The sequence below is a fragment of the Achromobacter arsenitoxydans SY8 genome (assembly GCF_000236785.1).
GTDB lineage: Bacteria > Pseudomonadota > Gammaproteobacteria > Burkholderiales > Burkholderiaceae_B > Achromobacter > Achromobacter arsenitoxydans.
Map to the genome: position 1 here is coordinate 1 of NZ_AGUF01000001.1, position 57,671 is coordinate 57,671.

Annotated in this window: 48 protein-coding genes, 3 tRNA genes and 1 pseudogene (1 of these 52 running past the window's edge); 20 read left to right on the forward strand and 32 right to left on the reverse strand. The window is 63.4% G+C overall.

The window, feature by feature from the left end:
* Nucleotides 1–54: 54 nt before the first annotated feature.
* The 7 genes from KYC_RS00005 to hisN form a co-directional block, all read right to left on the reverse strand.
* Nucleotides 55–129, reverse strand: a tRNA-Thr gene (locus tag KYC_RS00005).
* A 21-nt stretch (nt 130–150) separates the two neighbouring features.
* A tRNA-Gly gene (locus KYC_RS00010) sits at nt 151–224 on the reverse strand.
* 146 nt (nt 225–370) lie between these two features.
* Nucleotides 371–457, reverse strand: a tRNA-Tyr gene (locus KYC_RS00015).
* Between the two features lie 113 nt (nt 458–570).
* Nucleotides 571–1,734: an iron-containing alcohol dehydrogenase gene (locus tag KYC_RS00020; protein ID WP_008157444.1), complete on the reverse strand. Its 1,164-nt coding sequence runs from the start codon at nt 1,732–1,734 to the stop codon at nt 571–573.
* A gap of 24 nt (nt 1,735–1,758) precedes the next feature.
* Nucleotides 1,759–3,147: an aldehyde dehydrogenase family protein gene (locus KYC_RS00025; RefSeq protein WP_008157446.1), complete on the reverse strand. Its 1,389-nt coding sequence runs from the start codon at nt 3,145–3,147 to the stop codon at nt 1,759–1,761.
* A 32-nt stretch (nt 3,148–3,179) separates the two neighbouring features.
* Nucleotides 3,180–4,565, reverse strand: coding sequence for a glutamine synthetase family protein (locus KYC_RS00030; RefSeq protein WP_043517119.1), 1,386 nt, complete (start codon nt 4,563–4,565; stop codon nt 3,180–3,182).
* Between the two features lie 57 nt (nt 4,566–4,622).
* Nucleotides 4,623–5,429, reverse strand: a complete 807-nt coding sequence (hisN, locus tag KYC_RS00035) for a histidinol-phosphatase (protein WP_008157450.1) — start codon at nt 5,427–5,429, stop codon at nt 4,623–4,625.
* 197 nt (nt 5,430–5,626) lie between these two features.
* Between hisN and KYC_RS00040 the strand changes: the two genes are divergently transcribed.
* From KYC_RS00040 to KYC_RS00055, 4 genes are read left to right on the forward strand one after another with little or no spacing between them, the layout of a single operon-like run.
* Nucleotides 5,627–6,634, forward strand: a complete 1,008-nt coding sequence (locus tag KYC_RS00040; RefSeq protein WP_085945394.1) for an ABC transporter substrate-binding protein — start codon at nt 5,627–5,629, stop codon at nt 6,632–6,634.
* 38 nt (nt 6,635–6,672) lie between these two features.
* Nucleotides 6,673–7,680, forward strand: a complete 1,008-nt coding sequence (locus KYC_RS00045; protein WP_008157453.1) for an ABC transporter ATP-binding protein — start codon at nt 6,673–6,675, stop codon at nt 7,678–7,680.
* A gap of 22 nt (nt 7,681–7,702) precedes the next feature.
* The gene (locus KYC_RS00050) at nt 7,703–9,394 is read left to right on the forward strand and encodes an ABC transporter permease subunit (RefSeq protein WP_008157455.1); all 1,692 of its coding nucleotides are present in this window, start codon (nt 7,703–7,705) and stop codon (nt 9,392–9,394) included.
* 12 nt (nt 9,395–9,406) lie between these two features.
* On the forward strand, nt 9,407–10,168 hold the full coding sequence (locus tag KYC_RS00055) for a DeoR/GlpR family DNA-binding transcription regulator (protein WP_008157457.1): 762 nt from the start codon (nt 9,407–9,409) through the stop codon (nt 10,166–10,168).
* Between the two features lie 23 nt (nt 10,169–10,191).
* Here KYC_RS00055 and KYC_RS00060 read toward each other — a convergent pair whose 3' ends face one another.
* From KYC_RS00060 to KYC_RS00075, 4 genes are all read right to left on the reverse strand, one after another.
* A complete protein-coding gene (locus KYC_RS00060) occupies nt 10,192–11,148 on the reverse strand; it encodes a Bug family tripartite tricarboxylate transporter substrate binding protein (protein WP_008157458.1) in 957 nt (318 codons plus the stop codon).
* A 194-nt stretch (nt 11,149–11,342) separates the two neighbouring features.
* On the reverse strand, nt 11,343–12,938 hold the full coding sequence (locus KYC_RS00065) for a rhodanese-like domain-containing protein (protein ID WP_008157460.1): 1,596 nt from the start codon (nt 12,936–12,938) through the stop codon (nt 11,343–11,345).
* Nucleotides 12,938–14,131, reverse strand: a complete 1,194-nt coding sequence (gene metC / locus KYC_RS00070; RefSeq protein WP_008157462.1) for a cystathionine beta-lyase — start codon at nt 14,129–14,131, stop codon at nt 12,938–12,940. Before metC ends, KYC_RS00065 begins: the two co-directional genes overlap by 1 nt.
* A 2-nt stretch (nt 14,132–14,133) precedes the next feature.
* Complete coding sequence (locus tag KYC_RS00075) at nt 14,134–14,721, reverse strand: cysteine dioxygenase family protein (RefSeq protein ID WP_008157464.1); 588 nt, start codon at nt 14,719–14,721, stop codon at nt 14,134–14,136.
* Nucleotides 14,722–14,871: 150 nt separating this feature from the next.
* On the opposite strand from KYC_RS00075, the gene KYC_RS00080 reads away from it, so the two are divergent.
* Nucleotides 14,872–15,771, forward strand: a complete 900-nt coding sequence (locus KYC_RS00080; protein ID WP_008157465.1) for a LysR substrate-binding domain-containing protein — start codon at nt 14,872–14,874, stop codon at nt 15,769–15,771.
* Here KYC_RS00080 and KYC_RS00085 read toward each other — a convergent pair.
* The 8 genes from KYC_RS00085 to KYC_RS00120 form a co-directional block, all read right to left on the reverse strand.
* Complete coding sequence (locus KYC_RS00085; protein ID WP_008157467.1) at nt 15,765–16,769, reverse strand: asparaginase; 1,005 nt, start codon at nt 16,767–16,769, stop codon at nt 15,765–15,767. The two genes, KYC_RS00080 and KYC_RS00085, sit on opposite strands and share 7 nt — an antisense overlap.
* Entirely contained in the window at nt 16,762–17,682 is a 921-nt protein-coding gene (locus tag KYC_RS00090) for a ParB/RepB/Spo0J family partition protein (protein ID WP_008157469.1), read from the reverse strand. The genes KYC_RS00085 and KYC_RS00090 overlap by 8 nt, the downstream gene beginning before the upstream one ends.
* Before the next feature lie 44 nt (nt 17,683–17,726).
* The gene (locus tag KYC_RS00095; protein WP_008157471.1) at nt 17,727–18,548 is read right to left on the reverse strand and encodes a GNAT family N-acetyltransferase; all 822 of its coding nucleotides are present in this window, start codon (nt 18,546–18,548) and stop codon (nt 17,727–17,729) included.
* Nucleotides 18,549–18,557: 9 nt separating this feature from the next.
* Nucleotides 18,558–19,358 (reverse strand): ParA family protein, encoded by an 801-nt coding sequence (locus KYC_RS00100; RefSeq protein ID WP_008157473.1) that lies wholly within the window; start codon nt 19,356–19,358, stop codon nt 18,558–18,560.
* Nucleotides 19,355–20,044 (reverse strand): 16S rRNA (guanine(527)-N(7))-methyltransferase RsmG, encoded by a 690-nt coding sequence (gene rsmG, locus KYC_RS00105; RefSeq protein ID WP_008157475.1) that lies wholly within the window; start codon nt 20,042–20,044, stop codon nt 19,355–19,357. The genes KYC_RS00100 and rsmG overlap by 4 nt, the downstream gene beginning before the upstream one ends.
* Nucleotides 20,041–21,960 carry a tRNA uridine-5-carboxymethylaminomethyl(34) synthesis enzyme MnmG gene (gene mnmG / locus KYC_RS00110; protein WP_008157477.1) on the reverse strand — a complete coding sequence of 640 codons (1,920 nt, stop codon included), beginning with the start codon at nt 21,958–21,960 and terminating at the stop codon, nt 20,041–20,043. Before mnmG ends, rsmG begins: the two co-directional genes overlap by 4 nt.
* Before the next feature lie 2,580 nt (nt 21,961–24,540).
* Nucleotides 24,541–24,747 (reverse strand): cold-shock protein, encoded by a 207-nt coding sequence (locus KYC_RS00115; RefSeq protein WP_008157480.1) that lies wholly within the window; start codon nt 24,745–24,747, stop codon nt 24,541–24,543.
* Between the two features lie 224 nt (nt 24,748–24,971).
* Nucleotides 24,972–26,006, reverse strand: a complete 1,035-nt coding sequence (locus KYC_RS00120; RefSeq protein WP_043517124.1) for an AbrB family transcriptional regulator — start codon at nt 26,004–26,006, stop codon at nt 24,972–24,974.
* Between the two features lie 112 nt (nt 26,007–26,118).
* Between KYC_RS00120 and KYC_RS00125 the strand changes: the two genes are divergently transcribed.
* Nucleotides 26,119–27,285, forward strand: coding sequence for a pyridoxal phosphate-dependent aminotransferase (locus KYC_RS00125; RefSeq protein WP_008157485.1), 1,167 nt, complete (start codon nt 26,119–26,121; stop codon nt 27,283–27,285).
* Between the two features lie 135 nt (nt 27,286–27,420).
* On the opposite strand, the gene KYC_RS00130 is transcribed toward KYC_RS00125, so the two are convergent.
* From KYC_RS00130 to KYC_RS00150, 5 genes are all read right to left on the reverse strand, one after another.
* Nucleotides 27,421–28,947: a tripartite tricarboxylate transporter permease gene (locus KYC_RS00130; protein WP_008157487.1), complete on the reverse strand. Its 1,527-nt coding sequence runs from the start codon at nt 28,945–28,947 to the stop codon at nt 27,421–27,423.
* The gene (locus KYC_RS00135; RefSeq protein ID WP_008157488.1) at nt 28,944–29,381 is read right to left on the reverse strand and encodes a tripartite tricarboxylate transporter TctB family protein; all 438 of its coding nucleotides are present in this window, start codon (nt 29,379–29,381) and stop codon (nt 28,944–28,946) included. The genes KYC_RS00130 and KYC_RS00135 overlap by 4 nt, the downstream gene beginning before the upstream one ends.
* A 119-nt stretch (nt 29,382–29,500) precedes the next feature.
* Nucleotides 29,501–30,499 carry a Bug family tripartite tricarboxylate transporter substrate binding protein gene (locus tag KYC_RS00140; RefSeq protein WP_008157491.1) on the reverse strand — a complete coding sequence of 333 codons (999 nt, stop codon included), beginning with the start codon at nt 30,497–30,499 and terminating at the stop codon, nt 29,501–29,503.
* Nucleotides 30,500–30,618: 119 nt separating this feature from the next.
* Entirely contained in the window at nt 30,619–32,103 is a 1,485-nt protein-coding gene (locus tag KYC_RS00145) for a sensor histidine kinase (protein WP_420796099.1), read from the reverse strand.
* Entirely contained in the window at nt 32,093–32,770 is a 678-nt protein-coding gene (locus tag KYC_RS00150; protein ID WP_008157494.1) for a response regulator, read from the reverse strand. Before KYC_RS00150 ends, KYC_RS00145 begins: the two co-directional genes overlap by 11 nt.
* A gap of 489 nt (nt 32,771–33,259) precedes the next feature.
* Here KYC_RS00150 and KYC_RS00155 point away from each other — a divergent pair, with 489 nt between their 5' ends.
* Nucleotides 33,260–34,624: a ClcB-like voltage-gated chloride channel protein gene (locus KYC_RS00155; protein WP_043517125.1), complete on the forward strand. Its 1,365-nt coding sequence runs from the start codon at nt 33,260–33,262 to the stop codon at nt 34,622–34,624.
* 95 nt (nt 34,625–34,719) lie between these two features.
* Here KYC_RS00155 and KYC_RS00160 read toward each other — a convergent pair whose 3' ends face one another.
* Together KYC_RS00160 and mnmE are read right to left on the reverse strand one after the other, a co-directional pair.
* Nucleotides 34,720–35,142 (reverse strand): GNAT family N-acetyltransferase, encoded by a 423-nt coding sequence (locus KYC_RS00160; RefSeq protein ID WP_008157501.1) that lies wholly within the window; start codon nt 35,140–35,142, stop codon nt 34,720–34,722.
* A 66-nt stretch (nt 35,143–35,208) separates the two neighbouring features.
* Nucleotides 35,209–36,561 carry a tRNA uridine-5-carboxymethylaminomethyl(34) synthesis GTPase MnmE gene (mnmE, locus tag KYC_RS00165; protein WP_008157502.1) on the reverse strand — a complete coding sequence of 451 codons (1,353 nt, stop codon included), beginning with the start codon at nt 36,559–36,561 and terminating at the stop codon, nt 35,209–35,211.
* Between the two features lie 116 nt (nt 36,562–36,677).
* Between mnmE and KYC_RS00170 the strand changes: the two genes are divergently transcribed.
* The 10 genes and pseudogenes from KYC_RS00170 (at nt 36,678) to KYC_RS00215 (ending at nt 47,418) form a co-directional block, all read left to right on the forward strand.
* Nucleotides 36,678–38,264, forward strand: coding sequence for an ABC transporter substrate-binding protein (locus KYC_RS00170; protein WP_043517129.1), 1,587 nt, complete (start codon nt 36,678–36,680; stop codon nt 38,262–38,264).
* Between the two features lie 21 nt (nt 38,265–38,285).
* Nucleotides 38,286–39,260: an ABC transporter permease gene (locus KYC_RS00175; RefSeq protein WP_008157506.1), complete on the forward strand. Its 975-nt coding sequence runs from the start codon at nt 38,286–38,288 to the stop codon at nt 39,258–39,260.
* Nucleotides 39,257–40,174 carry an ABC transporter permease gene (locus KYC_RS00180; protein WP_008157510.1) on the forward strand — a complete coding sequence of 306 codons (918 nt, stop codon included), beginning with the start codon at nt 39,257–39,259 and terminating at the stop codon, nt 40,172–40,174. The genes KYC_RS00175 and KYC_RS00180 overlap by 4 nt, the downstream gene beginning before the upstream one ends.
* Nucleotides 40,175–40,185: 11 nt before the next feature.
* The gene (locus KYC_RS00185; protein ID WP_043517131.1) at nt 40,186–41,196 is read left to right on the forward strand and encodes an ABC transporter ATP-binding protein; all 1,011 of its coding nucleotides are present in this window, start codon (nt 40,186–40,188) and stop codon (nt 41,194–41,196) included.
* Complete coding sequence (locus KYC_RS00190; protein ID WP_043517134.1) at nt 41,193–42,209, forward strand: ABC transporter ATP-binding protein; 1,017 nt, start codon at nt 41,193–41,195, stop codon at nt 42,207–42,209. Before KYC_RS00185 ends, KYC_RS00190 begins: the two co-directional genes overlap by 4 nt.
* Nucleotides 42,210–42,321: 112 nt before the next feature.
* On the forward strand, nt 42,322–43,521 hold the full coding sequence (locus tag KYC_RS00195; RefSeq protein WP_008157516.1) for a M20 aminoacylase family protein: 1,200 nt from the start codon (nt 42,322–42,324) through the stop codon (nt 43,519–43,521).
* A 178-nt stretch (nt 43,522–43,699) separates the two neighbouring features.
* Nucleotides 43,700–44,607 (forward strand): annotated as a pseudogene (locus KYC_RS00200) (TauD/TfdA dioxygenase family protein).
* A gap of 45 nt (nt 44,608–44,652) precedes the next feature.
* A complete protein-coding gene (locus KYC_RS00205; protein ID WP_008157520.1) occupies nt 44,653–45,696 on the forward strand; it encodes an ABC transporter substrate-binding protein in 1,044 nt (347 codons plus the stop codon).
* A gap of 2 nt (nt 45,697–45,698) precedes the next feature.
* The gene (locus tag KYC_RS00210; RefSeq protein ID WP_008157521.1) at nt 45,699–46,529 is read left to right on the forward strand and encodes an ABC transporter ATP-binding protein; all 831 of its coding nucleotides are present in this window, start codon (nt 45,699–45,701) and stop codon (nt 46,527–46,529) included.
* A gap of 10 nt (nt 46,530–46,539) precedes the next feature.
* Entirely contained in the window at nt 46,540–47,418 is an 879-nt protein-coding gene (locus KYC_RS00215) for an ABC transporter permease (protein WP_008157523.1), read from the forward strand.
* Between the two features lie 69 nt (nt 47,419–47,487).
* Here the strand turns inward: KYC_RS00215 and KYC_RS00220 are convergent, their stop codons facing one another.
* The 5 genes from KYC_RS00220 to rpmH all read right to left on the reverse strand — a co-directional run bounded on the left by KYC_RS00220 (nt 47,488) and on the right by rpmH (nt 51,832).
* Nucleotides 47,488–48,933 (reverse strand): catalase, encoded by a 1,446-nt coding sequence (locus KYC_RS00220; protein ID WP_008157526.1) that lies wholly within the window; start codon nt 48,931–48,933, stop codon nt 47,488–47,490.
* Nucleotides 48,934–49,217: 284 nt separating this feature from the next.
* Nucleotides 49,218–50,897 (reverse strand): membrane protein insertase YidC, encoded by a 1,680-nt coding sequence (gene yidC, locus KYC_RS00225; RefSeq protein ID WP_008157528.1) that lies wholly within the window; start codon nt 50,895–50,897, stop codon nt 49,218–49,220.
* Nucleotides 50,898–50,945: 48 nt separating this feature from the next.
* On the reverse strand, nt 50,946–51,218 hold the full coding sequence (gene yidD / locus KYC_RS00230) for a membrane protein insertion efficiency factor YidD (RefSeq protein WP_008157530.1): 273 nt from the start codon (nt 51,216–51,218) through the stop codon (nt 50,946–50,948).
* Nucleotides 51,215–51,586 (reverse strand): ribonuclease P protein component, encoded by a 372-nt coding sequence (locus KYC_RS00235; RefSeq protein ID WP_043517137.1) that lies wholly within the window; start codon nt 51,584–51,586, stop codon nt 51,215–51,217. Before KYC_RS00235 ends, yidD begins: the two co-directional genes overlap by 4 nt.
* Nucleotides 51,587–51,697: 111 nt before the next feature.
* A complete protein-coding gene (gene rpmH / locus KYC_RS00240; RefSeq protein ID WP_006228069.1) occupies nt 51,698–51,832 on the reverse strand; it encodes a 50S ribosomal protein L34 in 135 nt (44 codons plus the stop codon).
* A 384-nt stretch (nt 51,833–52,216) separates the two neighbouring features.
* Between rpmH and dnaA the strand changes: the two genes are divergently transcribed.
* The 3 genes from dnaA (at nt 52,217) to gyrB (ending at nt 57,331) form a co-directional block, all read left to right on the forward strand.
* Nucleotides 52,217–53,674 (forward strand): chromosomal replication initiator protein DnaA, encoded by a 1,458-nt coding sequence (gene dnaA, locus KYC_RS00245; protein WP_008157537.1) that lies wholly within the window; start codon nt 52,217–52,219, stop codon nt 53,672–53,674.
* Nucleotides 53,675–53,676: 2 nt separating this feature from the next.
* Nucleotides 53,677–54,786, forward strand: coding sequence for a DNA polymerase III subunit beta (gene dnaN, locus KYC_RS00250; RefSeq protein ID WP_008157540.1), 1,110 nt, complete (start codon nt 53,677–53,679; stop codon nt 54,784–54,786).
* A 97-nt stretch (nt 54,787–54,883) separates the two neighbouring features.
* Nucleotides 54,884–57,331: a DNA topoisomerase (ATP-hydrolyzing) subunit B gene (gyrB, locus tag KYC_RS00255; protein ID WP_008157542.1), complete on the forward strand. Its 2,448-nt coding sequence runs from the start codon at nt 54,884–54,886 to the stop codon at nt 57,329–57,331.
* Between the two features lie 99 nt (nt 57,332–57,430).
* Here the strand turns inward: gyrB and KYC_RS00260 are convergent, their stop codons facing one another.
* Nucleotides 57,431–57,671, reverse strand: the 3' portion of a protein-coding gene (locus KYC_RS00260) for a LysR substrate-binding domain-containing protein (RefSeq protein WP_081477962.1). 692 nt of this gene lie beyond the right edge of the window; only the last 241 of its 933 coding nucleotides appear in the window; its start codon lies beyond the right edge, outside the window — the gene reads right to left on this strand; its stop codon occupies nt 57,431–57,433.

Sequence of the window (57,671 nt, forward strand, 5' to 3'; positions counted from 1 at the left end):
CTGACTCCTGACCTGGATTGCGCTTCTGACTGAAGAAAAGAACTTGGAAATTTGTGGTGCCCATGGCGCGGATCGAACGCGCGACCTCTCCCTTACCAAGGGAGTGCTCTACCACTGAGCCACATGGGCAACTTGTACAGATATCAATCTTGGAGCGGGTGAAGGGAATCGAACCCTCGTCGTAAGCTTGGAAGGCTTCTGCTCTACCATTGAGCTACACCCGCGGCAAACCCTTTCACCTTCTCTTTCCCAAACCCTTCAAATCTAAGGCCGAGGAAACCTTACAGCCTTCTTTGCGAAGGCCGCCCAGTTCCCTAGGCCTTACATTGCAAATCCAGGCAAACCGCGCCTGGATTTAGGTATGGGTCTCTGGTGGAGGAGGTTGGATTCGAACCAACGTAGGCGCAAGGCCAACAGATTTACAGTCTGCCCCCTTTAACCACTCGGGCACCCCTCCAGCGGAGAACTTGAGATTATGAACACTTTCAAATCCGCTGTCAAACCATTCGGACGAAAAATTCAAAATTTCTGTTCTGCCACCGCCGCGTTTCCGCGCAGAGGGGGCGAAGCTTACAGGTTTCCGCGAATTGCTGCACGGAAAAGCTGAGAATATTTTTCTGCGGAGAAATTTACGGGGTTGGTGCCGGCCGAGGGATCCTCGCTGGCCATGCGCCCTACCCGGTCCGCTTCGGCCTCGTCCAGGCCGATATCCGCGAGGGTGTGCGGGATGCCTACGGCTTCGCGCAGACCCAGCACCCAATCGAGAACGGCGCCCGGCCCTGCTTGCGGCAGCCCCAGGTAGCGCGCCAGCGATTCAAGGCGCGGCGCTACCGCCTGCTGGTTGGCCTTCAGCACATAGGGCATCAGGATGGCGTTGAGCAGGCCGTGATGTGCGTCGTACAGCGCGCCTAGCGGGTGCGCCAGCGCATGCATGGCGCCCAGGCCGCGCTGGAACGCAGTGGCGCCCATGCTGGAAGCCACCAGCATCTGCTGGCGCGCCTGCAGGTCGGCGCCGTCCGCCACCGCCTGCGGCAGATATTCCTTGACCATGCGCATACCTTCGAGAGCGATACCGGCCGCCATGGGATGGAAGAACGGCGAGCAGTAGGCCTCCAGGTTGTGCGACAGCGCATCCATGCCGGTAGCCGCCGTAATCCTGGGCGGCAAGCCAACAGTGAGTTCGGCGTCCAGGATCACGATGGAGGGCAGCATGCGCGCATGGAAGATGATGCGCTTGACCTGCGCGGCCTCGTCGGTGATGACGGATGCGCGGCCCACTTCGGATCCTGTGCCCGCTGTCGTCGGCACAGCCACAACGGGCGCCATGCCGGCCACGTTTACGCGCAGATAGTTGTCGCCGATGTCTTCGAAGTCCCACAGGGGACGACTCTGGCCCGCCATCAGGGCAATGGCCTTCGCGGCATCCAGCGCAGAACCGCCGCCGAACGCGATCACGCCGTCGTGATTGCCTAGCTTGAACGCCGCGACGCCGTCGTCGACATTGCGTCCCGTCGGATTGCCCTTGATTTCGTGGAACACGGCGCACTCAAGGCCAGCTTCGCGGCAGGCGACCACCGCGTTGGCGATCATTGGCAGCGCGGCCAGTCCGGGATCCGTGACCAGCAAGGGGCGCGCCATGCCCAGTTCGAGGCACCACTGCGCCAGCTCGCGCACGCGGCCGGGGCCGGTCTTGACGGCGGTCGGGTAATTCCAGTTTACGGAGGGCACAGTCATGGTTCGATTCCCCGGGGCGTCGTGTCAGACGCTGCGCAGATGGAAGGATTTGGCCTGCGTGAGCGGCTCGAAGCCGACGGCCGATAGCGATACGCCCCGGCCCGAATTCTTGACGCCCGTCCAGGCGAGCGCCGGATCCAGGTAGTCGCAGCGGTTCATGAAGAATGTTCCAGTCCGGACCTGCCGGCCGATATGCAGCGCGGCGTCCTCATCTTGCGTAAACACGGCGGCGGTCAGGCCGTAGGGGCTGTCATTCATCAACGCGACGGCTTGTTCGTCGGTCTCCACCGGCATGATGCCGACAACAGGCCCAAAGCATTCGTCGTTCATGATGCGCATGCGGTGGTCAACTTGGGTCAGCAACGCCGGCGCGACGTAAGGCGAGTCTTCACTCGCATTTTTAAAATGTGATGAATCAATCATATTTCTGGCGCCGGCGGCGATCGCCTCTTGTATGACATCGCGGATTTCGGCGGCCGCGCGGGTCCGCACGACCGGACCGAGGGTCGTCTCGGCGTCCAGCGGGTTTCCCAGCACGTACTGATTGGTGAGCGCCACGGCGCGTTCGATGAACTCGTCGTAGCGTGCGCGGGCAACGTAGATCCGCTGTATGCCGCAGCAGGACTGGCCTGAGTTGAAGAAGGCGCCGTCAACGAGGGTTTCGACCGCATGGTCCAGCCTGGCGTCGGCCCGCACGTAGGCTGGGTCGTTCCCGCCAAGTTCCAGGCCCACGCCGATGAAACGTCCGGCCGCGCCTTCCTCAACGGACCGGCCGCCCCGCACCGATCCGGTGAAGGATACGTAGCCGATCTCTGGCGCGCGGACCAGCCGCTGCGCGATGTCGTGGCTGGCGTGCAGGAACTGGAATACGCCCGCCGGCGCACCGGCGTCGCGAAAGGCGCGGCCGATGAGTTCCGCGCACAAGGGCGTCTGGTCCGAATGCTTGAGGATGACCGAGTTGCCGGCCATCAACGCCGGCACGATGCTGTTCACGGCAGTCAGCAAGGGGTAATTCCACGGCGCAATGGTCAGCGCGACGCCGATGGGCTCGCGGCTGATGAAGCGCGTGTACCCCGGCTGCGCGGGCGCGGGGATGGGGGCCAGGGCCTCTGGCGCTATCGCGATCATGTGGCGGGCGCGGGCCTCGAAGCCCGCCACCTCGGATGGCGTGTATCGCAGGGGCCGTCCCATCTGGATCGTGATCGCGCGCGCGATTTCGTCCTTGGCCGCGACGAAGCGGTCGACGGCATCGGACACGACGCGCCCGCGGGCCTCTATGCCCATGGCGTGCCAGGCCCCTTGCGCGGCCTGCGCGCTGGCCAGCGCATGGGCAACCTGCGCTTCGCTGGCATAGGCGCGGCGCGCGACTTCACGTCCGTCGATGGGGCTGATGGTGATGAGTTCATCGGTCATGGCGGGACCCGGACAAGCGGATTGGAGGGAGGTCAGATGATTTCAAAGTAGCGCGCCAATTCCCAGTCGGTCACGTGACGCCGGAACTGCCGCTCTTCCCATTCGCGTGTCGCGGCGTAGTGCTCGACGAACGCGTCGCCGAACAAGAGGCGCGCGGCCTCGGATCCGCGCAGGCGCTGCGCCGCTTCCCACAGGGTGGCGGGCAGGCGCAGGTGCGCGGGGAACTGTTGGGTGTAGGCGTTTCCCTGCACCATCGGTTCCGGCGCCAAGCCCTGCTCGATGCCGTACAACCCGGAAGCCAGCGCCGCGGACAGCGCAAGATAGGGATTGGCGTCGGCCGACCCGATGCGTACTTCGACGCGCTGGGATTTGTCGCTGCCCGGAATGAGCCGCAGCGCCGTCGTGCGGTTTTCCATGCCCCACGTGGCGTCCAGCGGCGCCCAGTAACCGGGCACCAGACGCGAATAACTGTTGATGGTCTGCGCGTACAGCGCCATGAATTCGGGCAGGTAGCGCTGCACGCCAGCCATGAAGGACGCCTGCGTGCCGCTGATCCCGTGCGGCTGCGATTCGTCGTAAAAGGCCGAGCGGCCCGTCTTGCGGTCGCGTAGCGACAAATGGATGTGGCCGCTTTGTCCAGGATGGTCGTGCGACCACTTCGCCATGAACGTCGCCATCAGGCCGTTCTGCTGCGCTAGCGCCTTGGTGAAAGTCTTGAACAGGAATGCCTTGTCGCCTGCCGCGGCCGCCGCGTCCACGGCAATCGCCGCTTCAAGCACGCCAGGCCCCGTCTCGGTGTGCAGGCCCTCGATAGGCATGTCCATGCGTTCGCACATTTCCAGGAGCTTGCGGTAGAAGTCGCCCTCCACCGTGCTTCGCAGCATGGAATAGCCGAAATTGCCGGGCGTCCAGTTCTCCATGTTGCGGTAGTTCTTGGCGCGCACGGAATGCGGCGTCTCGCGAAACATGAAGAACTCGTATTCCAGCGCGGCGTAGGCGTCGTAACCCATGCCTGCCGCGCGGTCGATTACGCGGTGCAACAGCCGGCGCGGACAGATCGCCCCGGCGTCGCCTTCGAACTCCGCCAGGAACAGCAGCATGTCTTCGCCCCCCGGGCCCTGCTCCAGGGGGAGCCGGCGCGCACTCTGCGGCACGATCCTGAGCTTGGCGTCGGGGTAGGCGGTGTGCCACCCGGTGTACTTGGTGTTGTCGTAGAGCTGGTCGTCGATGTCCCACCCGAACACCACATCGCAAAACGCCAGCCCCGAACGCAGTGCGCCCAGGAATTTGTCGCGCCGCAGATACTTGCCCAGCATCAGCCCGTCCACGTCGGACAGGCCCACCTTGATGTGCGAGAGCGGACTGGACTGCACCAGGCGCTCTGCGTCTTCCACCGTTGCTACCCCTAGTGCATGCATGCTTGTTCACCTTGTGGCTGAAGCGTTGCGTGAAACTGCGGGCGGGCGGCGCGCAAATCAGGTCATGGCCGCCCCCAGCACCCGCATCGCCTGGCGATGCAGCTGCGGCGTGGCGGCCGCGACCACGCGGCCCTGGGATTCGAGACTGAGCGGCTGCCCCGACCAATCGGTTATGACGCCGCCAGCGCCCTCGATCACGGGCTGCAGGGCCAGATAGTCGTACGGTTGAAGGCCGGCCTCGACGACGAGATCGACGTGGCCGCTGGCCAGCAGTCCGTAGCTATAGCAGTCGCCGCCGAAGCGGCGCATGCGCGCCGCCCCCGTCAACGCGTCGAACGCGGCCAGTTCCGCGCCTTCGAAGATGTCCGGCGAGGTGGCATAGAGGATAGCGTTGCGCAATTCGGAACAGGTGCTGACGCGGCATTCCTGGCCGTTGAGCCGCGCGGGAGAACCCGCCGCGCCGATCCAGCGTTCATCCAGCATGGGGATGTCGATGACGCCCAGCACGGGCTTGCCCCGGTGCAGCAGCGCAAGCAGCGTGCCCCACAGCGGATTGCCGGAGATGAACGCACGCGTGCCGTCGATGGGATCGAGCGACCATACGAATTCGGCGCCCGAATGGGAAGCGCCGAACTCTTCGCCGAAGATCCCGTGTTGCGGATGATGCCGGGCAATGGCGTCGCGCAAGGCCGATTCAACCTGCCTGTCCGCTTGGGTGACCGGGCTTTCGTCCGCCTTGGTGTCCACGTCTAGCGGATGCCGAAACCACTTGCGGGACAAGGGGCGGACGCTGTCCGCCAAGGTTTGGGCGAAGGCGGCAAAGGCAGCCAGCTGCTGCACGGACAAGGCGGATGAAGATGGCATTGGTGCGCTTCCAGAGTGGCGAAGGGGGGTGCGACTACGCCAGTCAAACTCCTGCGTGCAGGTTTTCCCAGTCTAGACACGTTGCCACAAATTTGCAAATATGCTCAAAACTGCAACCACGTCCCGAGTTCTGGCTGGTCGCCGTCCGCATACGCAGCTTGCCACCGTTGCCGTGTATTCCCCACCGGAGTCCCATCATGCAATGTATGAAGAAGCTCAGTTTTGTGGTTGCAGTAATTTCCCTAGGTTGCGCGCAGGCCCACGCCGGCGCGATCACCGTCTACACCGCGCTGGAGGAAGACGAGATCGCCGCGTACCTGAAGGCCGCCAACGCAGCCATGCCCGACCTCAAGGTCAACGTGCTGCGGCTGTCGACGGGCGATCTCGGCGCGCGCCTCATCGCCGAAGCCGGCAATCCACAGCAGGACCTCATCTGGGGCTTCGCGGTCAGCAACATGCTGGACCCGCGCCTGCAGAACCTGCTTGCCCCATACAAGGCCAAGGGCATGGACACCCTGCCCTCGCAGTATCGGGGCGCCGACGACAAATGGTTTGCGGCCACCGGCTACGTAGCGGCGTTCTGTGTGAATACCGACAGGCTCAAGTCCAAGAACCTGCCGATGCCCACCTCCTGGGAAGACCTGACCAAGCCCGAATACAAAGGCGAGATCGTCATCCCGAGCCCCGCCGCTTCCGGCACCGGCTATCTGCAGATCGTCGCGCTGCTGCAGGGCATGGGCCAGGAGAAGGGCTGGGCCTTGCTGAAGGACCTGGACAAGAACGTGGCGCAGTACACGCCATCGGGTTCGCGCCCCTGCAAGATGGCGCGGGCCGGCGAATACGCCATCGGCGTGTCCTTCGCCTTTCCAGCGATGCAGTCCATCGAGGAAGGCTACCCCGTCAAGATGGTCATCCCAACCAAATGGGTGGGATACGAACTGGAAGCGTCGGGCCTGATGAAGACGGCCAAGAATCCCGAGGACGCCAAGCGCTTCCTGGACTGGACCCTGTCGGCGCAGGCCGGCGGGCTGTACAGCAAATACAAGGAACTGGTCACCCTGCCCGGCGCCGCCCCCAACAAGGCGGCCGAGGCGGCGGGACTTCCCAAAGACCTGACCTCCGTGCTGTACCCCGTCGACTTCCAGAAGTCCGCCGCGGAACGCGACGCGACGATCAAGACCTGGCAGAACACCATCAAGCGCTGATCGGCCAGCGGCCGGCCGCTGGTCATCCTGGAGACGCCATGTATCTGGAACTGCGTGGGATACGGAAGGCCTTCGACGGCTCCCTGGCGCTGGACGACATCGACCTGTCGGTCGGGGAGCACGAGTTCGTTTGCCTGCTTGGACCCAGCGGCTGCGGCAAGACGACGCTGCTGCGCATCGTCGCGGGCCTGCTGCCGTCCGACAGCGGCACGATCACGCTGGGCGGCCAGGACTTGAGCTCGGTGCCCGCGCGCAAGCGCGGCTTCGGCATCGTGTTCCAGTCGTATTCGCTGTTTCCCAACATGACTGTGGCGGAGAACGTGGGCTACGGACTGCGCATCCGCGGCGAAACGCGGGAACGCATCGCAGCGCGGGTCCGGGAACTGCTGGCGCTGATCAAGCTGCCGGACTACGCCGAACGCTATCCGCACCAGCTTTCCGGGGGACAGCAGCAACGCGTTGCCCTGGCGCGCGCGCTCGCGGTGGATCCTGCGCTGATTCTGCTGGATGAACCCTTGTCGGCGCTGGACGCACGCGTGCGCACCGACATGCGGGCCGAAATACACGAGGTGCAGCGCCGGCTGCAGATTCCCACGATCATGGTGACGCATGATCAGGAAGAAGCGCTGACGCTGGCGGACAAGATCGTTTGCATGAACGACGGCCGGATCGAACAGATGGGGTCCCCCTCCGACCTCTACCTGCGGCCGCGCACCCGCTTCGTGGCCAGTTTCGTGGGGCTGAGCAATCTGCTGCCCACCGACTGGGTGCGCGAGGCCATGCCCGAGCTGCTGGCGTCGCGTCCCGACGGCGCGAGCGAGCGCTACGAGGCCTGCCTGCGTCCGGAAAACCTGCGCGTCGCGGCTGACGCGCAGGGCCCTGGCCGCGTGCGGGATCTGATCTTCATGGGCAATCTCACACGCCTGCGGGTGGCGTGGATGGGACGTGAGTTGACGGTGGAGCAGCACGGCGCGGCCGGGTTGTCGCGCGGCGCCCCCGTGCGCCTGGCCGCAGAGCCCGGCCTGTGCGCCTGGGTGAGCACATGACGGCGCACGCGGGAGGCATTGCGTGAACAGCGCGCACGCAAGCGCTACGCTGGCAGCGCCGGCCGGCCGGGCGCCCTGGTCGGCCGACCGGGTGCTGCTGTGGACCTGCGTCGCGGTTCCGCTGGCAGGCCTGGCGCTGTTTTTCCTGTATCCCCTGGCCACCGTGGCATGGCGCAGCCTGGTCGAAAGAGACGGCTCCATCGGACTGGGAAACTATGCCGAAGTCTTCGCCACGCGCGGCATCCTCACCGCCACGCTGAACAGCCTGGCGATGAGCGCAGCCACTACCGTGGCAAGCATCGTGCTGGGTTTCGCGATCGCATACGGCCTGGACCGCAGCTGCATGCGCGGCAAGGCCATCGTGCAGCTGGCGCTGGTGCTGCCGCTGCTGGCGCCGTCGCTGGTGCAGGGGCTGGGCCTTATCTTCATCCTGGGACGCAACGGCCTCGTGCACCGATGGACCGGCTGGGAGATCGACATCTATGGCTTCTGGGGCCTGCTGATCTCCAACGTGTTCTACGCCCTGCCCCAGGCCGTGCTGATCCTGCAGGCGGCGCTGCGCAACATGGACGCCCGCTATTACGACGCGGCGGAAGTCATGGGCGCATCGGGCGCGCGGCAGTTCTTCGACATCACCCTGCCCAACTGCAGGTTCGGCTTGCTCAGCGCGGCATTTGTCGTCTTCGTCATCACGATTACCGACTTCGGCAATGCGGCGGTGATCGGCGGGAACTACCGCGTGCTGGCCACCGAGATCTACAGCCAGGTGTCGGGCCAGATGAATTTCGGCATGGGGTCGGTCGTGGGCATCCTGCTGCTGCTGCCCTCGCTGATCTCGGTGCAGATCGAGCGCGTGGCATCGCAACGCCAGTTCGGGTCGGCATCGGCCGGCAGCCTGCGGGTCGCGCCGCGCCCATCGCGCGGACGCGACGCCGCCTTCGGCGCGGGCGTGCTGCTGGTCGCGGGCACGATCATCGTCACGGTGGGCACCGTGGTCTTCGCCAGCTTCATGCGGCTCTGGCCCTACCGCATGGAGTGGACGCTGAAGCACTACGACATCACGGTCAGCGGCGGCTATGCGCCCCTTTGGACATCGTTGTACCTGTCGCTTGCGGCAGCCGGCGGCGGTGTGCTGCTACTGTTCTTCCTGTCGTTTGGCGTGTGCCGGATTCCGCGCGCGTGGGCCAAGCTGGTTTACATGGTGTCAGTCCTGCCTGTCGGCGTACCGGGCCTGGTGCTGGGCCTGGCGTACATCTTTGCATTCAATGCGCCGGGCACGCCGCTCTATGCGTTGTATGGCAGCGCGGCGCTGATCGCCTTGTGCAACTTCTATCACTATCACACCCAGGGATTCCTGACGATGATGACCGGCATGCGGGCCGTGCCGCAGGCCCTGGAGGAAGCCGTAAGCAGCATAGGCGGAGGCACCCTGCACGTGCTGCGCGACGCGGTGCTCCCGTTGATTGCGCCGACGGTGCTGGGCGTCTTCTTCTTCCTGTTCATGCGGTCGATGGTGACCCTGTCCGCCGTGATCTTCCTGGTCACGCCTTCTGTCAGCGTGGCGCCGGTGTCGGTGCTGCGGCTGGACGAGGCCGGCTTCGTTTCCCAGGCGGCGGCGTATTCAACCCTTATCATGCTGGTCGTTGGAGGCTCATTGCTGGCGATGCGGGCGCTGATCGCCGGCGCCACGCGGCGACGCGTGGTTCAGGACTAGGAAGCAACGGATATGTGGCAAGAAGAGCGGTATCAGAGGATCCGCGCCCTGCTGTCTTCATTGCAGCAGGTATCGACCGACCGCATCGTCGGCGAACTTGGGGTTTCCCGGGAGACCGTCAGGCGGGACCTGCTGGAACTGGAGGCATTGGGGGAGTTGCGCCGCGTGCACGGCGGCGCCGTGCCCGTGCATAGCGAACCGCCCATCGCGGAGCGCGTGCATACGCGCGTGAAGTACAAGCGCGCCATTGCGCGGGCCGCCGCGGGCCTGATTTCCAGCGGCCAGACCCTATTCCTGGACGCGGGCAGCACCACCAGCGTGCTGGCCGACGAACTGGCCAAGCTGTCGGGCCTGACCATCATCACCAATTCATTCGATGTCGCGTTGAAAGTGGGCGCGGCGGGCAACGGCGCCAACCAGCTGATCATGCTGGGAGGCGCCGTCGGCGGCCCGGTATGCGCCACGTCGGGCGATATCACGATCGCCGAGATTCACCGCTATCGGGCCGATCTTGCGCTGTTGTCGCCAGTGGGCGTGGACATCGAATGCGGCGCAACCAACTACGATCTGCGCGAAGCCGAAGTCGCCCGCGCCATGACGGCGAACGCCAAGCAGCTGGTGCTGCTTGCCGACTTCAGCAAGATCGGCCTGTGCAGCCGCGTTTCGTACTGCACCGCGGACCAGATCGACCACCTGGTCACCAACGGCAACGCGCGCAATTCGCCCGCATTTTCCGCGCTTGAATCGGCCGTGGGCAATACGCTGGCGGTATAGCCCCGGCACGAGTCCCGATCAGCTCAATCCAACGACACGCCTGCCGTCTTCACCATCTCGGCCCAATACGCCGTGTCCTTCTGCAGGCGGGTCTTGAACTCGGCCGGCGCGCTGCCCACGGGCTGGCTGCCGCCGCTATTGATCTTGGCGATCACGGCGGGCGACTTCATGGCCTTGTCCACGGCTTGCGCCAGATACGCGACGCGCTCGGGCGGCGTGCCAGCCGGCGCGAACAGGCCATACCAATCGTCTGCGGTGATGCCCGCCAGGCCGGCCTGCTGCAGCGTGGGCGCCTGCTTGAAGAGGCCGACGCCGTCTCCATGGCTCATCGCCAGTATGCGCAGCTTTCCAGCCGCCACCATCGGCTCGGCCGACGCAGGCGACGTAATGAGCATGTCCACCGTGCCGCCCATCAGGTCCGTGATGGCCGGGGCCGCGCCGCGATACGGCACATGGACCAGCTTGACGTCGGCCTTCTGGGACACGAGCGCGCCCATCAGATGACTCATGGTGCCGTTGCCCGGCGTCGCATAGGTGATGACGCCCGGCTGCTTGCGCGCGGCGGCCAGGTAGTCGGCCAGCGTCTTGTACGGGCTTTCGGCGCGCGCCACCAGCACCAGCGGCGCGGACGTGATCTGCGATATCGGCACGAAGTCCTTCAGCGGATCAAACCCCACGTTCTTGTACAGGCGCGGATTGACGGCCATGACGCTGGTCTGGGACATGACGAGCGTGTAGCCATCCGGCTTGGCGCGCGAGACCTGGGCCGTGCCGACGTTGCCCCCCGCGCCCGACCGGTTCTCCACGACGACGCTCTGCCCCGTGATGGATCCTAGTTCCTGGGCGATCAGTCGCGCCACGCCGTCATTCCCGCCTCCGGGCGGAAACGGCGAGACCACGGTAATGGCCTGCTTCGGAAAGTCGGCCAACGGCGCGGGCGCCTGGGCATGAACGGCGGTACCCAGCAACAGGGCTGCCATCGCGGCGGCGGTCCTGCAAGCGTGCAATGCATGTTGCTTCATCTGTATTTCCCCTTGTGTTGGCGGCCGGATGCTCGGCCGTCCTTCGCATTTCGGTTCGCCATGAACCGTCCGCACCCCGCCGGCGGGGCCGCCGGGGCGTATTGATCAGGTTGAAGCGTCTGTCGCGCCGCGGGCGGAGCCGCGGCGGCTGGTCACTGAGGCGGAAAGCGGTAGGCCGCGCGTTCCCGCTCGTCGATCTGCTTGACCAGGTTGGTCTCCCAAGCCAGGTATTGCCGTGCCGCGGCCTTGTTGCCGTCATGCCGGTCGTGTACGAAGAACAGGTAGTCGATGCAATCGCGGTCGGCCGGCTGGGCGGGTGTGGACTCCAGCGCAAGTCCGTGCGCGGCCCAGCTTTCCGGCGTGCCCGTGTTCACCTTGACGTCCGGGATGCCCAGCGCCCGCAGTTCCGCCGCCGCCCAGGCTGCCACTGCGGCGTCTTCGGCCAGCAGGACCACAGGCCGCGCGCCATCCAGCGCCAGGCTGCCCAGGCGCGGACGAATGGACCAGCGCGCGCCCGTCAGATGGCTGGCGCGATAGCGCATGCTGGGACGAATATCGACCGCTTGCGCGCCCTGCGCCAGCGCCAGGGCGAGCGCGGCGTCTGACAACACTGAGACGGCGGGCGCGGCCACCGCGGGCGAGGCATTGGACAGCGCGGCGTAGGTGCCTTCCTGCAGCGTGCAGGCGTCCCACCCCATCTGCCTGAGCCAGCTGGCGACGACGGGCGCGCGCACGCCTTCGGCATCGAACACCACGATACGGGCGCCGCGCACGGCCAGGTATTGGTCGGTGGCCTGGACCAGCTGGCCGCCGGGCGCGTGCTGCGCCCCCGGGAGAGATCCTTGCGCGTATTCTTCGGCACTGCGCACGTCGCACAGGAACGTGGTGCGTTCCGGGTCATCGAGCCAGGCCTGGACCTGGGCGGCGGTGGCAGTGGGCACGCCGTGGCGTTCAGCCAGCCGCGCGGACCGTTGCGCCAGGACCGGCAGGTCCTGTTCCGCCACATCGTCGCGGTAGCGGCGACGCGCGCCGTGCTCCAGCTGCAGGTCTTCCAGATACCAGCCCTGCGTGCCGTTCTCGAGTGCGTAGACGGGATTAGGCACGCCCAGGTTGATCAGCGTCTGCGCGCCGATGATGCTGCGCGTGCGGCCGGCGCAATTGACCACGATGGTCGTATCCGGACTGGCTGCCAGCGTGTGGGCCCGCAGCGCCAGTTCCCCGTTGGGGCAACAGATGCCGCCCGGAATGCTCATCTTCTGGTATTCCGCGTAGGGCCGGCCATCTAGGACGATCAGGTCGTCGCCGCGCCGTTGGCGTTCGGCCAGTTCGCGCGCGCCGATGCGCGGGGTGTGGAAAACTTCTTCGGCCAATTCGCCGAACGTTTTGCTCGGGACGTTGACGCCTGCAAAAACGGCGTAGCCCTGCTGCTGCCATTGCGCGATGCCGTCTGCCAGGCGATGCACCTGCGTATAACCAAGCGCAATCAGCGCGTTTGCCGCCCGCGCGGCCGTGTCGTCGGCGCCTCCGTTGTCGTAGACCACCACCCGCACGCTGCGGCGCGGCGCCAGCCGCACGATGTCCGCCTCTAGCCGGCTGTACGGCACGGGTGCGGCGTAGAACAGATGGGACTCGCCGTACTGCCCGTGCTCGCGCACATCCAGCAGCGCGATCTCGCGGCCGTCGTGCAGCCATTGCTTGAGCGTATGGGCGTCGATGTCGGCGAAGAAAAGTTCGGTGTTGGGCTGCATTATGAAATTCGAAGGGTGCGGAGAGGTTGGATGAGCGCGTTCAGGCCGCGCTCGAGATCGGCGATGAGGTCCTGGGGGTCTTCCAGGCCGACATGCAGGCGCAGCATCGGGCCACGCGGGAGGTTGCCGGACAGCGCGCGCGAAGTGCGCAGCTGCACCGGAATCACCAGGCTTTCGAAGCCGCCCCACGAAGCGCCAATGCCAAAAAGCTGCAGGCTGTCGATCAGTCGCTCGGCGTCGGATTCGGTATAGGTGTCGGCCAGCTCAACCGTCAGCAGACCGTTCGCGCCAGTGAAGTCGCGTCGCCAGATCGCGTGCGACGGATCGCCGGGCAAGGCCGGATAAAGCACGCGGGAGATCTCGGGCCGCGCAAGCAGCCAATTGGCGACCTGCATGGCGTTGCCGGCGTGCTGCGCCATGCGCAGCGGCAGCGTGCGCATGCCGCGCAGCACCAGGAAGGCGTCATCGGCGCCGACCGTCTGGCCAAAGTCGATGGTGGCCCGCTCCAGGGCCTGCCAGGCGCGCTGGTTAGCGACGACGGCGCCCATCATGGCGTCGGCATGGCCGCCCAGGTATTTGGTGGCCGCCAGGATGGAAATATCAGCGCCGAGCGTGAGCGGCTGGTGCAGCAATCCCGATGCCCACGTGTTATCCACAGCCAGCCAGCAACCGTGTTTTCGCGCAGCTGTGGATAACCTGGAGAGGTCCGGCATTTCGTACGTCAGCGAACCCGGCGACTCGGCATAGATCATGCGGGTGTTGGGCCGGATCATGGCTTCGATACCGTTGCCGTCCGGCGCGTAGTACGTATGCTCGATGCCCAGGCGCGCAAGATGTTCCGCGCAGAACCTGCGCACGGGTTCGTACACGGCGTCGGTAATCAGCACATGGTCGCCCGCACGAAGATAGGCGAGCAGCACGGTGGCGATCGCCGCCTGGCCGGTGGGATAGAGCTTGGCGCGGTAGCCCTGCTCCAGTTCGATCAGCGCATCTTCTAGCGCATGGGTGCTGTCGGTGCCGCGTGCGCCATAGGACGGCAGGCGCTCTTGCTCGCGGCGGGCCCGCGTATCGCGCCACGACTGCACGCTTTCAAACACATAGGTGCTGGCACGCGTGACGGGCGTATTGACCCAGCCTTGATGGGGACGGCCTGCGCGCAGCAGGCGCGTCGCGGCGCGATAGGGCTTGCTCATGGTCAGCGACGCGTCTGGACGCCGATCGGCATGATCTTGCAGGTGCCCGCGTCCAGGTCGAACCCCAGGCGCTCATTCAGCGTTTCCAGCGCGCGGCCGTACATGTGGAGATGGCGTATGACGCTGTCGCCCTGGATTTCCACGGCGTGGATGTCGTCCGGCATCAGGGCGATACCGGCGCCGGGCCCCACCACGACGGTGCCGGTCTTTTCCAGGGTGCCCACGCCCGGCACGGAGCCGTCGTCGGTGCGGTCATAAACGTAGTTGTATTCGACGCCCTCGACGGCGGCGATACAGGCCCAGGTGGTGTGGTTGTGCGGCACGATCTTCTTGCCGGGCCGCATCACGTTCAGATAGAGCGCATAGCTCTGGTCGGCGTCCTCGGCAATGAGGTAGCGCGCCTGACGCTCGTCTCCCTCCGGCGCCGGGTAGCGATCAGCGCCCCACCACGCGGTGTTGCCCGCCAGGCCGATGAGTTCATCCAGAACGGATTGAAGGCTGTCCCGGTTCAGCCCCTTATTTCCTACAGTTTTTTTAATATTTCCGACGGCACTGTCTATGCCGGCTTGATGAGGATGTGCGGAGGTCACTTTGGCTTTCCCTCTTGTTTCACGAGTTATTGCACTTACTGTATCCGCAGCATTCCCACCCAACAATTTAATTTGATTTAAGATTTCATTAGCATTGCTAATACATTGGGTTATCCCCAATCTGCTCTTCATTCTCTTTTGCGAGCCTGAATGCGTAATCTCGATCTGGATCTGCTGCGCACGCTGACGGCGATCGCCCAGCATGAAACATTCTCTGAAGCCGCCAACCGGCTCCACAAGACGCAGTCGGCCATCACCCAGCAGATGCAGCGGCTGGAGTCGATGATCGGCCTGCCGCTGTTCGAAAAGCAGGGGCGCAACAAGCACCTGTCATCGCACGGCAGGCGCCTGGTCGAGTACGCCCGGCACATGCTGGCCATCAACGACGAAGCGCTGCGCGCGCTGCAGGACGGTCCGCTGGAGGGCGATCTGCGCCTGGGCGCGCCGCTGGACGTGGCAGACACCATTTTGCCCACCCTCCTCACTCATATCGCGCGGGTGGCGCCGCGGGTAAAGCTGGAGATCCGCGTGGACCGCAGTCCCTTCCTGATGGATGCGCTGCGCGCGGGGGAAATCGACCTGACCATCTCGACCCGCTTCGACCAGGACTTCGAAGGCGTGGCGCTGCGCACCTCGCCCACGGTATGGCTGGCCAGCGCCGATTACGTGCACGATCCACATGCCCCGGTTCCGCTGGTGCTGGCGGATGACCCCAGCATCTTCCGCCGCCTGGCGCTCAATGCGCTGGAGCAGGCGCAAGTGCGCTGGCACACTAATTACGTGGCGCCGAACCTGGTGGGGATCAAGGCCGCGCTGCGCGCGGGCCTGGGCGTGACCGCGCGCAGCGTGGAGCTGCTGGGCCCGGAAATGCGCGTGCTGGGAGAAAAGGACGGCCTGCCGCCGTTGCCCGACGTGACCTACTTCCTGTGGATAAGGCGCGACCTGATCAATCCGCTGACGCGGCAGGTGTACGACATGCTGAGAGCCAACCTTGGACTGGCGCAGCAAGGCGGCGCAACGGCTGGGCCGTCGCGTCCGGCCATTCAATAGCGATCGAAGATCTGCTGCAGCGCAGCCGGATCACGGGTGACCGACAGCGCAAGCATCAGCAAGACGCGCGCCTTCTGAGGGTTGAGGTCGCGCGCGGCGACGAACCCCAGGCTGGCGTCGTCGACCTCTACGTCGCGCGCGACGAAACCGCTGCCCGTGCGGCTGGACCGCACCACGGCCACGCCGTCATCGGACGCGCGGCGCAAGGCTTCGATGGCCAGGTCCGTGGCGTTGCCATCGCCCACGCCGGCCAACACGATGCCATCCGCAGCGCCCGCCAGGAAGTCGATCAGGTCGGCCTGCAGGTTGGCGTAGGCGTAGACGATATCGACACGGGGCCAGCCAGCCTTTTCCAATAATGCGAGTGAAAACTCGCTTTGCGATGTATGCGTGGTAGCGTTGCGCGAATAGAAGCATGGCGCGCCGCCGTGCATGACGCCCGCCCGGCCGCGATTGGGCGAAGCAAAAGCGCACAGGCCGGCGCTGGCGATCTTCTGGATCTCGCGCGCGTAATGCACGTCTTCGTTCATGACGACGAGGGGCCCGCGGCCGCGGGCGTCGGGATGGCGCGCCAGCGCCACGGCGTTGTACAGATTGGCCGGGCCTTCCGCGCCGAGCGCCGTCGCGGGCCGCATGGCGCCGACCAGCACGACCGGCTTGTCGTGGCGGATAACCAGGCTCAGGAAATAGGCGGTTTCTTCCAGCGTGTCGGTGCCGTGCGTGATGACGATGCCGGCCACGGAGGCGTCCTGGCATAGCGTATCTACGCGCTGCGCCAGCGCGCGCCACACATCGTGCGTCATGTTCTGGCTGCCGACATTCGCGACCTGTTCGGCCCGGATCTCGGCGATGCCCGCCAGTTGCGGCACGGCAGCCAGCAGGTCGTTCACGGAGAACGAACCAGACTTATAGCCCGCCGATGTCGCGTCGGCCTGGGCGCCCGCGATCGTGCCGCCCGTGGCCAGCACCGCGATGACAGGCAGCGCCATCTCAGGCATCCACCGCTCCGGACAGGCCTTGGCGTTCGAGCAGCGAATTCAGGTGCTCCCAGCCGTGGAAGTCGATGACGATCTGGCCTTTTTCCTTGGCGCCGACCTTCAGGGCGACGCGCGTGCCCAGATGATCGGACAGGGCTTCCTCAAGGCGGGTCAGGTCGCGCGAGACGCCATTGGCCTTTTTCTTGGGGGACGCCGACGCTTCGGCCTCCTTGGCGGTCTTGGCCACGAGCTTTTCGGCCTCGCGCACCGACAGGCGGCGCGCGATGATCTGGTTGGCCAGCTGGATCTGGGTTGCGGCATCGACGGCCAGCAGCGCGCGCGCGTGACCCATGTCGACGTCGCCCGCCAGCAGCATGGTCTGCACCGGAGCGGCCAGGTTCAGAAGGCGCAGCAGGTTGCTGGTGGCCGAGCGCGAGCGGCCGATTGCCTGTGCGGCCTGTTCGTGCGTCAGGCCGAACTCATCGAGCAGGCGGCGCACGCCGTGCGCCTCTTCAAGGGGATTCAGGTCTTCGCGCTGGATGTTTTCGATCAACGCCATCACTGCGGCGTTTTCGTCGGCCACTTCGCGCACCAGCACGGGCACTTCTTTCAGGCCCGCCAACTGGGCGGCGCGGAAACGCCGTTCGCCCGCAATGATCTCGTAATGGCCGGGCGCGGCCTCGCCAAGGGCGCGCACGAGAATGGGCTGCATGATGCCCTGCGTGCGTATGGATTCGGCCAGCTCGCCCAAGGCGCCCTCGTCCATGCGCGTGCGCGGCTGATACTTGCCGGCGCGCATTTTCGAGATGGGCAGAGTGGACGGCGGACCCTCGGGCTTGGCCGCGGCCTTGCCGATGTTGTCGATGGCAGGCGCGTCCGCGCCCAGCAAGGCGTCCAGTCCGCGACCCAATCCCTTGGGTTTCTTGGTGGCCATAATTAAATCCTCTTTCCTTCTGTCTTTGTATCCCGAGCGGCAGCTCAGGCGTCCGTCTGCTCGGCGGGCAGGCGGTACCAATACGCGTAACAGTCTTTGAAACCGTAGCGGCCATACAGCGCGCGCGCGGCAATGTTTTCGGGCTCGACCTGCAGGTAGGCCGTGCCGGCGCCGCGGGCGGCGCCTTCGGCCAGCAAATGCTCCACCAGGACAGCGGCGTAGCCTTTGCGCCGTTGACCGGGATCCGTGATGATGTCGAACAGGCCGAGCAGATCGCCGTCGCGGACGGCCAGGCCCGCGGCAACGCATTGCCCGGCCGCGTCGAATGCGAGCACCGGCTGCTTATCCACAGCCAGTCCCTGCAAACGGGCCTGATGTTCCCCGATCTGCGCGGCGGAGAAACCGCGCATGGCTCCCACCGCCGCCGCGAAGCGTTCGGCGTCGACGATCCTGAAGAGCAGATCGCCCCTGGCGCTTGTCCGGGGGGCGAGCGGCGTACTCATGACTCGGGTCTCACCGGTGTAGATATAACCGCGGGACTCCAGTTCGGCGTCGAGCGAAAAATCGGGGCCGATGGAGGTGATGCGCAACACCATGGGCAGGCCATGGCGCGCATACAACGATGAACAATACGCCAGCCGCTCGTCCAACGGACGTGTGGATAACCCCAGCACATTGACGCTGCGGACGCGCTTGGCCGGCGAGTGCGCGAAACGCACCAGCCAGCCATCGTAGAGCACCTGCGCACCCACCGCCGTGGCGTTGAGCGCAGCCTCTTCCAGACGGACGCGCAGCGCATCGCGCACGTCGGCGGGCGGCGTGCGGGCGGGCGTTCGTGTGGGGAAAAAGAGCGCGGCGTCGGACATTTGATACGGCTAGTTCAAGTCCTTTCTGACGCGCTCGATCATTTCCGCGCCAAACGAGATGTACGCCTGCGCGCCGCGTGACCCTCTGTCATACACCACACCCGGCATACCGTAACTGGGTGCTTCCGCCAGGCGCACGTTGCGCGGCACGACGGTCTTGAAGACCTTGTCGCCGAAGTGCGCTTCGAGCTGCGCGGACACCTGCTGTTGCAGCGTCATGCGCGGATCGAACATCACGCGCAACAATCCGATGACCCGCAGGTCGTCGTTGATGTTGCGATGGACGCGCTTGATGGTGTTGACGAGATCCGACAGACCTTCGAGCGCGAAGTATTCGCACTGCATCGGGATGATCACGCCATGGGCCGCAGCCAGGCCATTGAGCGTCAACAGCGACAACGTGGGCGGGCAATCAATCAGGACGAAATCGTACTGCGAGGCAACGGTGTCGATGGCGGTCTTCAGTTGGCGCTCGCGCTCTTCCATCTGCACCAGGTCGATTTCGGCGCCGGACAATTCACGATTGGCGGGCAGAACGTCATAGCCACCGGATTCGGACTTCACGCGAGCCTGTTCGATGGAAGATTCGCCGATAAGCACCTGGTACAGATTCGACTCCAGCGAATTCTTGTCGATGCCGCTGCCCATCGTTGCGTTGCCTTGCGGGTCCAGGTCCACCAGCAGCACGCGTTGCTTATGCGTGGCAAGACCGGCCGCCAGATTGATGGCGGTCGTAGTCTTGCCCACGCCGCCCTTTTGATTGGCAATGCAGAATACGCGGGCGGACGTGCTGGGGGGTATGTTCTTCATAGGGTTCCTTGACTGCGGCGCATCCAGATCAGGCAGCGTTCTGCTTGCAGCTCCGGGACCTGGAGCGGCTGAATATGGTCGACTTGCCATTCCCCGCGCGCGTGCAGCGCCTGGATTTCTTCTTCGGGGACCTTGCCCTTCATGGCGACGAGGGTACCATTCTTGGCTACGTGGCGACCCGCGAGTTGCGCAAAATCATCTAATGATGCAAAAGCTCGCGACGTGACAATGTTGCAGTCGGCGGGGTCCAGCGTTTCGATGCGGGCGTGGCGCGCCTGCAGGTTGGGCAGGCCCAGCGCACCGCTCATCTGCCGCACGAATGCGGTCTTCTTTTCAACGGCGTCGATGCACGTCACGGACCATTGGGGCCGCAGGATCGCCAGGACGACGCCAGGCAAGCCTCCACCCGATCCGACGTCGTAGACCTTGGCCTCGGCATCAGCCGCCGGCAGCGCCTCGCTGAAGGGCTTTACCGCCGCCATGCTGTCGAACAGGTGCTGCACCAGCATCTGTTGGGGATCGCGAATGGCGGTGAGGTTGTACGTGCGGTTCCAGCGCTGCATCTGCGCCAGATAATTCACGAGCTTGGCGATCGCGGCGGCGTCGGCCGCAAGGCCCAGCTGTTCGCATGCGCGTGTGAGTCGGCCGGCCATGTCCATGCCGGCCTCTTTGGCGGGCGCGCTCATGCCGCTTGCTTGCGCGAGCCGTAGTGCAGGCGCTTCAGGTGGATAAGCAGGAGCGAAATGGCTGCCGGCGTAACGCCGGAGATCCGTGCGGCCTGGCCGATGGTTTCCGGGCGGTGCGTCTTGAGCTTCTGGCGCACCTCGAAGGACAGGCTGGTCACGGCGTCGTAGTCGACATCCGCGGGGATAGGCTGCTGTTCGTGGGCAATGTGCTTCTGCACTTCGTCCTGCTGGCGGGCAATGTAGCCCGCGTACTTGACCTGGATCTCGACCTGCTCGGCCAGGACCTCGTCTTCCGCCACGCCCGGCCCGGCCAACAACGAACCGTCGGTATTGCGAGCAGCCATGAGGGCTTCATATGAAACATTCGGCCGCTTCAGCAGATCTGCAAGTGAGTACTCACGCTCAATTGCCTTGCCCAACAGGGGTTCGGCCACCTCAACGGGCAACAGCCGCGGATTCACCCACGACGACTTCAGGCGCTCGACTTCGGCGGCGACAGCGTCGCGCTTCCGGTTGAAAGCATCCCACCGCATATTGTCGACAATTCCGAGCCGGCGCCCGATTTCGGTCAGGCGAAGATCCGCATTGTCTTCGCGCAGGCTCAAACGATATTCCGCACGCGAAGTGAACATGCGGTAGGGCTCGGTCACGCCGCGCGTAACCAGGTCGTCCACCAACACGCCCAGGTACGCTTCATCCCGGCGCGGCGTCCATTGCTCACGGTCGAGCGATTGCAGCGCGGCGTTCACGCCCGCCAGCAGCCCTTGGGCCGCAGCTTCTTCGTACCCGGTGGTGCCGTTGATCTGTCCGGCAAAGTACAAGCCGCCGATGGCTTTGGTCTCGAGGGTGCTCTTCAATCCACGTGGATCAAAGTAGTCGTACTCGATGGCGTAACCGGGGCGCATGATGTGCGCGTTTTCCAGACCAGGCAAGGAATGGATCAGGTCCAGCTGCACATCGAACGGCAGGCTGGTCGACACCCCATTCGGGTAGACCTCGTGAGTGTCCAGACCTTCCGGTTCAAGAAAGACCTGATGCGATTGCTTGTCCGCAAAGCGGTGAATCTTGTCTTCAATCGACGGGCAGTACCGCGGCCCCACCCCTTCGATGACGCCGCTGTACATCGGCGACCGGTCCAGCCCGGCGCGGATGATGTCATGCGTGCGGGCATTGGTGTGGGTAATCCAGCAAGGCAGTTGACGCGGATGCATGGCCGCGTTGCCCATGTACGAAAACACGGGAACCGGGTCCAGGTCGCCCGGTTGCTCTTCCAGAATGCCGTAGTTGATGGTCCGGCCGTCGATGCGTGGCGGCGTGCCGGTCTTCAGGCGCCCCTGCGGAAGCTGGAGTTCCTTCAGGCGTTGCCCCAGCGAAATTGCAGGCGGGTCACCGGCACGGCCGCCGGAATAGTTCTGCAGTCCGACGTGAATCAAGCCATTGAGAAACGTGCCGGCGGTCAGCACCACGGTCTTGGCCCTGAACTTCAGGCCAACCTGGGTGACGGCGCCAACCACGCGGTCTCCCTCCACCATCAGATCTTCCACAGCCTGCTGGAACAGCCAGAGGTTAGGCTGGTTTTCCAGACGGCCACGAATCGCCTTCCGGTACAGCACACGGTCTGCCTGTGCGCGGGTCGCGCGTACGGCGGGTCCCTTGGAACCGTTGAGAATCCGGAATTGAATGCCCGCCTCGTCCGTCGCCAACGCCATGGCGCCGCCAAGCGCGTCGACTTCTTTGACAAGATGGCCCTTGCCGATCCCACCTATTGAGGGATTGCAAGACATTTGGCCTAGGGTTTCGATGTTGTGCGTAAGCAGCAGCGTCTGGGCGCCAGTACGGGCCGCAGCCAAAGCCGCTTCGGTGCCGGCGTGGCCGCCACCGACGACAATGACATCGAATTCGCGGGGATAGTCCATGATGGGGGGAGGAGAAAGAGAGCGTTCGGCGCTCATTATAGAGGCAGGGGTTGCATGTTTCACGTGAAACATGTTCGCGAAGCGCATTCGAGGCGAAGAGGCCACAAAGGTGACGCCCGGCCGAAAGGTAAAGCCCATGGAGCGGCCAATCTATCGGCATCTGCCGGTGTTTCGTCGTCTATGTTTCACGTGAAACACAGAGCCGAAGGGACAGCACACCGCCAACCTCGCTACTTCAAACCAGCATGTTCCACGTGAATCATGCTGCGGATATGAATAGCTCGAAGCGTACCTTAGGGTCACCGGAACTACGTGGCCGCGATCGATGCAATCTTCAGTTCCATGTATTGAAACGACCTGGTTGCCTCCTACTCAACCAGCTACCAGCGCCAAGATCATCTTCGGAATAGTCCTCTCATAGGGAATAGGGCCAAAGAAGCGGCGACCGGAAATTCCGCCACGTACCACTCAATCCAGAACGGCGTCTTCTGGTGTTTGCCATTACGTCGAATGGAACTCTATGGACTACGGTGTTTCACGTGGAACACTTGGGGCCGCTGACAATCAGACCCGCTGTTAGTCGCGATGATCTACTGCGCACGCTGCGAATGTTTCACGTGGAACACAGGCGGCAAGACAATAATTTTTAGGCCGTACCCCTGCCCTGCCAAGACGCAAGACTTAGTCTCTCTTGACCATGCTTCCCCCCTGTCAGAACAAGCGCTCAAGCTGGTGGCCACGCCATGCAAACGCAGGGATGCCACCAACCGCGATCCTTGTTTCGGCGCCAGTCGGAAGCTATTGCGGGAGCAAAGTCCTGCGACGACTAACGGCTACGCATGCACCGACAGCAAAGATGTGTACTAGCGCAGTACATGTTCCACGTGAAACAGCCAGCACTACAGCCTGGCGCCTGCAAGCGCAGAGAAACCTGCGTATGTTCCACGTGAAACATGCAAACAAGGCCGGCCAAAAACCCAAGGAATCCTCCTTATGCCGGAAGTGTTCCTCTGACGATCGCCAAATGCACTCCTTCCCCGCCCGTCCGGATCCGAGGGAACAGCCGATGGAGAAAAGGTAAGAAATATGAAAAAAAACGATTTATTCCACCCTACCCTACCCCTTGCCTAAAAATTGAGGAATTTTGGACAAAAGCGAGGCTGTCCTCGAAAGAAAATCGACGGACCGATAGTGCGGAGATATTCGTGAGTAACTATCTTCGCAGGGCGACGCGAAGATAACAGTGGCAGGAGCAGGCAATCTCCTGGATCTAGGATGACGGCACGTCGAATTCCAAACCGCGAGGCACAGCAGAAATCCGTTGGAACTGGGAATGGATATCCCTTCTTATCCACAGCGCGTAAAAAGCACTCCGTCGCAGGAAAATCGGTAAATCCGACCCCGTTCCGACAGGGTTACTCACATTCTTATCAACAGCCCCTTTTCGACGTGCGCCAAGCGCCTGAAACTCTTGGTGCTGAAAAAGGAAAGGCAGCAAAACCGGGACAATCAGATATCCCCAAGCGCCAACTACTTCTCCATAACGGAAAACGGCAGCCCTGCTAAGCCAAAATCCCCGGACCGATAAATCAATGTCTTAGCGCCGAAGCGACCGAAACCTCACTCATCGCGATGCCCCCATATAAAGGCAACGCGACACGCTCGCAGCCAGCCCGCCCAGAACCGGGCGTCCTGCGGGGAACTCTTAAAGTCTGATCCAGTCCAATCGCGCAAATTGCCAGGCCGACGATTTATCCACAAAGTTATTCTGCCGCCGGCTGACTTCGCCTGGTCAAGACGATAAACAACAATCTTCATTGACCCGACAATTATCTTGCTCGCACTATCCGCGCAGCGCCATCATCCTTATGGCCGAGGCGGCAAGACTTCATGTGAAACGCTGTGGAAAACTCGGCGATCGGATTTTGATGTTGAATCCGGCCGAACAAAGCGCCCTGCCGCCGCGTCGGCGTGGACACCAATCCAGGGTCGCGCCCGCTGCAACAGCGTCCGCCAAAGCAGCTGCGCTTTCCGATATCCCCATTTCTATCCACAGGCTGAGACCCTCATTTTGGATATCCAAGGGACTAATTCTGTGCATAACCGGGATGGGGATATCTTTGTGAACAACCGCGCTCGCCAGGTGAAAAATCAGACAAATCCGAGCGCTTGGGAGTCAATTATCAAAGATGGGCAGGGACAAGGAGCGGCAGCAAATCTGCGCTAAATACCCGACTTCCCAGGGGAAACTCCATTCGTTACTGCTGTCTCTGCGCCAGCCTGCCCAGTATCGTCGGGTTCAGGGCGCGCGCCATGGACGGTAAACCATTAACGGGAAAACTGTGTAAAACCGGCCGCGGCATTTCGGCCTGCTTCATTACTGAGCACCTGAATGCTCATTCCCGGAAATAATTATCCACAGAGTTATCCAGTGGTCGAGAATATGTTAGTAAACACTAACTATCAGAGATGGAGGGCTACCGATCAGGCTCGCCAAAAAACACAACGCCCCAGACCCGGAGGTCTTGGGGCGTTGTAGCCAGGCCTAACCTGGCTGGCGGGAAATTGGGATTTCCCGATTTAGAGCGGGCGAATTTCGGCCGCTTGAGGTCCTTTCGGACCATCCTTAACTTCGAATTCGACTTCCTGCCCTTCGTTCAGGCTGCGATAGCCGCGGCCCTGGATGGCGGAAAAGTGTGCGAAAACATCGGTGCCGCCAACATCCGGCGTAATAAAGCCGAAGCCTTTGTCAGCGTTGAACCATTTGACTTTGCCCTTCTGAGCCATTTTTTCTAGCGTCCTGTAAATAAAACGAAATGCAATGAATCAAGGACGCCGTGCGAACTGAACCATCGGTGCAAAACCTGTGTTCCCGCTTGTCGCCAGTGCGGCAGAACGAGTCCGCGCGCTGCTTGAATCAACTGCGGAATCCAGCATACTCATCCGGCATTACAGACTCATATAGTTGTTTACCCCAATGTGGCGTTTTTTTCACTGGAATGGCAGTACCGCTAGGCGGAATTCGACTGCTTCCGCGCCAGGTATGTGTAGATCGGCCCCGTGACGATCACGACGAAAACCATGCGTGTGACGTGAAACGCCGTCACCACCGGAACGCCGAGCTGCAGCACCTTGGCGGTGATCGCCATCTCGGCGATGCCGCCGGGCGTCGTACCCAGGATCAGCGTGGGAATCGGCGCCGCGGACCATAGCGACAGCATGGCTCCCACCCCGAACGCCAGCATTAACGCCAGGACCGTAAAGCCCGCTACCGCGGCAATGAAGCGCGGTGCGGCGCGAAAGAAGTCAGGCCGGTAGCGGTGTCCGAGCGACCAGCCGATCAGCAGCTGTCCCGCCTTGGGCACGTAATCTGGCAATGCGGACAGTTCGATATTCGACACAGTCAGCAGCATGGCGACGAGCATCGGACCCAATACCCACGGATTGGGAAGGCGCAGCTTCACAAACGCGGCCCCGCCGACCATGGTCAGCGCCACAAGCGCCGCCAAACCGAGCCCATGCACGTCCCTGGGACCGGGCACTGTGGGATCGAGCCCCGCCACGCCCCACCATTGAAAAATGAACGGCACCGCTACCACCACCAGCAGCACGCGAACGCTGTGGGCGGTTGCCACACGGTCGATTCTTGCGCCATGCCGCTCGGCCAGGTTCGCCATCTCGCTGGCCCCCCCGATCGCGGACGAAAACCACGCCGTCTTGAAATCGACGTCCGTGAAGCGGCGCAGAATGGCCGTTCCCAGAAAGGCCAGCGCCAACGCGAACACCATGCCGACGATGATGGGCCCCGCATTGCTCCCGATATGCCCAAGCACCTGTGGGGTGAAGTACAGACCCAAGGACGTTCCGATCACCCACTGGCCCGCGTTGCGGGCCGGCCTGGGGCAGGCGGTTCCCACGCCGGCGATTCGCGTCGCGGCCGTCAACAGCAACGCCCCCAGCATCCATGGCAAAGGCATGTGCGCCCAAACCGCAAGCAACGCGCCGGCCAGCGCTATGCCGAATCCGCCCGCCACCCGCAACAGCATGTTCTGACCCACAATCCCATCCACGTTAGAAGCTCATGAAAAATGAATTATGAGTTAGTGGGATACTTACGAAAACTCTCTTTGCCTACCAGCGTTCACCTTCGCGTCCAACATGATCCGATCCAAACTTCCCGACGTCGGCACCACCATATTCACCGTGATGAGCCGCCTGGCCATCGAGCACAAGGCCATCAACCTGGGCCAGGGCTTTCCTGATTTCGATCCGGACCCGGCACTGTGCGCGCTGGTGACCAAAGCAATGGCCGATGGCCATAACCAATATCCCTACATGCCGGGCGTTGCGCCGCTGCGGGAAGCCATCGCTGCCAAGACGCGCGAACTGTACGGCCACGCCTATGATCCCGAAACCGAGATCACCGTCACCAGCGGCGCCACCGAAGCCTTGATGGCCACCGTGCTGGCCGCCGTGGGCAGCGGCGACGAAGTCGTCGTCATTGAACCCTGCTACGACTCCTATCTGCCCGCGATCCGCCTGGCGGGCGGCACCGCGGTGCCCGTGCCGCTGCGCGCGCCCACCGAAGCGGACCCCTACTACCGCATCGACTGGCAGCGCGTGCGCGACGCCATCACGTCCAAGACGCGCCTCCTCATGCTCAACTTCCCGCACAACCCCACCGGGGCCGTGCTAGAAGAAAGCGATCTGGACGCGCTGGAAGCCATCGTGCGCGACACCGGCGTGCTGCTGGTGTCCGACGAGGTCTACGAACACATCGTGTTCGACGGCAAGCCCCACGCCAGCGTCGCGCGGCGTCCTCTGCTGGCCGAACATGCGTTCGTGATCTCGTCGTTCGGCAAGACCTATCACACCACGGGCTGGAAGATCGGCTACTGCTGCGCGCCCCGGCAACTCAGCGCCGAGCTGCGCAAGGTTCACCAGTTCATGGTGTTTACCGTGCCATCGCCCATGCAGTTCGCGCTGGCCGAATTCATGCGCGACCCCAAGCCCTACCTGGATCTTCCGGCCTTCTACCAGGCCAAGCGCGACCGTCTTTCCGAAGGCCTGGCCAAGACCCGCTTCCGTCCATTGCCCAGTCCCGGAACGTTCTTCCTGCTGGCCGATTACAGCCAGATCTCGAAGCAGAGCGAGGCCGATTTCGCGCGCGACCTGACGGTAAAGCACGGAGTGACAGTGATCCCGGTTTCGGCGTTCTATCGCCAGCCCGACGCTCCCGAATCGAACCATCGCATCGTGCGGTTCTGCTTCGCGAAAAAGGACGCTACGCTCGATGCGGCGCTGGAGCGGCTGCAGCACGTCTGAATTTTTATATGAGTTAAAGCTCGCATTTATAGTGCATGCAAAAGCAAAAGGGGCGCCAGCAGGCGCCCCTTATTCATTCCAGCATCAATTCAAGTTCTGGCGAACAGCCTTTTCCAAAGCATCTCTGAAGCCGGATCAAACCGGCCCGGCAGCAACCTTTCTTGCGGCCCGCATCCGGCGCAAAATCTGCGGCACGATGACGACCGCCGCCGCCGCCAACCACAACGCGATCGAAACGGGGCTCGAGAACAACACGCCCACGTCGCCATCCGTGATCGACAGCGCGCGCCGCAAGTTCTGCTCCATCATGTTCCCCAGCACCACGCCCAGCACCAGCGGCGCCATGGGCACGCCGAACTTGCGCAGGAAATACCCGAGCGTCCCGATGCCCGCCACCAGCAGCAGATCGAATGTGCCCGCATTGATGGCATACACGCCGATGTAGCTGATGCACAGGATGCCGGGCACCATCAGCCAGCCGGGTACGGACAGCACCTTCGAGAACAAGCGGACCAACGGCACGTTCATGACAAACAGCAGAACGTTGGCGACGAACAGCGATGCGATCAGCCCCCAGACCAGTTCCGGCTTGGTGTCGAACAGCACCGGCCCCGGCGTGATGTTGTAGAGCGTCAGCGCCCCCATCATCACCGCGGTGGTTCCCGAACCCGGCACGCCCAGCGTCAGCATCGGAACGAAGGAGCCAATGGCGGACGATGTCGCCGCGGCTTCCGGCGCCACCAGGCCGCGCATATCGCCCTTGCCGAACTTGGCGTCGGGATCCTTGGCCTCGATGATGCGCTTTTCCTGCGAATACGCGACCGCCGCGGCCACGCTTGCTCCCGCCCCCGGCAACACGCCTACACCGAACCCCACCAGCGCGCTGCGCACCACGCTCCACCACGTAAACGCCATCTCTTTCAGGTTGAACAGCTTGCGGCCGCTGGGCTTGACCTCGACGCTATGGCCGGCCATCACCTTTTCCAGCATTTCCAGCATTTCGCTGACCGCGAACAATGCAATCACGACCACCACAAAATCAATGCCGTCGGCCAGGTGCACGGATTCGAAGGTGTAGCGATAAACGCCCGAGTTCGCGTCTACGCCGACCACCGAGATGGACAGGCCTATCATCGCCGCCAGCACACCCTTGATCGGCTGCTTGCCGAGCAGGCTGGTCAGGCAGCAGAACGCAAAGATCATCAGCACGAAATATTCGGCCGGACCAAAGGCAAGCGCCCATTTCGCCAGCATCGGCGCAAGCAGGATGATGCCCACGACAGACACGATGGCGCCGAAGAATGCCGACCAGGCGGACAAGGACAACGCGACGTTGGCCAGCCCCTGGCGCGCCAGCGGATAGCCATCCAGCGTCGTCATGATGGCGCTGGCTTCGCCGGGCACGTTCAACAGGATGGCCGTGATGCGGCCGCCATACTCCGCCCCCACATACACGGCGGCCAACAGAATCAGCGCAGTCTCGGGCGGCAGGTTCATCGCGAACGCGATGGGTATTAGCATCGCCACGCCATTAACAGGCCCCAGCCCCGGCAGCACGCCCACCATGGTCCCGATGAACGACCCGATGGCCGCCACCAGGAGGTTCGTCAGCGAAAAGGCGACGCCAAAGCCTATCGAAAGATGATCGAGAATGCCGCTCATATCAGGTTCTCCAGCAGTCCGCCGGGCAGGACCACGTCCAGCACCTTGTCGAACAACACGAAAAAGAAAAGGCTCATCACCACCCCGCCGATGGCGCACTTGACCCATCCGCCCCCGAACAGCCGGCCCACGAAGACCGTCATCAGCGACGTGGCGATGACAAAGCCCAGCCACTGGAACAGGAAGGCATAGATCGTGACGAACACGACCATCAGCGCGATGCGGCCATTGGCGCCCGCGGGATTTGGTTCGACGGCATGGCCGCCCTTGTAGACGAGCCACAGGCCGCACAGGCCGATGATCAGCGCCAGGAGCAGGGGAAAGGCGCGCGGGCCGACAGGCTCGTAGGCGAATGGGGCCTCGATCCCCCATCCGGCGGCCGTCATGAAGACAGCCAGCGCCAGGGCGGCAATGCCCAGGATTCGATCATTCATGATCCACGTTTTCCGTTGTAGTCGCGGCGCGCGGCGCAACGATCCGCCGCCGCCGGCCGTGCCGGCGGCGGGTTGGCCCATGCGGGCGCGCGATCGGGAGGATGGTCCTTGCGGGCCGCTTACTTCTTCATCAGGCCGAACGTGTCGGCCAGTTCGCCGTACTGCTTGACCTGGTTCTTCACGTAGGCGTCGAGCTCGGGTCCGGTCTTGTTGAACGGAAACAGGCCCTGCTGCTGGCGCAGTTTTTCGAACTCGGGAGCGGCCGTCGTCTTGTTGAACGCGTCGACCCAGAACTGATAGTCGCTATCCGACACCTTGGGCCCCACGTAAAAGCCGCGGATGATCGGCCAGACGATGTCGTAGCCCTGTTCCTTGGCGGTGGGCACGGTGTTCAGCTTGCCCGGCAGCCGCTGGTCGTTGAACACGGCCAGCACCCGGATCGGCGCTCCGCCTTCCAACATCGTGAAGGCTTCGGCCGCGTCGCCCATGTAGGCCTGGATATGGCCGCCGCGCAGCGCGGTCACGGCCTCGCCACCGCCTTCGAACGCCACGAAGCGCATTTTCTTGAAATCGACCCCGGCCGCCTTGGCGGTCAGCGCGGCCTTCATCCAGTCCTGGCTGCCCACGGTGCCGCCGGCGCCCAGCACGATCTTGGTCGGATCCTGCTTGAAGGCGTCCATCAGGCCCTTCAGGTCCGTGTACGGGGAATCGTTGCGCACCACGGCGACGCCGTAATCCGTGCCGATGGCGGCAAGCCAGCGCACGTCGTTGACGTTGTACTTGCCGAATTTGCCCTGCGCCAGGTTGAGCAGCGAACCGCCCGAAAACGCGACGATGGTGCCCGGCTCGTTGGGATGCTGGGCCACGATGTTGTTGTACGCGACGGCGCCGATGCCGCCGGGCATGTAGACGATGCGCATTGCAGTCTTGAGCGCCCCGCTTTGTTTCAGGCCTTCGGTGGCCAGGCGGCAGGTCAGGTCGAAGCCGCCCCCAGGCTGGGCCGGCGCGATGCACTCCGGCCGGCGGGGTTCTTCGGCGGCCTGGGCGGTCCCCAGGGACAGGGTAATCGCGCCAAGCGCCGCGACGGCGGCGAAGCGCAGCTTCAGACTCGTGTGCATTCTTGCGTCTCCAGGATTTATAGGTCTAGGTATGAGCTGGAGCCGCGTCACGGCGATTTGTTGCGCCTTGAAGGCTCCAGTGCCGTCAACCGTACAAAATCGAAGCTTTCCACAAGCTTTCAATTCCGGCTGATTTCGTGCCGCGGCGCAGCATCCGCCCCCTTTTCCAGGGAAAACACCAATGCCGCGCGCAATCCCGACTGCCCCTGCCGGTTCTCCAGCATAAGGCGCGCCCCCAGGATTTCGGCAATGGTCCCCACGATGGCCAGGCCCAGGCCCGCGCCGGAGGTGTTCTTGCCCGCGGCGCCCCGCCGGAACCGCACGCACGCCCGGGCGATGTCCTCGTCAGTCATCCCCGGACCGTCGTCTTCCACGGCCAGACGCGCCTCTGCCGATCCGATTTCTATCCGGACGGTGACCACCCCTCCCTGGGCGGCGTAGCGGATTGCGTTGTCGACCAGGTTGCTGACCGCCTCCCGCAGGAGCCACTCGGCTCCGCTGACCATCGCGGGTCTGCAGTTCGCCTCCAGTCCGATGTCCAGCTGTCGGGCGCGCGCCGCCGGCAAAAGGGTACGGATGACCCCGTCCGCCAGGTCGGCCAGGTCTACCGGTTCGGCCGCAAAGCCCCCTTCGGCCAGGGAAGCGTCTTTAGCGCGCGCCAGGGCGAGCATCTGGTTGGTGGTGCGTACAGCCCTGTCCAACCCCTCCTGCATCGCCAGAAGGGCTGTACGGACCTCCTGGGGGTCTGTTTCACGCAGGGCGTACGCAGTCTGGGTCCGCAAAACGGACAACGGTGTGCGCAATTGATGAGATGCGTCGTCCAGGAACTGGCTCTGGACCCTCCCCAAAGCCGCAAAACGGGCCATATGGAGGTTTACGGCCGCGACCAGGGGTAGGACCTCCCCTGGCATGTCGGACGCGCTGACGGGGCTTAAATCGTCCGCAGATCGGCTTTTGACTTCTTGTCTGAGCCGTTCAAGGGGTCTGAGAGCCATGAAAACGCCCAGGATGATCACCAGCACGCTGATGAGGATCACCGCCAGGTCCCGTTCCACGGAGCGCACCAGGACCTTGTGGAGGAACGCCTGACGGCTTTCCAGCCCCTCGGCCACCTGGACGATAACCCGTCCCCCTTTGTTGGCGTACAAGGGCGGGTCCATGGGACGCGCCAGCGCGGCGACCCGTACCGGCGCCCCCTGGTAGGTCGCGTAGAAAAACCGCGGTTCGCCAGAAACCAGCGGCTGTTCGGGCAGGGGCAGCCCCGGGTGTCCGATTTCAGCCAGCCCGTCCTCCGTCGCCACCCTGTAGAAAACGCTGCCATTGGCCGTCAGCTCGAAAAATTCCAGCATCAGGTACGGCTGCTCCATGGCTAATCCACCGCTGGCTGTGGATATGTTGTGGTCGATCGCGCGCAGCGCTCCGGAAAGGGAACGGTCGTAGGCAATGTCGACCTGGTTGCGCAACTGGTGGTTGGACAGCCATAGCGCGGCCATCATCACCAGGACCAGCGTTGGAATCAGCCACCAAAGCAACTGGGTTTTCAGTGTCCGGCTGCGTTTTTTCGCCGGGAAATCAGCGCTTTTTTCCGGACTTCTAGTTGTCAACAAGGTTCTCCAGGCAGTAGCCCATGCCTCGCAGGGTCACGATCTGGACACTGCTTTCCGCCAATTTTTTGCGCAATCGGTGCACCAGCACCTCGATAGCTTCCAGGTTGATGTCCGCATCGTCCGTCAGGATGCGGTCAAGAATTTGCTGCTTGTTGATGGGTTCCCCGCTTTTCTGAATCAGGACTCGCAGCACCGCGTGTTCACGTGGGGATAACTGCAGGGGCTGTCCGTCGACAGTGAATTTTTGTGCGGAAGTTTCGAAAGCCAGGTTTCCCAGGGCAAGTCGCGGATGTTCGCGTCCGCGGCTGCGCCGGATCAGCGCAATCAGACGCGCTTCCAACTCTTCCACAACAAACGGTTTTGGCAGGAAATCGTCCGCTCCCTGGTGCAGGGTTCCGATTTTCTCGGCCAGTGAATCGCGCGCGGTCAAGACCAGCACCGGCGTACGGTCGTCCCGCGCGCGAATCTTCGCCAGCAAAGTATGGCCATCCATGCCCGGAAGTCCGAGATCCAGGATGACCGCATCGAATTCTTCGATCGCCAGTCTTCTTTCGGCGACCAATCCGTCATCAGCCCACTCAACGACAAAGCCGGCATGTCTGGCCAGGCTTCTGGAAAGCCAACGGGCAAGTTCGGCTTCATCTTCGATCAAGAGGATACGCATGGACGCAGTCCGGGGGGCGATGGCTGGGCGGAATGGGAAAGCATGTTTGGCTTTTCCTTTATTTCTCTTTATATAAAGACTAATGATTAATAAGGGCTGTGGATAACTACCTTAACCTTGAAAACCTCTTTTTTTTCATCATCTTGCAGCCGTTTTTGCCTGTGCAAGAACTCTGTGTGGGAAAAAAGCTGAAGTTGGACAAGATTTTGGACCTGGCCGAAAACCCCTGCTTGTTCAACTTGCCTCCACAACATGTGCACAAGTTGCCGCCTTAGGAGTTATCCACAGCCCCTTTCCTGCAAACCGGGTGGCAAAGCGGCACTTTTACCCCGGAAAACACGTCCTCGCCTACCCGGATTTCTGCCCTTGCAAGGGGTCTAAACGAGCCTCCAAGGCGTTGCCGAACGCGGGGATTCCAGGGGAGACGCAGGCGCTTTCATTACAGGGGACTGAACAAAAAGTGATCAGCATTCACCGTAGAATTCCGCCATGGAACGAGACATCAGAATCAGAAAACCCGGGTGGGCAAGGCGGTTGAGAAGCGGTCTGCTGGCTGAAAATGCGGCCTTGACCTTGTGCATCGCGGGCGTGATGGGACTGGCTGGCGCCCTGGCGACGGTGGTGTTCCGCGAACTGCTGGCCTGGATCCAGATACTGCTGGGCGGAGGAGATATTCCACACGGAATGGTGTCTTTGGCCCGGGGCATGGATCCTTGGCAACGCTTCCTGATGCCGGCCGCTGGGGGCGCGATAGCGGGTCTGATCCTGCAGCTCGCCTCCCGCTGGCTGCCCAGGCGCGGCGCGGCCGACTATATGGAAGCGATTTCGGTCGGCCGGGGCGTCATCGGGTTTCGCCAGACCGTGGCGCGCAGCCTGTCATCCATTTTTTCGATAGGATCGGGCGCTTCCATAGGGCGTGAGGGGCCAATGGTGCAGTTGGCGGCGATGTGCGCGTCGCTGACCGGCCGTTACCTGGTGCTGCCGCCCCGGCATTTGCGGCTGCTGGTGGCATGCGGCGCGACGGCGGGGATCACCGCGGCATACAACGCGCCCATTGCGGGCGCCCTCTTCATTTCCGAGATCGTTTACGGTGCGATTTCCTCGGCCACGCTGGTTCCGCTGGCCGTGGCGTCGGTAGTCGCGAACATCGTCACCCGCCAGGTGTTGCACTACGACGCGGTCTTCCATATGCCGCATTTTGAGTTCGTATCCGGCTGGGAAGTCATCAATTACCTGGGACTGGGCCTTATCGCCGGACTGGCGGCGCCACAGTTCCTGAGATTTCTTGACGCGTCGCGCGCGGCGTTCCAACGATTGCTGTTTCCGCTGTGGATACGGATGGCCGCGGGCGGATTGATCGTCGGCGCGCTGTCCGTGATCAATCCTGCGGTTTGGGGCAATGGCTACAGCGTGGTCAACAGCATGTTGCACACGCAATGGGCCTGGCAGGCCGTGGCCGCGATTCTGTTCCTGAAAATGCTGGCCACTGCCGCCAGCGTCGGGTCGGGCGCGGTGGGCGGCGTGTTCACGCCAACGTTATTTGTCGGCGCCGCGCTGGGCGCGCTGTACGGGACTGGCCTGCAGAGTCTGTTTCCCGCGGGCAGCCTTTCGGCGGTGTCCAGCTACGCCGTAGTGGGCATGGGGGCACTGCTGGCTGCGACGACCCATGCGCCGCTGATGTCGGTGCTCATGATTTTCGAGATGACGCTCAGCTATGAAGTCATGCTGCCGCTGATGCTTGCCTGCATGACGGGCTATGTCATTGCGCAGCGCATCCGCCCGGAATCGGTCTACGCAAAGTCATTGGCGGTCAATCGGAATTTCAGGGTTCCTGTGCGCGGAGAAAGGCGTTGAATGTAAATAGCGAGTAAAAGCTCATATTTATTCTTTTGCTCCGACGCTACCATCTTGATGTCCAAAATGACATTCAAGGATTTGATAGAAAGCCCTTAAAAAAGGGCTTTTTTCATGAAAACACGATTCAAGCCGATTTCCGTGGCGCGATGGGTTTCCAGATATCCGCGTCGCTGGTAGATGGAGATGTTCTCCGTCATGATCTCTTGCGTGTAAAGACGGATGTGCGCAAAACCCGCCAGGCGAGTTGCGTCTTCCGCCCATTGCATCATTTCGCGCCCGTACCCTTTCCCCTGCGCTTGCGGCGCTACGGCGATGTTGTCCAGCAGCATGCACGATGAATTCGGTTCGGGTATCAGCACGATCACGCCCTGGATGCCGTCGCGCGTATCCAGAACATGGACCACACCCTCGGCAACGCGTGCGGGATAGTCGTCCAGCATCGGTCCGGGCGTGGCGCCGTTGCGCGCAATGTAGGGTGTGTATGCGTCCTTGACGATGCGCTTGACGGCGAGCACGTCCGCGAGGGTTGCGGGCCGTATGGCGTGGGATTCGGGAGGGGCGTGCATAGCCGTGCTACCCAGCTACTTCCCGATGCAAAAACTAGAGAAGATCTCGCCCAGCAAATCATCGCTGGTGAACTTCCCGGTGATGCCGGACAGGCTGTCGTGGGCCAGCCGCAGTTCTTCGGCGAACAGGTCCAGCACGCGGTCGTCCTGGCTGGCATGCTGGGCGGCCAGGTCCAGGTGTTCCGCCGCGTCCTGCAGGGCGTGCAGATGACGTTCGCGCGCCAGCCACGGCGACTCGCCGCCCGGATTCCAGCCCGCGATGCGCAGGAGTTCCGCGCGCAGCCCGTCCAGGCCCGCGCCGCGCTTGGCGGAGATGCCGAGTTCGCCGGGACTGGCCGTGAAAGGCGCGGGCAGCAGATCCACCTTGTTGAAAACTTTCAGCACGGGCGTGCGGGCCGGCAGGCGCGCCGTGATCTGGGCGTCGAGTTCGTCGCCGGGCTGGGTGGCGTCTTGCAGATGCAGAATGACGTCGGCGCGCTCGATTTCCTGCCAGGTGCGGGCGATGCCGATGCTCTCCACTGTGTCTTCGGTTTCGCGCAGGCCGGCCGTGTCGACAATGTGCAAAGGAACGCCATCAATATGGATTTCCTGCACCACCTTGTCGCGAGTCGTGCCGGCGATCGGGGTGACGATGGCGACATCGTCGCCCGCCAGCGCATTGAGCAGGCTGGACTTGCCCACGTTCGGCTGTCCGGCCAGGACGACGTGCAGGCCTTCGCGCAGGATGACGCCCTGGCGCGCTTGTGCGATGAGCGTCGACAGGTCGGCCGTCAAGGCGTCCAGCGTGGGGCGCGCCTGGTACTTTTCGAGGAAGTCGATTTCTTCCTCGGGGAAATCCAGGGTTGCCTCGACGAGCATGCGCAAATGAATGATGCGGTCCGACAGGTCATTGACGCGCGCCGAAAATTCGCCAGACAGTGATGCCATGGCGCCGCGCGCGGCGGCCACCGACGAGGCTTCGATCAGGTCTGCGACGGCTTCGGCCTGGGCCAGGTCCATGCGGTCGTTCAGGAATGCGCGGCGCGTGAACTCGCCGGGTTCTGCCAGCCGCAGGCCAAGGTCCCGGCCGGCGGCAAGGCAGTTGTCCAGGATGCGGCGCAGCACGGCCGGGCCGCCGTGGCCCTGCAGCTCGAGCACGTCTTCGCCGGTGTAGGAATGCGGTGCACGAAAGTAGAGCGCGATGCCTTCGTCCAGCAGTTCTCCGGCCGCTGATTTGAACGGCAGGAAATGCGCGTGACGCGGCGTCAGCTCTCGCTGGAACAGGCGCCGCACCAATCCGGACAGGTCCGCACCAGAAATGCGCACGACGCCGATGCCGCCTCTTCCGGGGGCGGTGGCAATGGCGGCGATGGGGGCGTAGGCGGACATATCAGGGGCTATGGCAAGGCAAGAACAATAGGGGAATATAACTGTTGCGCGGCGCGTTGTTTGCTGGTTACTGTGGCCCCGAGGTTCAAAACCCGAAACAACTCTGGGAGATCACGATGGCATCTCGGTTTTCGCGTGTCTTGGCCTGCGGCTCCGCCGCGGTAATGCTGGCCTTTGGCACATTCAGTTCGGCCATGGCTCGCGATCTGGTGATTGCATTGAAGACCGAGCCGTCTTCGATGGATCCGCAGTATCACGCGCTGACGCCCAACACGCAGATTTCCCAGACCATCTTCGACACCCTGGTTGCCACCGACGCGCAGCTCAAGCCCCAACCCTCCCTGGCCGAATCGTGGACGGTGGATGGCAAGGTGTGGACATTCAAGCTGCGCCCCAACGTGAAGTTCTCCGACGGCACGCCGTTTACGGCGGAAGACGTGGTGTTCACGTATGACCGCGTGCCCAAGGTGCCGAACAGCCCGTCGCCGTTCACGCTGTATCTGGGTTCGGTGGCCAAGACGGAAGCGGTCGATCCAATGACGGTGCGCATCACGACCAAGGATGTCGCCCCGAACCTGCTGGTGAACCTGGCGCAGTTGCCGATCATGTCCAAGAAGGCTGCGTCCGGGCCCGCGGCCGAAGGCAAGACCACCACGGAACTGAACAGCGGCGACGGCCTGGTCGGCACCGGCCCGTACAAGTTCGTTTCCTGGAAACGCGGCGCGGAATTCGTCCTGGCCCGCAACGACAATTACTGGGGCAAGAAGCCCGAGTGGGATCGCGTGGTTTACCGTCCGATCAGCAACGCCGCCGCGCGCGTGGCGGCCCTGCTGGCGGGCGACGTCGACATGATCGAGGATCCCCCCACTGACGACCTGCCCAAGCTCAAGGGCGACAAGAAGCTGTTCGTCGAAGAGACGCCGTCGGTGCGTGTGGTGTACGTGGCGCTGGACCAGCACGCCGAACCCTCTCCCGGCATCCAGGGCACGGACAAGAATCCGATGAAGGACAAGCGCGTGCGCGAGGCGCTGTCGCTGGCCATCAATCGCGACGCCCTGGTGGAACGCGTGATGGGCGGCGTGGCGCTGCCCGCGGGCAATCTGTTGCCCTATCCGATGTTCGGATCGAGCAAGGAGCATTCGAAGGCGCCCAAGGCCGACGTCGAAAAGGCCAAGGCGCTGCTGAAGGAAGCGGGTTATCCCAATGGCTTCTCGATCACGCTGGGTTCGCCGTCCGGCCGCTACGTCAACGATTCCAAAGTGGCGCAGGCCATTGCATCCATGTGGACGCGCATCGGGGTGAAGACCAGCGTGGACGCGATGGCCCCGCCGGTGTTCTTCAAGAATCGCGACTCCTATGCGTTCTCCGCCTACCTGGCGGGCTGGTCGGTGACCAGCGGCGAAATGTCCAACGCGTTGACGTCCTTGCTGATGACGCGCAATCCGGAGGCCGGCCAGGGCACTACGAACCGCAGCCGGTATTCCAATCCCAAGATGGACGATCTGGTCAAGCAAGCATCGTCCACGATGGATGACGCCAAGCGCGCCGAGCTGCTGTCGACCGCCAGCAATATCGCGATGGACGACTTTGCCATGCTGCCCGTGCATTTTGAACTGTCGGTGTGGGCCATGAAGAACGACATCCGCTATCAGGGCCGTCCCGATCAAGTCACGCTGGCGCAGTTCGCTACGCTAAAGAAGTAGCGCGCGCCGGGCGATAGATCTGTGCTTGCAACGATAGTAAGAAGGCTCCTGCAGACCATCGTCGTCATGCTCGCCATGTCGGCGCTGGTCTTCGCGGGTATCTACATGGTGGGCGATCCGGTGTCCATGCTGGCCAGCCCGGAAGCCACGGAAGCGCAACGCGCCGCGATCAGGACCTCGCTCGGATTGGATCAGCCGCTATGGCGGCAATACATGATCTTCATGAGCCAGGCTGTGCGCGGCGATTTCGGCAACAGCTTCCTGACGGGCGAGCCGGCCATGCATCTGATCCTGGAGCGCATGCCGGCGACGGTGGAACTGGCCTGTGTGGCGATGCTGCTGTCAGTGCTGATCGGCGTGCCGCTGGGCATTCTTGCGGGCTTGAAGCCTGCCGCGGTGGGATCGCGCGCGATCATGACCGGTTCCGTGCTGGGTTTTTCGCTGCCCAACTTCTGGGTCGGCCTGATGCTGATCATGGTATTCGCCGTGATGCTGGGATGGGTGCCGGCAGGCGGACGTGGAGACACGGTCAGTATTGGCTCGCTGCAGTTGAGCGTGCTGACCTTCGACGGCTGGCTCAGCCTGGCGCTGCCGGCGGCCACCATCGCAATCGCCAAGTGCGCGATGATCATCCGCGTCACGCGCGCCGCCACGCGCGAGGCGCTGCCCATGGACTACATCAAGTTTGCGCGCGCCAAGGGCCTGTCCGAAAAGCGCGTGCTGGGCGTGCACCTGCTCAAGAACATCCTGATTCCCGTGGTGACCGTGGCGGGCCTGGAATTCGGCCAGGTGATGGCCTTTGCCGTGGTCACCGAAACCGTGTTTTCCTGGCCCGGCATGGGCAAGCTGTTGATTGATTCGATCATCAACCTGGACCGGCCGGTGGTGGTGGCTTATCTGCTGCTCATTGTGTTCTTTCTTGTCATGCTCAACCTTGTGGTGGACATCATCTACACGGTGCTGGATCCCCGCGTACGCCTGGACAGCCGCCGATGAATACGCAGACCGCCGCCGCGCCCCCTGTTCCGGCCAAAGAGCAGTCGCCCTGGCGCAGATTCGTATCGGATTTCTTTGCCAGCAAGCTGGCCACGCTGGGCCTGGTGATGCTGGTGCTTATTGTCGGCGCCGCGCTGCTGGCGCCCTGGATCGCGCCGCAGAACCCCTATGACCTTGCGAGCCTGGACATCATGGATTCCAAGCTCAAGCCGGGCAGCGAAAGCGGCGACGGTTCCATGCGTCATTGGCTGGGCACCGACGGTCAGGCGCGCGACCTGTTCTCAGCCATCCTCTACGGCATGCGCACGAGCCTCATGGTGGCCACCGTGTCGGTGCTGGCGGCCTTTGGCATCGGCGCCACCGTGGGGCTGATCGCCGCGTATTTCGGGGGGCGCACAGATGCCTTGCTGATGCGGATTGTGGATATCCAGCTGTCGTTTCCCGCCATTCTTGTCGCGCTGATGCTGCTGGCCATTCTGGGCAAGGGTGTGGATAAGGTGATCATCGCGCTGATCGTCGTGCAGTGGGCCTACTTTGCACGAGCGGCGCGGGGCGCGGCGCTGGTCGAACGCGGCAAGGAATACGTGGAGGCGGCGCGCTGCATGTCGCTGTCGTGGGGTCGCGTGCTGTTCCGCCATGTGTTGCCGAACTGTATGCCGCCGCTCATCGTGATCGCCACGATCGACCTGGCTCATGCGATCGCACTGGAAGCCACGCTCTCGTTTCTGGGCGTCGGCGTGCCGGTGACCGAGCCGTCGCTGGGCATGCTGATCTACAACGGCTTTGAGTACCTGTTGTCGGGGCAGTACTGGATCTCGTTCTTTCCCGGCATCGCCCTGGCATTGGCCATCATCGCGATCAACCTGGTGGGGGACCACCTGCGCGATGTGCTCAACCCGCGGCACGCGAACTGAGGGCGGGTGCGATGCTCACACACGCGACGCAGCAGCCTATGGCCCGATCCAAGCCTGTTCTTGATGTTCAGGGTTTGAAGACGCACTTTTTCACTCGCAATGGTGTGGTGAAAGCCGTGGATGGCGTGGACCTCAGCCTGGCTGAAGGAGAGATCCTGGGGCTGGTGGGTGAATCGGGTTCCGGGAAGAGCATTACCGGCTTTTCGCTGATGGGACTGCTGGACGAGCCCGGACGCATCGTCGAAGGCCAGCTGCTGCTCAATGGCGAGGACCTGCGCGCCGCCACGCCAGACCGGTGGCGGCAGCTACGCGGCCAGGAGATCGCCATGATCTTCCAGGATCCGATGATGACGCTGAATCCCGTGCTGCGCGTGGATACGCAGATGATAGAAGCGGTGCAGGCGCATGGCAAGGCCACGCGCGAACAGGCGCGTCAGCGCGCCCTGCAGACGCTGTCCATGGTGGGCATACCGTCGCCGCAGGAGCGCCTGCGGGCTTATCCACATCAGTTGTCGGGCGGCATGCGGCAGCGCGTGGCGATCGCGATCGCGCTATTGAATTCGCCGCGCCTCATTATTGCGGACGAGCCCACCACCGCGCTGGATGTCACGATACAAGGTCAGATCCTGTTCGAAGTGCAGAAGCTCTGCCGCGAGACCGGCACCGGCCTGATCTGGATTACGCACGACCTGGCCGTGGTGGCGGGTCTGGCCGATCGGGTGTCCGTGATGTATGCGGGCCGCGTCGTGGAAACGGGCAGCACTGAGGCGGTCATCAGCCATCCGATGCATCCTTATACGCATGGTCTGATTGCTTCGATACCCACGCCGCAATCCCGCGGAAAGCCGCTGGTGCCGATTCCCGGCATGACACCGTCGCTGCTCAATCTGCCGCAAGGCTGTGCGTTCCGCGGACGTTGTCCGCGCGCGACCGACGCCTGTCTGGCCGAACCGCAACCCGTGGAAGTCCGCCCGGCGCAATGGGTGCGCTGCTGGCATGCCGGAGGCCCAGACGCCAAATGAGCGTAGCGCAGCGCGACACTACCCCTATCCTAGCCTTGCGCGAAGTCGAGCTGCGCTTCGTGCAGCCGGTGGACTTGGCCGGGCGCATTGCGAACCTGCTTGGCGCGGGTCTCAAGACACAGGTCGTGCATGCCGTGGCCGGGGTGGACCTGGAGGTCAAGCCTGGCGAAGTGATCGGCATCGTCGGTGAATCAGGCTGCGGAAAGTCCACGCTGGGCCGCATTGTGTCGGGCATCTTGCCGCCCACCGCCGGCCAGGTGCATTACCGCGGCAAGCCCGTCCATGACATGACGGGCCAGGAGCGGCGTGCCTACGAACTGGGCGTGCAGATGATCTTCCAGGATCCGTACGCGTCGCTGAATCCGCGCATGCGCGTGCGCGAGATCATCGGCGAAGCGCCGGCGGCGCATGGGCTCATCCGGTCGCGCGACAAGGAAGCTTACGTGGCCGGCCTGATGCGCCAGGTCGGGCTGGATCCGAGTTTTTCGCAGCGTTATCCCCATCAGTTTTCCGGCGGCCAGCGGCAGCGTATTGGCATTGCGCGGGCGCTGGCGCTCAAGCCTTCGGTGATCGTCTGCGATGAGGCCGTGGCGGCGCTGGATGTGTCGATCCAGGCGCAGGTGCTGAATCTGTTCGAGAAACTGCGCGACGACCTGGACCTGACCTATCTGTTCATCAGCCATAACCTTAGCGTGGTCAGTCACATTTCGGACCGCGTGGCGATCATGTACCTGGGGCGGGTGGTGGAGCTTGCGCCGACCGACACGGTGTTCACGCGGGCCAATCATCCCTACACCGAGGCGCTGCTGAAGGAGCTGCCGACGCTGACGCCGGGACGGCGCACCTACCAGCCGATCAAGGGCGAGCTGCCTTCGCCGCTGGATCCTCCCACCGGCTGCGCGTTTCATCCGCGCTGTCCCCATGCGATGCCGCGCTGCAAGGCGGAGCGTCCGCTGCTGCGGGAGATCGCGCCGGGGCAGTACAGCGCCTGCCATCTGAATGACCTTGCCTGAGGCCTGCGCCAAAAAAGGGCTGGACGCGGAAAGGGGGGCGGCGCGAGAATTCCCGCATAGGCAGGCCATCGGGCACGCGCCATCCATCAACCAATATTGTTTATCCACAGCCATGAAGACCATAGCCGAAATCGAACGCGTACACGGGGATCTGACCGCCTTGCGCCGGGACATCCACGCGCATCCCGAACTGGCGTTCCAGGAAACGCGCACGTCCAGCCTGGTGGCCGAGCGTTTGCGCGAGTGGGGACTGGAAGTCCACACGGGCCTGGGGAAAACTGGTGTGGTGGGCATTTTGCGCGCGGGCAGCGGCAAGAAGACCATCGGCCTGCGGGCAGACATGGACGCGCTACCCATGCCCGAACACAACCGCTTTGCCCACAAGTCCACCATCAGCGGACGCATGCATGGCTGCGGCCATGACGGGCACACGACAATGCTGCTGGGCGCCGCGCAGTACCTGTCCAAGCACCGCAACTTCGACGGCACCGTGGTGTTCATCTTCCAGCCGGCAGAAGAAGGCGGCAACGCCGGCGCGCGCGCCATGATGAAGGACGGGCTGTTCGACAAATTTCCCTGCGATGCCGTGTTCGGCATCCACAACATGCCCGGCATGCCGGTCAATCAGTTCGGCTTCCGTTCGGGCCCAACGATGGCGTCGAGCAATCGCTGGGACATCGTCATCAAGGGTGTTGGCGGCCACGCCGCCCAACCGCATGCGTCGGTCGATCCGATCATCGTCGCGGCCGACATGGTCCACGCGCTGCAGACCGTGATCTCGCGCAGCAAGAACCCGCTGGAGCAGGCGGTGCTGTCGATCACTCAGATCCACGCCGGCGACGCGTACAACGTGATTCCCGGCGAAGCGGTGCTGCGCGGCACGGTTCGCACGTATTCGGTCGAAACCCTGGACAAGATCGAAGCGGACATGCGGCGCATCGCCACTACCCTGCCGCAGGTCTATGGCGGCACGGGCGAGCTGGACTTCGTGCGGGCCTATCCGCCGCTGGTGAACTGGGAAAAGGAAACGGCCTTTGCGGCCAAGGTGGCGGAAGACGCCTTCGGCGCCGAAAACGTGCTGCGCGACATGCCGCCATTCATGGGAGCCGAGGATTTCTCGTTCTTCCTGGAGGCCATTCCGGGTTCGTACCTTTTCCTGGGCAATGGCGATGGCGACCACCGCATGGAAAGCTATCACGGCATGGGCCCGTGCCAGCTGCACAATCCCAATTACGACTTTAACGACGCGCTGCTGCCGGTGGGCGCGACCTATTGGGTGAAGCTGGTGGAAGCGTTTATGCCGGCCTCGTAAGGACCGATACGCTATTTGCTTATATGCGGTTCGCCAGGAAGCCGCGGGTCGTTCCCCGCGGCTTCCTGCTATATGACGTAAAGCTTTGTTCAAACGCCGATAACTTCGTTTGAGATAGAAGAGGCGGTTTCCATAATCGGTCGTTCCAGATATGCCGCAAGGCGAACCGGAGCGATAGATGTCCCAGAGCAACGCCTTGCGGCGCGAAGCAGACGCCGCCCCCACCCCCAGGCGCAGTCTTTTGAACTGCGCCCCCTGCCCGGTCCGCTGGGCGCCGAGATCATCGGCCTGGACCTGTCGCGCGAACTGGCGCCCGCCGATTTTGCGCGCGTCCACAAGGCGCACCTGGATCATCACCTGCTGGTGTTCCGCGACCAGCGCATCACCCCGCAGCAGCACATCGACTTCAGCCGCCGCTTTGGCCGCCTGATGATCCACGTGCTGCACCAGTTCCATCTGGCCGGCCATCCCGAGATCCTGACGGTTTCCAACATCCTGGAAGACGGCAAGCCGATAGGCCTGGGCGATGCGGGCAAGTATTGGCACTCGGACATTTCGTACAAGGAGCTTCCCAGCCTGGGGTCGCTGCTGCACGCGCAGGAGCTGCCTTCCGAGGGCGGGGACACCTTGTTCGCCAACATGCACCTCGCGTACGACACGCTGCCGGCCGCGCTGAAGAGTGCGGTCGAGGGCAGGCGCGGCGTGCATTCCTACCTGGCCCAGTACGGACAACTGCAGAAGGAAGGCAACTGGCGTCCCAATCTGAGCGCGCAGCAGATCGCGCAAGTGCAGGAAGTGGTGCATCCGGTGGTGCGCACGCACCCCGAGAACGGGCGCCGCGCGCTGTTCGTCAGCGAAGGCTTCACCACGCGCATCGAAGGCCTGCCTGACGATGAAAGCCGCGCCTTGCTGAACGAACTGTTTGTCCACAGCGTCCGGCCGGAGCACATCTACCGCCACAAATGGCAGCCGCACGATCTGGTGTTCTGGGACAACCGTTCGCTGATCCACCTGGCGGGCGGCACGCCGGATCACCTGCGCCGCAAGCTCTACCGCACGACGATCGAGGGCGACGCGCCGTTCTGAAAACCGGCCCTTTCGCCGCCGCACCACTTATCCACAAGGAACGCCATGCGCTTTTCCTCCACACTCCGGGATCGACTGGTCCAGACCGCCACCGGCGCCGGCCTGGCGCTGATACTTGCCGTGCTTGCGCTGGCCTCGCCCACGCCCGCGATGGCCGAAGGACGCATCCGCATCGCCGAGCAATACGGCATCGTCTATCTGCTGCTGAACGTGGCGCGCGATCAGCAACTGATCGAGAAGCACGGCAAGGCCGAAGGTGTGGATATCTCGGTCGAGTGGGCCAAGCTGTCCGGCGGCTCGGCCGTGAACGACGCGCTGCTCTCCGGGGCTGTGGATATCGCGGGGGCGGGCGTGGGACCGCTGCTGACGATCTGGGACCGCACGCATGGCAAGCAGAATGTGAAGGGCGTGGCGTCGCTGGGCAATTTTCCCTACTACCTGGTTACCAACAACCCGAACGTGAAGACGATCGCCGACTTCACCGACAAGGACCGCATTGCGGTGCCGGCCGTGGGCGTGTCGGTGCAGTCGCGCGTGCTGCAGCTGGCCTCGGCCAAGCTGTGGGGCGATGCGCAGTTCAACAAGCTGGACAAGATTTCGGTGGCGCTGCCGCACCCGGACGCGGCGGCGGCCATCATTGCCGGCGGCACGGAAATCACGGGCCATTTCGGCAATCCGCCGTTCCAGGAGCAGGAGCTGGCCGAAAATCCCAAGGCGCGCATCGTGCTCAATTCCTATGACGTGCTGGGCGGCCCCAGTTCGTCTACCGTGCTGTTCGCCACCGAGAAGTTCCGGCGCGACAATCCCAAGACCTACAAGGCCTTCCAGGAAGCGCTGAAGGAAGCGGCCGGCTTTGCCGCCGCGAACCCCGAGAAGGCGGCGGACATCTACCTGCGCGTCACCGGCGCCAAGCAGGATCGCGACTTTCTGATCAAAGTGATCAAGAATCCCGACGTGCAGTTCAAGCTGGAGCCGCAGAACACGTTTGCGCTGGCCGAGTTCATGCACAAGGTGGGCGCGATCAAGAATGCGCCCGCCAGCTGGCGCGACTACTTCTTCGACGATCCGGTAACGGCGCAGGGAAGCTGATCATGACCCTGCACGCCGCCGGCCCTGTGGATAAGATTGAAAACGCCACGCCGCTGCTGGCTGTGGATAAGGTGTCGATCGAATACAAGACGCGTGAACGGCGCGTCCGCGCCACGCATCAGGTGAGTTTCGATGTGCATGGCGCCGAGCGTTTCATCCTGCTCGGGCCGTCCGGCTGCGGCAAATCCACCCTGCTCAAGGCCATCGCCGGATTCATCGAACCCACCGAGGGCAGCATCCGGGTCGACGGCAAGGCGGTACAGGGGCCGGGACCGGATCGCATCGTGGTGTTCCAGGAATTCGACCAGCTTCCGCCCTGGAAGACGCTGCGCCAGAATGTCGCCTTTCCGCTGGTGGCCTCGCGCAAGCTGAACCGGCGCGAGGCCGACGAACGCGCGATGCACTACCTGGACAAGGTTGGGCTGTCGGCGTTTGCCGATGCCTATCCGCATACGCTGTCCGGCGGCATGAAGCAGCGCGTGGCGATCGCCCGGGCGCTGGCGATGCAGCCGCGTGTGTTGCTGATGGACGAGCCCTTCGCGGCGCTGGACGCGCTGACGCGGCGGCGCATGCAGGAAGAGCTGATGGCGTTGTGGGACGACGTGCGCTTCACGCTGCTGTTCGTCACGCATTCGATCGAAGAGGCGCTGGTGCTGGGCAGCCGGATTTTGCTGCTGTCGCCGCATCCCGGCCGTGTGCGCGCCGAACTCAATGCGCATGGCTTCGACCTGCACAGCCAGGGATCCGCCGCGTTCCAGGCGGCGTCGCGGCGCATCCATGATTTGCTGTTCGACGTCCCTGCCCCTGCGCCGGCACAGCGTGCGGCGGCATGAAGGAAATCGCATGAACAGCACGTATGCCGTATCGGCCCTGGTCCGTCCCGAAGTGGAGTACGACCTGCCGCCCTTGCCCGCGCAGGCCGCCGAAACGCCGCTGCCATGGCACGAGCGCCTGTGGCAACACGCCAGCCTGCGCAAGCTGGCGATCCTGGCGCTGCTGGCCGGACTGTGGGAACTGGCGGCGCGCTATACCGACAATGATCTGCTGCTGCCTGGCGCGTGGCAGACGGGGCAGGCTTTCGTGCAGGGCATCGCCAGCGGAGAACTGCTGGCGCGCGCCGGGCAGTCCCTGCGCGTGCTGGTGCAAGGGTATCTGGCCGGGGTGGCGCTGGCCTTCGTATTGACCACGCTGGCCGTGTCGACGCGATTCGGGCGCGACCTGCTGTCCACGCTTACCGCCATGTTCAACCCGCTGCCGGCGATCGCCCTGCTGCCGCTGGCGTTGCTGTGGTTCGGCCTGGGCGAAGGCAGCCTGGTGTTCGTGCTGATCCACTCGGTGCTGTGGGCGCTGGCCCTGAATACCTATGCCGGATTCCTGGGCGTGTCCGAGACCCTGCGCATGGCGGGCCGCAACTACGGACTGACCGGGTTGCGTTATGTCCTGCAGATCCTGGTGCCCGCGGCCCTGCCGGCGATCCTGGCCGGTCTGAAGATAGGCTGGGCGTTCGCGTGGCGTACGCTGATCGCGGCCGAGCTGGTGTTCGGCGCCTCCAGCGGCAAGGGTGGGCTGGGCTGGTACATCTTCCAGAACCGCAACGAGTTATACACAGACAAGGTGTTTGCCGGCCTGGCCGCGGTGGTCATCATCGGCCTGATTGTGGAAAACCTGGGATTCGATACGCTGGAGCGTTTGACGGTCCGGCGGTGGGGCATGCAGCGCTGAAGGCCTGACGCGCCGCGCAAGTAAAAAAGGGGCGCCGGAGCGCCCCTTTCTCGTTGCTTGGCCGGACCGTTACAGCTTCAGTCCGAGCGCCTTCGCGACACCCTCGGCGTAGGCCGGATCGGCCCGGCGGAAGTGGTCGAGCTGGCGGCGCTGGATCGCTTCCGGCACCCCAGCCATGTGGCGGCCGATGTTGCCGAACAGCTGTTCCTGCTGCGCGGGCGTCATCAGGCGGAACAGCGCGCCCGGCTGCGAGTAGTAGTCATCGTCCACCCGGTGGTTCCAGCGCGCCGCGGCTTGCCCGTCGAGCGCCAGGGGCGGTTCGGCGGCCGAAGGCGTTTCCTTCCATTCGCCCGCGCTGTTGGGCTCATAGTTGATCGTGGCGCCGGCATTGCCGTCGACTCGCCCTGCGCCGTCGCGATGGTAGCTGTGGAACGGGCACTTCGGGGCATTCACCGGGATTTGGTGGTGGTTGATGCCCAGGCGGTAGCGGTGCGTGTCGCCATAGGAAAAGATGCGGCCCTGCAGCATCTTGTCGGGCGAGAAGCCGATCCCCGGAACCACGTTAGCCGGCGTGAAGGCCGCCTGCTCGACTTCGGCGAAGTAGTTTTCGGGGTTTTTGTTCAGTTCCAGCACGCCGACCTCGATCAGCGGGTAGTCGCCGTGGGGCCAGACCTTCGTCAGATCGAACGGGTTGATGTGATAGGTTGCCGCTTCGGCCTCGGGCATGATCTGCACTTTCAGCGTCCACTTCGGGAAGTTGCCCTGCTCGATGTTCTCGAAGAGGTCCCGCTGCGAGCTTTCGCGGTCGTGAGCCACCACTTGCGCCGCTTCCTCGTCGGTCAGACAGGCGATGCCCTGCTGCGACTTGAAGTGGAATTTCACGTAGAAACGTTCGTTGTTGCTGTTGATGAAGCTGAACGTGTGCGAGCCGAACCCGTGCTGCTGGCGCAGATTGGCCGGGATGCCGCGGTCGCTCATCAGGGTGGTGACCTGGTGCAGCGATTCGGGGTTGAGCGACCAGAAGTCCCAGGCGGCCGTGGCGTTGCGCAAGTTGGTCTTGGGGTCGCGCTTCTGGGTGTGGATAAAGTCGGGGAACTTCAGCGGATCCCGGATGAAGAAGACCGGCGTGTTGTTGCCCACGAGGTCCCAGTTGCCTTCGTCTGTGTAGAACTTGATGGCGAAGCCGCGCACATCGCGTTCCGCATCGGCGGCGCCGCGTTCACCGGCCACGGTCGAAAAGCGCAGGAACAGCGGGGTCTGCTTGCCAACCTTGGAGAAGATGCTGGCGCGGGTGTAGCGGGAGATGTCGTGCGTGACAGTGAACGTGCCGTAGGCGCCGGAACCCTTGGCATGCACGACTCGCTCGGGGATGCGTTCACGGTCGAAATGCGCAAGCTTTTCAATCAGCCAGAAGTCTTCCAGCAGCGCGGGGCCACGGGGGCCGGCGGTCAGGGTGTTGTTGTTGTCTGGCACCGGCGCGCCCGAGGCGGTGGTCAGAGGCTTTTTGTCGGTCATGGCACACTCCCTAGTCAGTCCTGGATGGCGCGGGCCGCTGGATGGGCCGCGCGGCGTAGCAGCTACAGCCCGGCGGCATGGCCGCCGGACGGCAAACTGAGACCCATGATAGGAGCCATCGCTCGCGATGTGAAGTTGATTGATCTTCCTTTCGCGATTAATAATAGCTATTCACCCGAGGGGGCGGGAATAGAAAATGCTGAGCCTGCCCTTCGCCCTGCACGGGCTTCAGGCATGAAAAAACCGGCCCATGGGGCCGGTTTTTCTTGGGAAGCAACCGCTTATCAGCGATTGGCCGCCACTTCAGACTTGCGCTGGATGGCGCGGGTGATGGACCACTGCTGCGCGATCGACAGGATGTTGTTGACGCACCAGTAGAGCACCAGGCCGGCCGGGAAGAAGAACATCATCCCGCCGAACACCAGCGGCATGATCATCATGACCTTGGCCTGGATGGGATCCGGAGGCGTCGGGTTCAGTTTGATCTGCAGGAACATGGTGGCCATCATGATGGCGGGCAGAATGAAGAACGGATCGCGGACCGACAGGTCATGGACCCACAGGATCCACGGCGCGCCGCGCATTTCCACGCTGGCCAGCAGCACCCAGTACAGCGAGATGAACACCGGAATTTGCACCAGCATGGGCAGGCAGCCGCCCAGCGGGTTGATCTTTTCGGTGCGGTACATCTCCATCATGGCCGCATTGAGCTTCTGCTTGTCGTCGCCGTACTTTTCCTTCAGGGCCTGCAGGCGCGGGGCGACCTGCTTCATGCGGGCCATCGAGCGGTAGCTGGCTGCGGCGAGCGGGTAGAACACGGCCTTGATCAGCACGGTCAGCGCCACGATCGTCCAGCCCCAGTTGCCCAGGATGGAGTGCAGCCAGGTCATCAGCTTGAACAGCGGTTTGGCGATGATGGTCAGCCAGCCGTAGTCGACAACCAATTCCAGACCGGGGGCGAGAGCCGCCATGGCCTTTTGGTCCTGGGGACCGACCCACAGGTGCGAATCGACGCGCGCGGCGGCGCCGGGGGCGATGTCGCCGACGGCTTCGATGCTGCGGCCGGCGTACAGGTTCTTCTGCACTTCCAGCAGTTCGTTCGTGCGCGGCTTGCCTTGCGGCGGCACCCAGGCAGTGGCGAAGTAGTGCTGGACCACGGCAATCCAGCCGTTGTCGGCCTGCTTGATGTAGTTGGCCTTCTTCTTTTCGATGTCGCTGAACGTGCTCTTCTGGAACTTGTCCTGTTCCGAATAGACAGCGAAGCCGGTGAACGTGTGATAGAAGCTGGACGTGTCGGCTGGATCGTTGCCGTCGCGTTCGATCTGCAGGTAGAGCGACGGCGTCACGGGAGCGGCGCCGACGTTGGCCAGGTCATGGCGCACGTCGATGTCGTAGCGGCCGCGATGCAGGGTGAACGTCTTGGTGACCTTCACGCCGCCCGATTCGCCTTCAAACGTGACGACCAGGTTGTCGCCGGTCAGTTCGCGTTCCTGGGAGACCAGGCGGAAAGGCGTCTGGTGCGTGGGGAAGCTTTGGCCGTTGGGCGCGCCGACCACACCGGTCTGCACCACATAGTTCAGGCCGGCGGAGCGGTCCAGCAGCACCGTGGGCTTGTCCGCCTGGCCCGTCGCCGGGTACTTCAGCAGTTCTGCGCGCACCAGTTGGGCGCCCATCGTGTCGAACGTCAGACGCAGCACGTCCGTCGTGATGACGATTTCTTCAGAGCGCGCCGGCGCGGGGGCGGAGGCGCCAGGCACCGCGGCCGACGGAGCGGTCGCGGCAGCGGGCGCGCTGGGCACCGACGGCGTCGCATTGTTTGCGCCAGCCGGCGATTCGCTCGTGCTGGCCGTGGGCGTGGGGGCCCCGAACAGCGACGGCTTGCCGTTATGGATTTGCCAGTTGTTCCAAAGGAGCAACAGCGAAAAGGAAAAAATCATCCAGAGGACGGTTCGTCGGATATCCATGGTGCCTACTGAAGTGAATACGGGCCAGCAAAGCCCGCCAGTTTAGCGTCAATCGTGCTCGATGCGGTGGCTGTGGGAGCAGCACGGGGCGTCATTGGTTCCCTTGGACGGCGGAACCGGATCCAACCCGCCCGGTGACCACGGATGGCAGCGGCCGATGCGCCGGACTGCCAGCCAGAAGCCGCGCCAGGCGCCGTGGCGCTCGATCGCTTCGATCGCATACGCCGAGCAAGTGGGAGTAAAGCGGCACTGCCTGCCGATCCAGGGACTCAGGAAAAACCTGTAGAACCGGATCGGGGCAATGAGTAGAGCCTTGATCATCGTGCGATCCGTGCAAAGTGAGCGTCCACTTCGGCTCTTGCCGCGCGTTTCAGCGCGGTGAGCGTGGCGGGAGCAACCTTGCTGTGCAGGCGCACGACGTAATCTTTTGCCGGCAGCGCCAGGCGCTGATGGCGGAAAGCCTCGCGGATGACCCGCTTCAGTGCGTTGCGTGTGCTGGCATGGGCGGCGAAGCGCTTGGCGATCACCAACCCCAGGCGGGCACACGCATCCTGGCCGGGAGGCAGATCATTGGGAGCCGAGCTCACAATGAAGAATGCCCCTCGGGCCAGACGCCGGCCTTTAAGGGCGGCGGCAAACTCGGAGGGGCGATGCAGCCGCGCCTCCGGGGGAAGCGTGGAGCGCGGCATGGACTGCGGGTCAGGCGTATGCGCGGAACCGGAACAGGATTGCGAGAGGTCTTGCAATATGGCCGGTCCGTGCAGGTAGTCAGGTTTCCGGTAAAACCGGAAAACCAGGACTTAGACGGCCAGACGCTTGCGGCCCTTGGCGCGGCGGGCGCTCAGGATGGCGCGGCCAGCGCGGGTTTTCATGCGCACGCGAAAGCCATGGGTGCGCTTGCGGCGGGTAACGGAAGGTTGGTAGGTACGTTTCATGGACGATCCACAAAAAGAACAAGAGTCAGAAGGGACCTGCCCGGAGGGTTCCTCGTCGCACAATGCAGAAGCGGGTATCTAAAGCGCGTATTGTTGCAACGTGTGCAAAAAACATCGCTTAGACGGGGCTCTGGACCGGGAATTTCTTCCCAGGCGACCTATTCAGCAAAGCTAAAAACCGCAACGATTGCTCTGAAAAGAGCGGGTTACGGGTTAGCCTTCTGCGAAACCTTCTGACAGACAGAATTCGGAAAAGCCCACCATTTCAGCAAGTTTTCCCTGTCTTGTCAAACAGTTAAGCCTGGCAAGTGTAGGCGCTTATGGCCCTCCCTGTGGATAACCCCTGCTCAGGCAGGGTAGAATCGAGGTTTGAATAAGAGCGACATGAAAGAATTCTGGCAGACCTGCGTCAGTCGTCTTGAGCAGGAACTCCCCCCCCAACAAATCAGCGCGTGGATACGACCGCTGGTCCCGCTTGCGTACGACGAAACGCAGGCGGTGCTGCGCGTTGCCGCGCCCAACCGCTTCAAGCTGGATTGGGTGCGCAAGAATTTCTCCCACCAGATCGAAGCGTTGGCCGCGGAGTGGTTCAAGCGTCCGGTGCAGGTTCTGTTCGAACTGCCCACCCAGGGAACCGCGCCGCGCATGCCGGTCGTTCCCGTGCGTGCGCAGCAGCCCGAGCAGACGCACCTGTCCGCTGCACCGCCTTCCGGCGCCGCGCCGCCAGTGACCGTCACGGTATCGACCGCCCCGCCCCCTCCCGCGACGACGACCGCGGCGCAGGCCGTGAACGCGGATGCCGCCAATATCGTGTACGAGCGCTCGCGCCTGAACACCGATCTGACGTTCGAGAACTTCGTCACGGGTAAGGCCAACCAGCTGGCGCGCGCCGCCGCGCTGCAGGTGGCCGAGAATCCGGGCACCTCGTACAACCCGTTGTTCCTGTATGGCGGCGTGGGCCTGGGCAAGACCCACCTTATCCACGCCATCGGCAATGCGATGGTCGCGGCCGGCACCGGCGTGCGCGTGCGCTATGTGCATGCCGACCAATACGTGTCCGACGTGGTCAAGGCCTATCAGCGCAAGGCGTTCGACGACTTCAAGCGCTACTACCATTCGCTGGACCTGCTGCTGATCGACGACATCCAGTTCTTCTCCGGCAAGAACCGCACGCAGGAAGAGTTCTTCTACGCGTTCGAAGCGATGGTGGCGCAGCGCAAGCAGATCATCATCACCAGCGATACGTACCCCAAGGAACTGTCGGGCATCGACAGCCGCCTGATTTCGCGTTTCGACTCCGGCCTGACGGTGGCCATCGAGCCGCCGGAACTGGAGATGCGCGTGGCGATTCTGCTGCGCAAGGCGGAATCCGAAGGCGTGCCCATGCCCGAGGAAGTGGCGTTCTTCATCGCCAAGCACCTGCGCAGCAACGTGCGCGAGCTGGAAGGCGCGCTGCGCAAGGTCCTGGCCTACGCCCGGTTCCACGGCCGCGACGTGCTGACGGTCGACGTCTGCAAGGAAGCCCTGAAGGACCTGCTGTCGGTGTCCAACGGCCAGATCACCGTGGAAAACATCCAGAAGACGGTTGCGGATTTCTACAAGATCAAGGTGGCCGACATGTACTCGAAACGCCGCCCGGCCAATATCGCGTTGCCGCGCCAGGTTGCGATGTACCTGGCCAAGGAGCTGACCCAGAAAAGCCTGCCGGAAATCGGCGATTTGTTCGGCGGCCGTGATCACACCACGGTGCTGCACGCCGTTCGCAAGATTTCCGATGCCCGCGCCAAGCAAGCGGAGCTCAACCATACCCTGCACGTGTTGGAACAAACTCTAAAAGGATGAACATGCAACTCGTACAAACCACACGCGATGCATTGCTGAAACCGCTGTCGACTGTGGCGGGCATCGTCGAAAGACGCCATACCCTGCCCATTCTTGCGAACATCCTGATGCGCAAGGAAGGCAACAAGGTTGCCTTTATTGCGACCGACCTCGAAGTGCAGATCACGACGCACGCCGACTTTGGCGTGGGCCAGGACAACGAGTCCACCACGGTGGCCGCGCGCAAGCTGCTGGACATCCTGAAGGCGCTGCCGGACACGGGCGATGTGCGCCTGGCCCTGGCAAGCAACAAGCTGTCGGTGCAGTCGGCCAAGAGCCGCTTCGCGCTGCAGACGCTGGCCGCCAGCGAGTTCCCCACCGTCGCTCAGCCCGAGCAGTGGGACGTCTCGCTGACCATGCCGCAGCGCACGCTGCGCCACCTGTTCAACATGGTGCATTTCGCCATGGCCCAGCAGGACATCCGCTACTACCTGAACGGCATGCTGCTGGTGTTTGAACCGGGCCGCGTGCGCGCCGTCGCCACCGATGGCCACCGCCTGGCGCATTGCTCCACGGAAGCCGACGGCATCGCCGAGCGTCACGAAGTCATCGTGCCGCGCAAGACCGTGCTGGAAATGCAGCGCCTCCTGGAAGACTCCGACGAAACCGTCTCCATCGACGTGGCGCCGGGCCAGATCCGTTTCCGTTTCGGCGACGTGGAGCTGGTGTCCAAGCTGGTCGAAGGCAAGTTCCCCGATTTCACGCGTGTGATTCCCACGAACTACACGCGCCACTTCCTGGTCGGGCGCGAAGCGCTCCAGGGCAGCCTGCAGCGCGCCGCCATCCTGACCACGGACAAGTTCAAGGGCGTGCGCCTGCAACTGGCGCAGAACCAGATGAAGATCTCGTCCTCCAACGCCGAGCAGGAAGAGGCGCAGGAAGAAATCGACATCGACTACGGCCATGAAGCGCTGGACGTGGGCTTTAACGTCGGCTACCTGCTCGACGTGCTGTCCAACGTGAAGGTCGACAACATCCAGTGGTCGGTCATGCCGGACGCCAATGCGTCCGCGCTCATCACCCTGCCCGAAGACGACCAGTTCAAGTACGTCGTCATGCCCATGCGGATCTGATCCGCATCCCCGTTGTGGGTTTGTGCCGCTTGCGGACCGGATGGTCCGCGGGCGGTCCGGCCGCCAGGCCGTTCTTTAAAGCGTTTTCGATACAGACATGTCAGATCAGCAGAACACCACTCCCGAGACCAGCGGCTACGGCGCTGACTCGATCAAGATGCTCAAGGGGCTGGAGGCCGTGCGCAAGCGCCCCGGCATGTACATCGGCGACACATCCGACGGCACCGGCTTGCACCACATGGTGTTCGAAGTCGTGGATAACGCCATCGACGAAGCCCTGGCCGGCTATTGCGACGACATCGTCGTCACGATCCACACCGACAACTCCATTTCCGTCACCGATAACGGCCGCGGCATCCCGACCGATATCCACAAGGACGACGAATTCCACCGCAGCGCGGCGGAAATCGTCATGACCGAACTGCACGCGGGCGGCAAGTTCGACCAGAACTCGTACAAGGTGTCCGGCGGCCTGCACGGCGTGGGCGTGTCCTGCGTGAACGCGCTGTCCGAATGGCTGCGGCTGACCATCCGCCGCAACGGCCAGGTGCACCAGATGGAATTCCGCCAGGGCGAGCGCGTCGCGCCCCTGGCCGTGACCGGCACGACCGACAAGCGCGGCACCGAAGTGCGCTTCCTGGCCGACCCGATCATCTTCAACAACATCGAATACCACTACGAGATCCTCTCCAAGCGCCTGCGCGAGCTCTCGTTCCTGAACAACGGCGTGAAGATCCGCCTGATCGACCAGCGCCAGGGCAAGGAAGAGAACTTCGCGTTCTCGGGCGGCGTGAAGGGCTTCGTCGAATACATCAACCGCGCCAAGACCGTGCTGCACCCGAACGTCTTCTCGGTCACCACCGAGTCGTCGGCCGGCGGCGTGCCGGTGGGCGTGGAAGTGGCGATGCAGTGGAACGACAGCTACAGCGAAAGCGTGTTGTGCTTCACCAACAACATTCCGCAGCGCGACGGCGGTTCGCACCTGACCGGCCTGCGGGCCGCGATGACGCGCATCATCAACAAGTACATCACCGACAACGAACTGGCCAAGAAAGCCAAGGTCGAGACGTCCGGCGACGACATGCGCGAAGGCCTGGCTTGCGTGCTGTCGGTGAAGGTGCCTGAACCCAAGTTCAGCAGCCAGACCAAGGACAAGCTGGTGTCCAGCGAAGTGCGTCCGGCCGTTGAAGAAGCCGTGGCCCGCACGCTGGAAACCTGGCTGCTCGAGCACCCGAACGACGCCAAGGCCCTGTGCAACAAGATCGTCGAAGCCGCCCGCGCCCGCGAAGCCGCGCGCAAGGCGCGCGAAATGACGCGCCGCAAGAGCGTGCTGGAAGGCGCCGGCCTGCCCGGCAAGCTGGCTGACTGCCAGGAGAAGGATCCGGCCCTGTGCGAGCTCTACATCGTCGAGGGCGACTCCGCAGGCGGCTCGGCCAAGCAAGGCCGCGACCGCAAGTTCCAGGCCATCCTGCCGCTGCGCGGCAAGGTGCTGAACGTGGAGAAGGCGCGTTTCGACCGCCTGATCGCCAGCGAACAGATCGCCACGCTGATCACGGCGCTGGGCACCAGCATCGGTCCCGACTTCAACGTGGACAAGCTGCGTTACCACCGCCTCATCATCATGACCGACGCGGACGTTGACGGCGCGCACATCCGCACGCTGCTGCTGACGCTGCTGTATCGCCAGATGCCCGAGCTGGTGCAGCGCGGCTACGTGTATATCGCGCAGCCGCCGCTGTACAAGGTCAAGGTTGGCCGCGAAGAGCGCTACCTGAAGGATGACCAGGAAGAAGCGCAGTTCATGCTGACGCTCGCCCTGAAGGACGCCGAGATCATCTCGGGCGGCAACATCATCCGCGGCGAAGAACTCAATGAACTGGCCCGCCAGTACGTCGCTGCCGACGCCGTCATCGCGCGCCTGTCGCGCGTGTTCGATGTGGGCGCGCTGTCGGCCATGGCGGAAGGCGTAGAGATCAATCTGGAATCCGCCGAAGCCGCCGCGGATTCTGCGAAGCGCCTGGCCGACGCCATGCGTGATCCCGTCAACGGCAACGGCGTCGAGGTCGTGCCGCAATTCGACGAAGCCACCGAACGCCATCGCCTTTCCGTGCAGCGCATGCACCATGGCAACGTGCGCGTCAGCATCATCGACGCGGACTTCGTCAATGGCTCCGACTACGCCATTCTGTCCAAGGCCGCCAAGAGCTTCCTGGGCAAGGTGGGGGCGCGTTCGCTGGCCGCGCGCGGCGAAGGCGAAAAGCGCAAGGAGCAGACGGTGTCCGACTTCCGCGAAGCCATGCAGTGGCTGCGCAGCGAAGCCGACCGCAGCATCTCGAAGCAGCGCTACAAGGGTCTGGGTGAAATGAACCCGGAGCAGCTGTGGGAAACCACGATGGATCCGAAGGTGCGCCGCCTCCTGCGCGTGCAGATCGAAGACGCCATCGCGGCGGACGAAGTCTTCACCACGCTGATGGGCGACGACGTCGAACCGCGCCGCAACTTCATTGAAACGCACGCGCTGTCGGCCGGCAATATCGACGCCTGACCGCAGCAACCACCGTGCACATCAAAGGCCAGCCCCATTCGGGCTGGCCTTTGATTTTCCGGCCCTGTAAGGCCGTGCATGCGGGCGGCCGACGTCCGCCTAGCGCGGCGGGCGGGCTTTCAGGTCGCCCATTTCTTCCTGCATCAGCTGGTGCGCGTAGCGCGAGAAGACGCTGACCAGGCGCGTGCGCGTGTGGTACGGCGGGTAGAGCAGCGCCACCGTCACGGCGACGGCGGGACTGAAGGGGCGGACCTCGACCCCGTTGGCCTCGTATTCTTCGCGCGCGGCCAGCGGATTGATCAGCGCCACGCCCAGACCGGCGCCCACCAGCGCACAGACC

Excerpts from the sequence above, each read along its gene's own strand:
- mnmE (WP_008157502.1), bottom strand. The coding sequence starts at position 36,561 with ATGTCCGCCTACGCCCCCATCGCCGCCATTGCCACCGCCCCCGGAAGA.
- KYC_RS00150 (WP_008157494.1), bottom strand. The coding sequence starts at position 32,770 with ATGCGTATCCTCTTGATCGAAGATGAAGCCGAACTTGCCCGTTGGCTT.
- KYC_RS00085 (WP_008157467.1), bottom strand. The coding sequence starts at position 16,769 with ATGCCTGAGATGGCGCTGCCTGTCATCGCGGTGCTGGCCACGGGCGGC.
- KYC_RS00115 (WP_008157480.1), bottom strand. The coding sequence starts at position 24,747 with ATGGCTCAGAAGGGCAAAGTCAAATGGTTCAACGCTGACAAAGGCTTC.
- yidD (WP_008157530.1), bottom strand. The coding sequence starts at position 51,218 with ATGATCAAGGCTCTACTCATTGCCCCGATCCGGTTCTACAGGTTTTTC.
- KYC_RS00125 (WP_008157485.1), top strand. The coding sequence starts at position 26,119 with ATGATCCGATCCAAACTTCCCGACGTCGGCACCACCATATTCACCGTG.
- yidC (WP_008157528.1), bottom strand. The coding sequence starts at position 50,897 with ATGGATATCCGACGAACCGTCCTCTGGATGATTTTTTCCTTTTCGCTG.
- KYC_RS00210 (WP_008157521.1), top strand. The coding sequence starts at position 45,699 with ATGACCCTGCACGCCGCCGGCCCTGTGGATAAGATTGAAAACGCCACG.
- KYC_RS00155 (WP_043517125.1), top strand. The coding sequence starts at position 33,260 with ATGGAACGAGACATCAGAATCAGAAAACCCGGGTGGGCAAGGCGGTTG.
- KYC_RS00065 (WP_008157460.1), bottom strand. The coding sequence starts at position 12,938 with ATGCAGCCCAACACCGAACTTTTCTTCGCCGACATCGACGCCCATACG.
- KYC_RS00235 (WP_043517137.1), bottom strand. The coding sequence starts at position 51,586 with ATGCCGCGCTCCACGCTTCCCCCGGAGGCGCGGCTGCATCGCCCCTCC.
- KYC_RS00100 (WP_008157473.1), bottom strand. The coding sequence starts at position 19,358 with ATGAAGAACATACCCCCCAGCACGTCCGCCCGCGTATTCTGCATTGCC.
- KYC_RS00030 (WP_043517119.1), bottom strand. The coding sequence starts at position 4,565 with ATGCATGCACTAGGGGTAGCAACGGTGGAAGACGCAGAGCGCCTGGTG.
- rsmG (WP_008157475.1), bottom strand. The coding sequence starts at position 20,044 with ATGAGCGCGCCCGCCAAAGAGGCCGGCATGGACATGGCCGGCCGACTC.
- KYC_RS00135 (WP_008157488.1), bottom strand. The coding sequence starts at position 29,381 with ATGAATGATCGAATCCTGGGCATTGCCGCCCTGGCGCTGGCTGTCTTC.
- KYC_RS00140 (WP_008157491.1), bottom strand. The coding sequence starts at position 30,499 with ATGCACACGAGTCTGAAGCTGCGCTTCGCCGCCGTCGCGGCGCTTGGC.
- KYC_RS00130 (WP_008157487.1), bottom strand. The coding sequence starts at position 28,947 with ATGAGCGGCATTCTCGATCATCTTTCGATAGGCTTTGGCGTCGCCTTT.
- KYC_RS00020 (WP_008157444.1), bottom strand. The coding sequence starts at position 1,734 with ATGACTGTGCCCTCCGTAAACTGGAATTACCCGACCGCCGTCAAGACC.
- KYC_RS00025 (WP_008157446.1), bottom strand. The coding sequence starts at position 3,147 with ATGACCGATGAACTCATCACCATCAGCCCCATCGACGGACGTGAAGTC.
- KYC_RS00055 (WP_008157457.1), top strand. The coding sequence starts at position 9,407 with ATGTGGCAAGAAGAGCGGTATCAGAGGATCCGCGCCCTGCTGTCTTCA.
- gyrB (WP_008157542.1), top strand. The coding sequence starts at position 54,884 with ATGTCAGATCAGCAGAACACCACTCCCGAGACCAGCGGCTACGGCGCT.
- KYC_RS00120 (WP_043517124.1), bottom strand. The coding sequence starts at position 26,006 with ATGCTGTTGCGGGTGGCGGGCGGATTCGGCATAGCGCTGGCCGGCGCG.
- KYC_RS00190 (WP_043517134.1), top strand. The coding sequence starts at position 41,193 with ATGAGCGTAGCGCAGCGCGACACTACCCCTATCCTAGCCTTGCGCGAA.
- KYC_RS00215 (WP_008157523.1), top strand. The coding sequence starts at position 46,540 with ATGAACAGCACGTATGCCGTATCGGCCCTGGTCCGTCCCGAAGTGGAG.
- KYC_RS00045 (WP_008157453.1), top strand. The coding sequence starts at position 6,673 with ATGTATCTGGAACTGCGTGGGATACGGAAGGCCTTCGACGGCTCCCTG.
- KYC_RS00060 (WP_008157458.1), bottom strand. The coding sequence starts at position 11,148 with ATGGCAGCCCTGTTGCTGGGTACCGCCGTTCATGCCCAGGCGCCCGCG.
- KYC_RS00180 (WP_008157510.1), top strand. The coding sequence starts at position 39,257 with ATGAATACGCAGACCGCCGCCGCGCCCCCTGTTCCGGCCAAAGAGCAG.
- hisN (WP_008157450.1), bottom strand. The coding sequence starts at position 5,429 with ATGCCATCTTCATCCGCCTTGTCCGTGCAGCAGCTGGCTGCCTTTGCC.
- KYC_RS00080 (WP_008157465.1), top strand. The coding sequence starts at position 14,872 with ATGCGTAATCTCGATCTGGATCTGCTGCGCACGCTGACGGCGATCGCC.
- KYC_RS00040 (WP_085945394.1), top strand. The coding sequence starts at position 5,627 with ATGCAATGTATGAAGAAGCTCAGTTTTGTGGTTGCAGTAATTTCCCTA.
- KYC_RS00095 (WP_008157471.1), bottom strand. The coding sequence starts at position 18,548 with ATGTCCGACGCCGCGCTCTTTTTCCCCACACGAACGCCCGCCCGCACG.
- KYC_RS00205 (WP_008157520.1), top strand. The coding sequence starts at position 44,653 with ATGCGCTTTTCCTCCACACTCCGGGATCGACTGGTCCAGACCGCCACC.
- KYC_RS00090 (WP_008157469.1), bottom strand. The coding sequence starts at position 17,682 with ATGGCCACCAAGAAACCCAAGGGATTGGGTCGCGGACTGGACGCCTTG.
- metC (WP_008157462.1), bottom strand. The coding sequence starts at position 14,131 with ATGAGCAAGCCCTATCGCGCCGCGACGCGCCTGCTGCGCGCAGGCCGT.
- dnaN (WP_008157540.1), top strand. The coding sequence starts at position 53,677 with ATGCAACTCGTACAAACCACACGCGATGCATTGCTGAAACCGCTGTCG.
- KYC_RS00195 (WP_008157516.1), top strand. The coding sequence starts at position 42,322 with ATGAAGACCATAGCCGAAATCGAACGCGTACACGGGGATCTGACCGCC.
- KYC_RS00185 (WP_043517131.1), top strand. The coding sequence starts at position 40,186 with ATGCTCACACACGCGACGCAGCAGCCTATGGCCCGATCCAAGCCTGTT.
- mnmG (WP_008157477.1), bottom strand. The coding sequence starts at position 21,960 with ATGGACTATCCCCGCGAATTCGATGTCATTGTCGTCGGTGGCGGCCAC.
- rpmH (WP_006228069.1), bottom strand. The coding sequence starts at position 51,832 with ATGAAACGTACCTACCAACCTTCCGTTACCCGCCGCAAGCGCACCCAT.
- KYC_RS00220 (WP_008157526.1), bottom strand. The coding sequence starts at position 48,933 with ATGACCGACAAAAAGCCTCTGACCACCGCCTCGGGCGCGCCGGTGCCA.
- KYC_RS00170 (WP_043517129.1), top strand. The coding sequence starts at position 36,678 with ATGGCATCTCGGTTTTCGCGTGTCTTGGCCTGCGGCTCCGCCGCGGTA.
- dnaA (WP_008157537.1), top strand. The coding sequence starts at position 52,217 with ATGAAAGAATTCTGGCAGACCTGCGTCAGTCGTCTTGAGCAGGAACTC.